Annotated in this window: 45 protein-coding genes, 1 tRNA gene and 1 other RNA gene (1 of these 47 running past the window's edge); 22 read left to right on the top strand and 25 right to left on the bottom strand. The window is 72.4% G+C overall.

All coding sequences use genetic code 11. From position 1 onward, the window contains the following. Nucleotides 1-357, bottom strand: partial view of a tRNA adenosine deaminase-associated protein gene (locus tag ABT354_RS33285; RefSeq protein ID WP_351500779.1) — the 5' portion only. The gene continues 207 nt to the left of window position 1, outside the view; 357 of the gene's 564 nt are visible here — the first part of the coding sequence; the start codon lies at nt 355-357; its stop codon lies beyond the left edge, outside the window. A gap of 179 nt (nt 358-536) precedes the next feature. Next, on the bottom strand, nt 537-791 hold the full coding sequence (locus ABT354_RS33280) for a hypothetical protein (protein WP_502983547.1): 255 nt from the start codon (nt 789-791) through the stop codon (nt 537-539). 76 nt (nt 792-867) lie between these two features. Between ABT354_RS33280 and upp the strand changes: the two genes are divergently transcribed. Further along, nucleotides 868-1,503 (top strand): uracil phosphoribosyltransferase, encoded by a 636-nt coding sequence (upp, locus tag ABT354_RS33275; protein ID WP_351500777.1) that lies wholly within the window; start codon nt 868-870, stop codon nt 1,501-1,503. 136 nt (nt 1,504-1,639) lie between these two features. Here upp and ABT354_RS33270 read toward each other — a convergent pair whose 3' ends face one another. Continuing rightward, entirely contained in the window at nt 1,640-2,311 is a 672-nt protein-coding gene (locus tag ABT354_RS33270) for a LytR C-terminal domain-containing protein (RefSeq protein WP_351500775.1), read from the bottom strand. Between the two features lie 189 nt (nt 2,312-2,500). Continuing rightward, nucleotides 2,501-2,797, bottom strand: coding sequence for a type II toxin-antitoxin system VapB family antitoxin (locus tag ABT354_RS33265; RefSeq protein WP_323448625.1), 297 nt, complete (start codon nt 2,795-2,797; stop codon nt 2,501-2,503). Nucleotides 2,798-2,895: 98 nt separating this feature from the next. Here ABT354_RS33265 and ABT354_RS33260 point away from each other — a divergent pair, with 98 nt between their 5' ends. Next, complete coding sequence (locus ABT354_RS33260; RefSeq protein ID WP_351500773.1) at nt 2,896-4,434, top strand: helicase HerA-like domain-containing protein; 1,539 nt, start codon at nt 2,896-2,898, stop codon at nt 4,432-4,434. 110 nt (nt 4,435-4,544) lie between these two features. On the opposite strand, the gene ABT354_RS33255 is transcribed toward ABT354_RS33260, so the two are convergent. The 5 genes from ABT354_RS33255 to ABT354_RS33235 form a co-directional block, all read right to left on the bottom strand. After that, a complete protein-coding gene (locus ABT354_RS33255; protein WP_351500823.1) occupies nt 4,545-6,044 on the bottom strand; it encodes a M28 family metallopeptidase in 1,500 nt (499 codons plus the stop codon). A gap of 174 nt (nt 6,045-6,218) precedes the next feature. After that, nucleotides 6,219-6,815 (bottom strand): HhH-GPD-type base excision DNA repair protein, encoded by a 597-nt coding sequence (locus ABT354_RS33250; RefSeq protein ID WP_351500771.1) that lies wholly within the window; start codon nt 6,813-6,815, stop codon nt 6,219-6,221. A gap of 153 nt (nt 6,816-6,968) precedes the next feature. Continuing rightward, on the bottom strand, nt 6,969-7,124 hold the full coding sequence (locus ABT354_RS33245; RefSeq protein ID WP_502983546.1) for a hypothetical protein: 156 nt from the start codon (nt 7,122-7,124) through the stop codon (nt 6,969-6,971). Between the two features lie 258 nt (nt 7,125-7,382). Further along, entirely contained in the window at nt 7,383-8,084 is a 702-nt protein-coding gene (locus ABT354_RS33240; protein WP_351500769.1) for an HNH endonuclease family protein, read from the bottom strand. A 181-nt stretch (nt 8,085-8,265) separates the two neighbouring features. Then, nucleotides 8,266-10,575, bottom strand: coding sequence for a glycosyl hydrolase family 18 protein (locus ABT354_RS33235; RefSeq protein ID WP_351500767.1), 2,310 nt, complete (start codon nt 10,573-10,575; stop codon nt 8,266-8,268). 413 nt (nt 10,576-10,988) lie between these two features. Between ABT354_RS33235 and ABT354_RS33230 the strand changes: the two genes are divergently transcribed. Next, entirely contained in the window at nt 10,989-12,014 is a 1,026-nt protein-coding gene (locus tag ABT354_RS33230; protein WP_351500765.1) for a helix-turn-helix domain-containing protein, read from the top strand. A gap of 21 nt (nt 12,015-12,035) precedes the next feature. Here ABT354_RS33230 and ABT354_RS33225 read toward each other — a convergent pair whose 3' ends face one another. Then, nucleotides 12,036-12,773 carry a TetR/AcrR family transcriptional regulator C-terminal domain-containing protein gene (locus ABT354_RS33225; RefSeq protein WP_351500763.1) on the bottom strand — a complete coding sequence of 246 codons (738 nt, stop codon included), beginning with the start codon at nt 12,771-12,773 and terminating at the stop codon, nt 12,036-12,038. Between the two features lie 182 nt (nt 12,774-12,955). Here ABT354_RS33225 and ABT354_RS33220 point away from each other — a divergent pair, with 182 nt between their 5' ends. Together ABT354_RS33220 and ABT354_RS33215 are read left to right on the top strand one after the other, a co-directional pair. Continuing rightward, the gene (locus ABT354_RS33220; RefSeq protein WP_351500761.1) at nt 12,956-14,467 is read left to right on the top strand and encodes an MFS transporter; all 1,512 of its coding nucleotides are present in this window, start codon (nt 12,956-12,958) and stop codon (nt 14,465-14,467) included. 229 nt (nt 14,468-14,696) lie between these two features. Further along, nucleotides 14,697-18,344 carry a CHAT domain-containing protein gene (locus ABT354_RS33215; protein ID WP_351500759.1) on the top strand — a complete coding sequence of 1,216 codons (3,648 nt, stop codon included), beginning with the start codon at nt 14,697-14,699 and terminating at the stop codon, nt 18,342-18,344. On the opposite strand, the gene ABT354_RS33210 is transcribed toward ABT354_RS33215, so the two are convergent. From ABT354_RS33210 to ABT354_RS33195, 4 genes are read right to left on the bottom strand one after another with little or no spacing between them, the layout of a single operon-like run. After that, nucleotides 18,289-18,861: an FHA domain-containing protein gene (locus tag ABT354_RS33210; RefSeq protein WP_351500757.1), complete on the bottom strand. Its 573-nt coding sequence runs from the start codon at nt 18,859-18,861 to the stop codon at nt 18,289-18,291. The two genes, ABT354_RS33215 and ABT354_RS33210, sit on opposite strands and share 56 nt — an antisense overlap. Beyond that, nucleotides 18,861-21,032 carry an AAA family ATPase gene (locus ABT354_RS33205; RefSeq protein ID WP_351500755.1) on the bottom strand — a complete coding sequence of 724 codons (2,172 nt, stop codon included), beginning with the start codon at nt 21,030-21,032 and terminating at the stop codon, nt 18,861-18,863. The genes ABT354_RS33210 and ABT354_RS33205 overlap by 1 nt, the downstream gene beginning before the upstream one ends. Next, nucleotides 21,029-22,939 (bottom strand): hypothetical protein, encoded by a 1,911-nt coding sequence (locus tag ABT354_RS33200; RefSeq protein WP_351500753.1) that lies wholly within the window; start codon nt 22,937-22,939, stop codon nt 21,029-21,031. Before ABT354_RS33200 ends, ABT354_RS33205 begins: the two co-directional genes overlap by 4 nt. After that, on the bottom strand, nt 22,936-25,665 hold the full coding sequence (locus ABT354_RS33195; protein ID WP_351500751.1) for a protein kinase domain-containing protein: 2,730 nt from the start codon (nt 25,663-25,665) through the stop codon (nt 22,936-22,938). Before ABT354_RS33195 ends, ABT354_RS33200 begins: the two co-directional genes overlap by 4 nt. A gap of 449 nt (nt 25,666-26,114) precedes the next feature. Here ABT354_RS33195 and ABT354_RS33190 point away from each other — a divergent pair, with 449 nt between their 5' ends. Then, on the top strand, nt 26,115-27,239 hold the full coding sequence (locus ABT354_RS33190) for a macro domain-containing protein (RefSeq protein ID WP_351500749.1): 1,125 nt from the start codon (nt 26,115-26,117) through the stop codon (nt 27,237-27,239). 106 nt (nt 27,240-27,345) lie between these two features. On the opposite strand, the gene ABT354_RS33185 is transcribed toward ABT354_RS33190, so the two are convergent. Then, nucleotides 27,346-28,134, bottom strand: a complete 789-nt coding sequence (locus ABT354_RS33185) for a 4Fe-4S single cluster domain-containing protein (RefSeq protein ID WP_351500747.1) — start codon at nt 28,132-28,134, stop codon at nt 27,346-27,348. 450 nt (nt 28,135-28,584) lie between these two features. On the opposite strand from ABT354_RS33185, the gene ABT354_RS33180 reads away from it, so the two are divergent. From ABT354_RS33180 to ABT354_RS33170, 3 genes are read left to right on the top strand one after another with little or no spacing between them, the layout of a single operon-like run. Further along, the gene (locus tag ABT354_RS33180; RefSeq protein ID WP_351500745.1) at nt 28,585-29,397 is read left to right on the top strand and encodes a hypothetical protein; all 813 of its coding nucleotides are present in this window, start codon (nt 28,585-28,587) and stop codon (nt 29,395-29,397) included. Further along, a complete protein-coding gene (locus tag ABT354_RS33175; protein ID WP_351500743.1) occupies nt 29,394-30,161 on the top strand; it encodes a hypothetical protein in 768 nt (255 codons plus the stop codon). Before ABT354_RS33180 ends, ABT354_RS33175 begins: the two co-directional genes overlap by 4 nt. After that, entirely contained in the window at nt 30,139-31,755 is a 1,617-nt protein-coding gene (locus tag ABT354_RS33170) for a hypothetical protein (RefSeq protein WP_351500741.1), read from the top strand. Before ABT354_RS33175 ends, ABT354_RS33170 begins: the two co-directional genes overlap by 23 nt. A gap of 69 nt (nt 31,756-31,824) precedes the next feature. Here ABT354_RS33170 and ABT354_RS33165 read toward each other — a convergent pair whose 3' ends face one another. Together ABT354_RS33165 and ABT354_RS33160 are read right to left on the bottom strand one after the other, a co-directional pair. Then, a complete protein-coding gene (locus ABT354_RS33165; protein ID WP_351500739.1) occupies nt 31,825-32,496 on the bottom strand; it encodes a hypothetical protein in 672 nt (223 codons plus the stop codon). 114 nt (nt 32,497-32,610) lie between these two features. Further along, on the bottom strand, nt 32,611-33,597 hold the full coding sequence (locus ABT354_RS33160) for a PaaX family transcriptional regulator C-terminal domain-containing protein (protein ID WP_351500737.1): 987 nt from the start codon (nt 33,595-33,597) through the stop codon (nt 32,611-32,613). Between the two features lie 172 nt (nt 33,598-33,769). Here ABT354_RS33160 and ABT354_RS33155 point away from each other — a divergent pair, with 172 nt between their 5' ends. After that, entirely contained in the window at nt 33,770-35,011 is a 1,242-nt protein-coding gene (locus tag ABT354_RS33155) for a DUF418 domain-containing protein (protein WP_351500735.1), read from the top strand. Between the two features lie 78 nt (nt 35,012-35,089). On the opposite strand, the gene ABT354_RS33150 is transcribed toward ABT354_RS33155, so the two are convergent. Both ABT354_RS33150 and ABT354_RS33145 read right to left on the bottom strand, forming a co-directional pair. Further along, nucleotides 35,090-35,647: a hypothetical protein gene (locus tag ABT354_RS33150; protein ID WP_351500733.1), complete on the bottom strand. Its 558-nt coding sequence runs from the start codon at nt 35,645-35,647 to the stop codon at nt 35,090-35,092. Beyond that, entirely contained in the window at nt 35,644-35,928 is a 285-nt protein-coding gene (locus ABT354_RS33145) for a CopG family transcriptional regulator (protein WP_351500731.1), read from the bottom strand. Before ABT354_RS33145 ends, ABT354_RS33150 begins: the two co-directional genes overlap by 4 nt. Nucleotides 35,929-36,155: 227 nt before the next feature. On the opposite strand from ABT354_RS33145, the gene ABT354_RS33140 reads away from it, so the two are divergent. Together ABT354_RS33140 and ABT354_RS33135 are read left to right on the top strand one after the other, a co-directional pair. Beyond that, nucleotides 36,156-37,853 carry a stealth family protein gene (locus tag ABT354_RS33140; RefSeq protein ID WP_351500729.1) on the top strand — a complete coding sequence of 566 codons (1,698 nt, stop codon included), beginning with the start codon at nt 36,156-36,158 and terminating at the stop codon, nt 37,851-37,853. 15 nt (nt 37,854-37,868) lie between these two features. Then, complete coding sequence (locus ABT354_RS33135; RefSeq protein WP_351500727.1) at nt 37,869-39,767, top strand: stealth family protein; 1,899 nt, start codon at nt 37,869-37,871, stop codon at nt 39,765-39,767. Here the strand turns inward: ABT354_RS33135 and ABT354_RS33130 are convergent. Further along, nucleotides 39,655-41,163 (bottom strand): HNH endonuclease, encoded by a 1,509-nt coding sequence (locus ABT354_RS33130; RefSeq protein ID WP_351500725.1) that lies wholly within the window; start codon nt 41,161-41,163, stop codon nt 39,655-39,657. The two genes, ABT354_RS33135 and ABT354_RS33130, sit on opposite strands and share 113 nt — an antisense overlap. Nucleotides 41,164-41,353: 190 nt before the next feature. Here ABT354_RS33130 and ABT354_RS33125 point away from each other — a divergent pair, with 190 nt between their 5' ends. Beyond that, nucleotides 41,354-42,052, top strand: coding sequence for a hypothetical protein (locus ABT354_RS33125; protein WP_351500723.1), 699 nt, complete (start codon nt 41,354-41,356; stop codon nt 42,050-42,052). Here the strand turns inward: ABT354_RS33125 and ABT354_RS33120 are convergent. Continuing rightward, nucleotides 42,049-43,467, bottom strand: coding sequence for an ATP-binding protein (locus ABT354_RS33120; RefSeq protein ID WP_351500722.1), 1,419 nt, complete (start codon nt 43,465-43,467; stop codon nt 42,049-42,051). The genes ABT354_RS33125 and ABT354_RS33120 overlap by 4 nt on opposite strands. A gap of 175 nt (nt 43,468-43,642) precedes the next feature. Here ABT354_RS33120 and ABT354_RS33115 point away from each other — a divergent pair, with 175 nt between their 5' ends. The 3 genes from ABT354_RS33115 to ABT354_RS33105 all read left to right on the top strand — a co-directional run bounded on the left by ABT354_RS33115 (nt 43,643) and on the right by ABT354_RS33105 (nt 46,128). After that, nucleotides 43,643-43,969: a hypothetical protein gene (locus ABT354_RS33115; protein WP_351500720.1), complete on the top strand. Its 327-nt coding sequence runs from the start codon at nt 43,643-43,645 to the stop codon at nt 43,967-43,969. Further along, on the top strand, nt 43,966-44,451 hold the full coding sequence (locus ABT354_RS33110; protein WP_351500718.1) for a hypothetical protein: 486 nt from the start codon (nt 43,966-43,968) through the stop codon (nt 44,449-44,451). The genes ABT354_RS33115 and ABT354_RS33110 overlap by 4 nt, the downstream gene beginning before the upstream one ends. A 642-nt stretch (nt 44,452-45,093) precedes the next feature. Then, a complete protein-coding gene (locus tag ABT354_RS33105) occupies nt 45,094-46,128 on the top strand; it encodes a DUF6414 family protein (RefSeq protein ID WP_351500716.1) in 1,035 nt (344 codons plus the stop codon). 252 nt (nt 46,129-46,380) lie between these two features. Here the strand turns inward: ABT354_RS33105 and ABT354_RS33100 are convergent, their stop codons facing one another. The 4 genes from ABT354_RS33100 to ABT354_RS33085 form a co-directional block, all read right to left on the bottom strand. Next, nucleotides 46,381-46,968 (bottom strand): hypothetical protein, encoded by a 588-nt coding sequence (locus tag ABT354_RS33100; RefSeq protein ID WP_351500714.1) that lies wholly within the window; start codon nt 46,966-46,968, stop codon nt 46,381-46,383. Beyond that, a complete protein-coding gene (locus ABT354_RS33095; protein ID WP_351500712.1) occupies nt 46,965-47,201 on the bottom strand; it encodes a hypothetical protein in 237 nt (78 codons plus the stop codon). The genes ABT354_RS33100 and ABT354_RS33095 overlap by 4 nt, the downstream gene beginning before the upstream one ends. 39 nt (nt 47,202-47,240) lie before the next feature. Next, the gene (locus ABT354_RS33090; RefSeq protein ID WP_351500710.1) at nt 47,241-48,494 is read right to left on the bottom strand and encodes a helix-turn-helix domain-containing protein; all 1,254 of its coding nucleotides are present in this window, start codon (nt 48,492-48,494) and stop codon (nt 47,241-47,243) included. A 253-nt stretch (nt 48,495-48,747) separates the two neighbouring features. Next, nucleotides 48,748-48,835: transfer RNA gene (locus ABT354_RS33085), tRNA-Ser, on the bottom strand. Nucleotides 48,836-48,907: 72 nt separating this feature from the next. Here ABT354_RS33085 and ffs point away from each other — a divergent pair. The 6 genes from ffs to ABT354_RS33055 all read left to right on the top strand — a co-directional run bounded on the left by ffs (nt 48,908) and on the right by ABT354_RS33055 (nt 57,566). Beyond that, an RNA gene (gene ffs / locus ABT354_RS33080) (signal recognition particle sRNA small type) lies at nt 48,908-49,006 on the top strand. A gap of 69 nt (nt 49,007-49,075) precedes the next feature. Continuing rightward, nucleotides 49,076-51,259 carry a DNA polymerase III subunit gamma and tau gene (locus ABT354_RS33075; RefSeq protein ID WP_351500707.1) on the top strand — a complete coding sequence of 728 codons (2,184 nt, stop codon included), beginning with the start codon at nt 49,076-49,078 and terminating at the stop codon, nt 51,257-51,259. 59 nt (nt 51,260-51,318) lie between these two features. Then, nucleotides 51,319-52,569, top strand: coding sequence for a phosphoribosylamine--glycine ligase (gene purD / locus ABT354_RS33070; protein WP_351500705.1), 1,251 nt, complete (start codon nt 51,319-51,321; stop codon nt 52,567-52,569). A 435-nt stretch (nt 52,570-53,004) separates the two neighbouring features. Next, entirely contained in the window at nt 53,005-54,789 is a 1,785-nt protein-coding gene (locus ABT354_RS33065) for a hypothetical protein (protein ID WP_351500703.1), read from the top strand. Nucleotides 54,790-55,087: 298 nt separating this feature from the next. Next, entirely contained in the window at nt 55,088-56,533 is a 1,446-nt protein-coding gene (locus ABT354_RS33060; protein ID WP_351500701.1) for a N,N-dimethylformamidase beta subunit family domain-containing protein, read from the top strand. A gap of 130 nt (nt 56,534-56,663) precedes the next feature. Beyond that, nucleotides 56,664-57,566, top strand: a complete 903-nt coding sequence (locus ABT354_RS33055; RefSeq protein WP_351500699.1) for a phosphoribosylaminoimidazolesuccinocarboxamide synthase — start codon at nt 56,664-56,666, stop codon at nt 57,564-57,566. Nucleotides 57,567-57,671 lie beyond the last annotated feature (105 nt).

Below are 57,671 nucleotides of genomic sequence, written 5' to 3'. Positions count from 1 at the left end.
ACGGTCCGAGGCAGGTTCCCCCTCCTCGGTCCCGTCGAGGTCCACCAGGGCGTCCAGGTCGCCGACCGGGTCGCTCCGGTCCGCGCCGAGCAGCTCACTGGTGAGGATCTCCCCGTACGAGGAACGCGCCGCCGCGGCCCCGTTGGAGACATAGATACGGGGGTCGTCCTCGCCCTCCACCCGGACGATGCCGAACCACGCGTCCTCCTGCTCGATGAAGACGAGCACCGTGTCCTCGTCCGGCGCGGCCTCCCGCGCCAGATCGGTCAGATCCGACAGGGTCTCCACATCGTCTAGCTCTGTGTCGCTCGCTTCCCACCCGTCTTGAGTGCGCGCGAGCAGTGCGGCGAAGTACACCGTGACTCTCCCACTGATCAGAGGTGTGACGACTGACGGAGCCCAGGTACGTGCCCCGCCCACTCGGAATCGTGGCAGAAACCGGCGCTTCGCGAGAGGTCTTCCGTCGTTGCGTCGTCCATCAGTTCTCAACCGGGCCTTTCACGCGTAACCGCCGACCGGGCGAACACCGCCCCCGGTCACCAGCGGAAGGTGCGCATACGCATCTGCTGGCGCATCCTCGCCGCCCGCGCCCGCCGGGGCTGGACCCGCTCCCGCAGCGCCTTGGCCTCGTTCAGCTCTCGGAGGAACTGCGCCCGCCGCCTGCGGCGCTCGGCGTCCTCGCCGACCTCGCCCGCGCTCTCGCCGTCCGGGCCTTCCAGGGCACGTTCCACCGCGTGTTGCCACTGCTCGTGCTCCTGCTCCGGATGCTCGGGTCCCGGCACCGGCCTCACCACCCCATGGCTGACGTATTGCCTCCACCTTCCCTCCGGAGGCCCCCTTGAAGCGACCCGGGCTACTGTTGACGGCATGCGGATCCATGTCGTCGACCACCCGCTGGTGGCTCACAAACTCACCACGCTGCGCGACCGGCGCACCGACTCCCCGACCTTCCGGCGTCTCGCCGACGAGCTGGTCACCCTGCTCGCGTACGAGGCGACCCGGGATGTGCGCACCGAGCTGGTGGACATCGAGACCCCGGTGACCCGGACGACCGGGGTCAAGCTCTCGCACCCGCGCCCGCTGGTGGTGCCGATCCTGCGGGCCGGTCTCGGCATGCTCGACGGCATGGTGCGGCTGCTGCCCACCGCCGAGGTCGGCTTCCTCGGCATGATCCGTAACGAGGAGACGCTGGAGGCGTCGACCTACGCGACCCGGATGCCGGAGGATCTGTCCGGGCGCCAGGTGTACGTCCTCGACCCGATGCTGGCGACCGGCGGCACGCTGGTGGCGGCGATCCGGGAGCTGATCCGGCGCGGTGCCGACGATGTGACCGCGGTCGTGCTGCTGGCGGCGCCCGAGGGCGTCGAGGTGATGGAGCGCGAGCTGGCCGGGACCCCGGTCACCGTGGTCACCGCCGCCGTGGACGAGCGGCTCAACGAGCAGGGGTACATCGTGCCGGGCCTCGGCGACGCCGGGGACCGGATGTACGGCAGCGCCGAGTAGTCACCGCACTTCCCCAGGGCGTTTCGATCGTCGCCCCGGAGCCCGGGTCAGCCGCCTCGGGTCTCCGGGGCGTCCCTGTACCCGGGCCCGGTGTCCCGTCCCGGTCTCCCCGTGTCCGCCGGCGGGGTGCAGCGGCTCAGCACTTCCCCTTCGCGGCGGGGGCGGGCTTCCGCAGCGCCGTGAGTGCCGCGTCCGCCGCCGCCTTCGGCGCCAGCGCCTTGTACGCGGTGCCGATGATCAGGTCCACATCGGCCGTCTTCCGCCCGTCCGCCTTGGCCGTCGCGCCCTTCAGCTGGGTGCCCAGCACCTTCAGGGACCCCTGCGCGGCGGTACGGGAGCCGAGCAGCACCGCGGTGTTCGTCACCTTCTTGTCGTACGCGGCGGTGGCGTTGCCGACCTTGCCGATGGTGAAGCCGCGCTTCTTGAGCTCGTCCGCCGCCGCCTTGGCGAGCCCGCCGCGCGGGGTCGCGTTGTAGACATTGACGGTGATCTGCCGGGGCTGGAGCTTCGCCGCGCTCGCGGCGATCCCCGCTTTCTCCGGCTGCCCGGCCTTGCCGGCCTTGGCCGACGCGCCGGGTGCGGGCTTGCAGTCGCCCGCCCGTCCCGAGGCCCGGTCCGAGCGGCTGTCGTCACGGGTGTAGACATCGACGAGCTGCGCGGTCCCCCAGCCGGCCGCCCCGAGCGTGACCGCCCCGACGATCATCGCCGTGACGATCCTGCGGCGATGGCGCGGACGCCGCATACGGGGATAACGGTCGCCCGTCACTCGGTACTTTCCGCCCATGCCGGGAGGAGTCAGCATGCTCATGGGCGCAGCGTAGTGCCGCCCGGCACCCATTCCTACAAGATGATCGACTGACTGCGTCCGTACGGTCCCGTAAAGAGCCCGAAAGGGTCAGTCAGGGCCGGTCGCGCCCCTCGCCGACGGGGTCGGCGGGTCAGCGGGGTGGCCGACCGGGCGGATGGAGCGGACCGGGGCCGTGCGCCGACCGGTTCCTCAGCTCAGCTCCAGCACCCGGGCGTGCAGGACCTGCCGCTGCTGGAGCGCCGCGCGCACCGCGCGGTGCAGTCCGTCCTCCAGATAGAGGTCGCCCTGCCACTTCACGACATGGGCGAAGAGGTCGCCGTAGAAGGTGGAGTCCTCGGCGAGCAGCGTTTCCAGGTCGAGCTGGCCCTTGGTGGTGACGAGCTGATCGAGGCGGACCGGGCGCGGCGCGACATCCGCCCACTGGCGGGTGCTTTCCCGGCCATGGTCGGGGTAAGGCCGTCCGTTTCCGATGCGCTTGAAGATCACACGGAAAGCCTACCGGGCAACGACCTCCGGGCGCAGCCATGGCGGCCGAGTGCGATCCTGGGCAAAACTCCTCAGACTCGGAGAATCAGGGGTTCCTCATGGTGGAGAGCGCGCCGCCGCAGGCTCGGGGGATCGCCGAGGGATATGCCTTCACGGGTCCCGCGCTCGATCTGGGGGCGCTGCTGTGGGAGGGCGAGCCGCTGCCCGCCGCGCCGGTGCGGATCCCGCTCGCGATGCTCAACCGGCACGGTCTGGTCGCCGGGGCGACGGGCACCGGCAAGACCAAGACGCTCCAGCTGATCGCCGAGCAGTTGTCCGCGCAGGGGGTGCCGGTCTTCCTCGCCGATATCAAGGGGGATCTCTCGGGGATCTCGGCCCCGGGGGAGCCGGGCCCGAAGGTCGCCGAGCGCGCGGCCCAGGTGGGGCAGGAGTGGTCGCCGGAGGGTTTTCCGAGCGTCTTCTACGCCCTCGGCGGCCTCGGCACCGGGATCCCCCTGCGGGCGACGGTGACCGATTTCGGTCCTCTGCTCCTCTCCCGGGTGCTGCGGCTCAACGCCACCCAGGAGCAGTCGCTGGGGCTGATCTTCCACTATGCCGACAGCAAGGGCCTGGAGCTGATCGATCTGAAGGACCTCCGGGCGGTGGTGGCCTTCCTGGTCTCGGACGAGGGGCGGCCGGAGCTGAAGGGGGTCGGCGGGCTGTCGTCGGCCACGGCGGGGGTGATCCTGCGCTCGCTGACCGCTTTCGAGCAGCAGGGGGCGGCGGCGTTCTTCGGGGAGCCCGCCTTCGACACGGCCGAGCTGCTGTCGACCGCCCCCGACGGGCGGGGGACGGTGTCGGTTCTGGAGCTTCCGGCGGTACGGGAGCGGCCCCAGCTCTTCTCGACCTTTCTGATGTGGCTGCTGGCCGATCTCTTCCAGGATCTGCCGGAGGTGGGGGATCTGGAGCGGCCGAAGCTGGTGTTCTTCCTGGACGAGGCCCATCTGCTCTTCACCGGTGCGAGCAAGCCGTTTGTCGAGGCCATCACCCAGACGGTGCGGCTGATTCGCTCGAAAGGGGTGGGGATCTTCCTGGTGACCCAGACGCCCGGGGACGTTCCCGCCGAGGTGCTGGGCCAGTTGGGGAACCGGGTGCAGCACGCGCTGCGGGCCTTCACCCCCCAGGACGCCAAGGCGCTGACGGCGACGGTACGGACCTTTCCCCGGTCGGCGTACGACCTGGAGGAGGTGCTGACCGGGCTGGGTACGGGGGAGGCGGTGGTCACGGTGCTCAGTGAGACGGGTGCGCCGACCCCGGTGGCGGCGACCCGGCTGCGGGCGCCCCGGTCGCTGATGGGCCCGATCGCCCCGGAGGCGCTGGCGGCGGCGGTGGAGTCGGCGCCGCGCTATCCGGTGTACGCGCGGGCCGTGGACCGGGAGTCGGCGTACGAGCGGCTGACGGCCGCCGCCGAGGCCCGCTCCGAGCCCCGATCCGATGCCACCGCCCCGGCACCTGTACCCCCGCCGGAACGGGACCGCACGCTGGTGGAACAGGTGGTCGACAGCGGGGTCTTCCGCTCACTGGCCCGCTCGGTGGGCACCCAGCTCGGCCGGGAGATCACCCGTTCCCTCTTCGGCACCGCCCGCCGCCGCCGCTGACGGACCCGCCCGTGCGGAGGACCCCGTATCAGAGGACCCCGTACACAGGAAGGGCCCCGCTCCCGAGGGGGAGCGGGGCCCTTCCGGGACCGGGTCCGGGACCGGGTAGGTCAGCGGGTGGCCTCGGTGTGGCCCGACTTCGCGGTGCCCTGGACGGTCGGCGCGGCCTCCGTCACCGGGGCCCGCAGCGAGCTGATGTCATGGGCGTAGGTGCCTGTTGCGTTCGCGATGACACCGATGTTCACCTTGAACGCCTTCAGGCTGATGTTGTTGATGTCATCGCCCTTCTGGTGGTAGTTCGGGTCGTACGGCTGCCCCGCCGTACCGCCGAACTTCGCCGCCTGGGCCGGGGTCTTGACGCCCTCCGCGCCCGTGAAGGTGCCGCCGGAGGGGATGCCGACCTCGATGAACGGCCCGTAGTCGGAGCGCCCGGTGAAGTCGGTGCCCTCGTGCGGGGTGCCCCTGCGCTCCAGGTAGGAGTTGATGTCCCGCTCCAGCTGCGCCGAGCCCTCCGGGCCGGGGCCCGCGCCCACGCCGTCGGAGTTGTCCCCGTCGTAGACGAAGAGGCCGTAGTTCGGCGAGGCGATCATGTCGAAGTTCAGATAGAGCTTGATCTCCTGCTTGCCGAGGGAGCTGAGCCCGGCGACATACGCCTTGGAGCCGAGCAGTCCGCTCTCCTCGGCGCCCCACCAGGCCAGCCGGACCTTGTTGGTCGGGCGCTTCTCGGCCTTGGCCAGCTCCTGGGCGACCTCCAGCAGGCCCGCGGAGCCGCTGGCGTTGTCATTGATGCCCGGGCCCTCTTGGGCGCTGTCGAGGTGCGCGCCGAGCATCACGGTGTTGGCCGCGTTGCCGTGGCGGCTCTCGGCGATGACGTTGTTGGTGACCCGGTTCTGCTGGAGCTGGCGGACCTCGAAGGTGACCTTCACCGGTCCGGCGGCCGCGGCGGCGACCAGGGCCTCGCCCTCGGACTGGGTGATCCCGCCGGTCGGGATGCGCGGGGTGGTGTCCGCGCCGAGGGTGCCGCCCATCGCGCCGGGGACGTTGTTCCAGACGATCGCGCCGACGGCACCCGCCTGGGCGGCCGTCTCCTGCTTCTGGAGGAAGGTGCAGCCGCCGCGCTTGATCAGGGCGATCTTGCCGGTGAAGGTGCCGGAGGCGTAGTCCTCGGGCTCACAGCCGGTGGTCGCGTCCACCGGGACCGCCGCGAGATCGGCGGTGATGCCGCCGACCGGGGTGGAGACCGTGTACTCCAGCGCGTTCAGCTCGATGGCGCGCGGGTCGGGGGAGACCACCGACAGCTTCTCGGCCTGGGTCTCGATGTAGCGGAAGGTGAAGGGCTCGTACCGGACGTTGTATCCGTACTTCTTCAGCTGCTTGTAGACATAAGCGGCCGACGCGTCGTAGCCGATGGTGCCCGCGGCACGGTTCCCGTGGGCACTGTCGGCTATCTGCTGGAACCTCTTGAGGTGCTGGTGCGCGTCGCTCACGGACGCGCTCGCGACGAGCTTCCTCGCCAGCTTCCTGGCCTGCTCGCCCGGGTCCTGGCTCTTGGCGGCGGAGGCGGGGGCGGAGGCGAGCAGCAGCGGGGTCACGAGTGCGGCGGCGGCCATGGCGGCCACGGCTCTGCGACGGGATGCCTTCACAGAGTTCCTTCCCGGTGTGGACAAGATGAAGGGAAGTTAGCGACAGGAGCGCCCTTATGGGAACGCTTGTGCGTCAACTCATGGCTTTGTTCATGCCTTTGGCATTCAAGGACCCGGAAGGTCCGCTTCAATGAGCTGATTTCAGTCACTCTTCACGCTCTTTTTCGCCTTTGCAGCCCTTTTCATCTCTTGTTTGTGTGCGCGTACCTTGGCCAGCGATTCGGGTCCGGTGATGTCCGCCGCCGAGCGGTGGGCGCCCGCCTCGCCGTACGGGCCCGCCGCCTCCCGCCAGCCGGTGGGGCGTACCCCGTACTGCTTGCCGAGCAGGGCGAGGAAGATCCGGGCCTTCTGCTCGCCGAAGCCGGGCAGTGCCTTCAGCCGGGCCAGCAGCTCCGCGCCGTCGGGGGCGTCGCGCCAGACGGCGGCGGCGTCCCCGCCGTACTCGTCCACGAGGTACCGGCAGAGCGTCTGGATGCGCTGGGCCATGCTGCCGGGGTAGCGGTGGACGGCGGGCTTCTGCTTCAGCAGCTCGGCGAAGGACTCCGGGTCGTACGCGGCGATCTCGGCCGCGTCGAGATCGTCCCGGCCCATCCGCCGGGCCACGGTGTACGGGCCGGAGAACGCCCATTCCATCGGTACCTGCTGGTCGAGCAGCATGCCCACCAGGGCGGCGAGCGGGCTCCGGCCGAGCAGCTCGTCCGCCTCGGGCTGCTGGGCGAGGTGGATCTCGGGGCTCATGGTCCGATGGTCGCCCGGGACCGGCGCCGCCGCACGGCGAGCCGGAGTCCGCCGGGCCTTCGGGAGCCGCCGCCGGAGCCCTCCCCGGGACCGGGTCGTGCGTGCCGGAGCCCCCGTCGCCGTGCGGGGCGGCGGGGGCTCCGGTGAAGGGGGTCAGCTGGTGGTGCTGGACCCCCTGCTCAGGATGCGGGCGTGTTCCAGGACGTCCTCGGCGGGGTCGTCGATCTGCCCGATGTGGATCAGGGTGAACCCGCCGTTGTGCGAGTTGTGGTGCGTCTCGTCCGCCGACGCGGACGTGGCCGGCAGCACGGCGCCGAGTACCACGGCACCCAGTGCGCTAAGGGCTATTTTTACCTTCATGTCTCTTTCATCCATTCGTTGATGAGTGACTCCGGCAGCCGGTCTCAACCCCGGGCCGCGCCGGAGGTCACGGCCGTCCCGCCCGATGGGGGACAGGCGGCCGTTCGGGTGGTCGGGCGTTCGACCGAGTGGGAGCGCGCTGGAGTGCGCGGAAGGGTCCTCGCGGTGCGGACCCGGAGGGAGGGTGAGGGCACCCGGGGGAGGGGGTCAGGGCACCCGGTTGACGATGACGACCGTGGTCTCACAGCTGTTGTCGGCGAAGAGCTTCAGCGCCTCCAGCTCCGCCTTGTCCGGGGTCAGCCCCCAGCGCAGCTTGGTCCCCACCCAGTGGCCGACATACGGGCAGACCGCCTGTTCGGCCGGCGGCACCCAGTCGGCGATGTCCTGGTCGCCCTTCTCCCGGGCGACCCGCTTGGTCACCGCCGTCAGCGCGTACGGCGAGCCCTGGTCATTGGCGAACGCCTCCCGGCGCTCGGCCGTCCACTGGGCGGCGCCCGAGCCCCAGGCCTCGGCCAGTGGCACCACATGGTCGACGGTCATGCTGCCGACCCGGGTGGTGGACTGCTGGTCATAGGGCGAGGTCCAGCGCCCGCCGCTGATCGCACAGCCGGCCGAGACGCGCGGCTCGTCCACCGCCTCCGCGATCAGCACCTCCCGCTCGGTGGTGCAGCCGTCGGTGGCGTCCCGGCCGGCGTTCCAGTGCGGGAAGGCGGTGGGGGTGTATCCCGAGCGGTCCTCCTCGGCCTCCACCAGCAGGGAGATCGCGTCCTCCAGCTGGAGGATCTCCCCCCTCGGCTGGACGGGGGCCACCGGGGCGACCGGGGCCGCCCCGGCGGCGGGAAGGGACAGTGCCAGGGGGACGAGGGCGAGGGAGAGGGCGGCCATGGCGCGCCCCGCATGACTGGTCATGACCGCTTGATAGCGCCCCGTGCCGTCACTCCTGTACCTCTTTGGCGTCTGCTTCACTCCACCGAGTGGAGATTTCCGTTGTGCGCGGTTGTCATGTTGACGGATCTTCCGTTTTCCGGAACGGCCCGGTCCGCTCGATGGATCCAGGGTGGATCCGGTCGCGGACCGGGCCGGGGGTCCATCAGGGCAGTCCGGTGTGGAGCGCGTTCATCAAGGTGCCGTTCGGGGTGTCTCCAGACATTTCCCAGACCATCGCCCCAAGCAGCCCTTTCGACCGTATCCAGGCGGTTTTCCGGGCGATCGACCAGGTGTCGTCGAAGCTCCACCACTGACCGTTCTCCCCCGTGTAGCCAAAGGTGGAGCCGGACTGCTCGTCATGGTGGACGGTCATATTCGGAACGCTGGTGATCAGATTGTGGTAGCCGCGTATGCCGGCCTCAGTCGGGAACTGTCCCAGCGCCGCGCCGTTCGCCGTCTGCCATTCGCCGTTGGCCGTACCGCCGCTCGCCACGTTCTTCCAGCCACGGCCGTAGAAGGGGAAGCCGACCGTCAGCTTGCGGGCGGGGACCCCGGCGTCCAGGTAGGTCTGGACCGCCCGTTCGACACTGAAGTCGAAGGGGTACGGGTCCTGCGCGTCCCGGTGGAGATTGGCCTGGTGGCCGGTGCGCCGGGGCTCCCAGGAGTCATCGCTGCCGGAGCCGTGGAAGTCGTACCCCTGCACATTGGCGAAGTCCAGATAGTCGAAGATCCGTGAGATGTCCCAGCCCGCCTGGATCTTGGCCGGATCGGCCGGGGTGAAGGCGGTCAGCAGTCTGCGCTCGCCCGGCAGTGCGTCGAGCTGGCGCCGGAACTCCGCGAGCAGCGCGGTGAGATTGTCCTTGTCGGCGGCCTTCCAGTGGTTGCCCGGATGGCCCTCGGCGCCCGGCCACTCCCAGTCGAGGTCGATCCCGTCGAAGACCCCGGCGCCGCTGCCGGGCCCGCCCGCGCCGTTGTACACGGGCAGATTGCCCTTGATCCAGACATCGACACAGGAGCGGACGAACTTCTCCCGCGAGGCGGGGGTGGCCGCCGCGTCCGAGAAGAACTTCGAGAAGGTCCAGCCGCCGAGCGAGACCACCGCCCTGAGGTGCGGATGCTTGGCCTTGAGCTTCTTGATCTGGTTGAGGTTGCCCCGGAGCTTCCCCCAGCCGTCGTCGGCCACCCCGTCCACGGACTGGGCGGCGGAGATCGGACGGGCGTAGTCGGCGTCGGCGTCACCCGCGCCGGTGCCCTCGTCCGGGTCCTGGGGGTTGCCGGAGACCCCCTTGGTGACCCCCGCCTGGCAGGTCAGCTCGGTGGGATGGATGTTCTGGAAGGCGTAGTTGATCACGTCGAGGCGGGCGGCGGCGCCGGAGGTGTCGAGGTTCTTGACGAAGTACTGGCGCCCGTAGAGCCCCCACTGGATGAAGTAGCCGACCTTGAGGTGCTTGCCGGGCCCGGCCACGTCCTCGGTGACGACGACCACCGGGGTGGAGAGCGCGGAGGCGTTGTCGGCGGTGTCCCGGGCCCGTACGGCGAAGCTGTACGAGGTCACCGGGGAGAGCCGGTCCACGGTGACCGAGGTGCCGGTCACCGATGCCACCAGGACACCGGAGCGGAAGACGTCGTACCCCGCGACGGCCACATTGTCGGTCGACGCGTTCCAGGCGAGGGAGACCGAGGACGCCGTCTTCCCGGTGGTGCGCAGCGCTCCCGGGACGCTCGGTGGCACGGGGTCGGTCGAGGGATCCACGGTCGCCACGGTCACGGCGGTGCTGGGGGGTCCGGTGTTGCCCCGGATGTCCTTGGCGCGCACGGTGAAGGTGTGGTTGGTGGCCGGGGTGAGCCCGGTGACCACGGCGCCGGTGGTGGTGGAGGTGGCCACGGCCGTACCGCCGCTGAGCACTTCGTACGAGGCCACCGGGTGGTCACCGGCGGTGGCCGCGCCCCACTCCAGCGCCACCGTACGGGTGGTGACGGCGGTCGCGCGCGGGGTGCCGGGGGCGCCCGGCGGGACATCCGGGGTGCCGTCGCACTTGTCGCCGTTGACGGTGCAGCGGGGCGGCTGACCGACCGGTCCGCTCGCGATGAACCAGTAGCTCCAGGGCGCGGTGGTGCCGCCCGCCGGGACGGTCGCGTTGTAGTGGGCGTTGCGGACCGTCACCCGGGAGCCGGAGACGGTGGCCTCACCGTGGTAGTGGCCGCTGAGGGTGACCCCGGGCGGCAGATCGAAGGCGAGCGTCCAGCCGGTGACGGGCGCGGTGCCACTGTTGCGGATGGTCCAGGTGCCGCGCCACCAGGAGCCGTTGTTCTCGGTGGCGAAGGTGGCGGTGAGGGTGCCGGCCGCCCGCGCGGGCGAGGCGAGCGAGGTGAGCGCGGCGAGGGGGAGCAGCGCCAGCGCGAGCAGGGTGGCGAGCGTCCGTCGCGGCCGTCGGCGGCGGGCGCGGGGAGGGGGATGTCGTCGGGTGAACATGGCGCTCCCTGGGGGTGGGGGTACGGGGCCGTGCTCGTCCGTGCGGTGGGGTGTCGGCGGTAGGGGTGCGGGTGGTAGGGGTGCTCCGGTACGCGGTGCGCGGTGCGCGGTGTACGGGGTGCAGGTGTACGGGGGTGCCGGTGCACGCCCTCGGGGTGGCCCGGGGTGGGCCGGGGTGGCCCGGGGATGGCTCCGGCGGCTCCGGCGTCCGGGCGTGGGCGTGCGGGAATCCTCACGGTACGGGCGGGGTGTCCCGGCCGTTCCCGGTGCCGGGGGTGGATTTTCCGTCAGTGTCGGTATTCCGCCATGGCCCGTGGCGGCGTGCATTGGTCTGTACCGCAGCGGGGGTGCCGCTCTACCGTCGATGCCCGGACCGGCCCGGGAGGCGACCGGACCGGCCCCGGGGAGGTGCGATGGGCGACAGCCGGTCACGCGACAGCCGGACAGGGGAGCCGGGCGGTGGCGGCGGCGGATCCCGGCTCACCGCGCTCGGGGTCTCCCCCGACGACGAGTTCCTCTACCGGACCCTGATCGCCCACCCCCGTGCCACCGCCGCCGAACTCGCCGTGGCCACCGGCTGGGAGAGCGCCCGGGTCCGCCGCCGCACCGGCGCCCTGGAGCGGCGCGGGCTGCTGAACCGGGTGCCGGGCCGGCCCGTCCGGTACGCGCCCGCGCCCCCGGAGACCGCGATCGAGGTGCTCGCCCTCCAGCGGCGGGCGGAGATCGAACGGGCCCGGGGCGCCGCCGTGGCGCTGGGGCAGGAGTTCCGGGCGGTACGGGAGCGGCACGGCCCGTCGCTCCAGCGGCTGAGCGGGCGGGAGGCGGTGGAGCGCTGGCTCGCCCGGCTTCAGCGCACCGTCCCGGAGGAGCTGCTGGTCCTGGACCGGGCGCCCTGCCCGGTCCAGCGGGCGCTGGTGGCCACCGGGGTGCGCTGCCGGGCGATCTACGGCCATGGCTCGCTGGAGACCCCCGAACAGCTGGGCCGCTGCCGGGAGCTGGCCCGGCTGGGCGCGGAGAGCCGGGTGATCGCCGAGGCGCCCCTCACCCTGGTCGTCGCCGACCGCCGGACCGCGCTGGTGCCGACCGGCGGCGAGGGCGACGGGGAGGTGATCGTCCTCCAGGTGCCCGCGCTGCTGGAGGGGCTGGTGAGTCTGTACGAGTCGCTGTGGCAGCGCTCGGTCCCGCTCTGGCCCCGGGGCGGGTACGGGGCCCCGGCGGGGGCGGCGGGGCTCACCGGGGACGAGGAACATCTCCTGGCGCTCTCCGCCTCGGGGCTGACGGACCGGGCCATCGCCCGGCGGCTCGGGGTCGCCCAGCGGACGGTCGAGCGCCGGATGCGCCGGATCATGGACACCCTCGGCGCGCGCACCCGCCTCCAGGCCGGCCTCCAGGCCGCCCACCGGGGCGTCCTCACCCCCGCCACCCACGGCCCCCGCTGACCGGGGCCGGAGGCCCGGACCTCAGGGCGTGGGCGAGCGCAGTACCGCCAGGCCGTCGAGGACCGCTTCGAGGCCGAGGTCGAAGTCGGAGCCCCGGATCTGCTGCGCGGCGGAGTCCTTGCGGGTCTCGTACTGCCGCCGCAGCCGGGGGTACGGCTGCACCGCCGCCTCGGCGGCGGGCAGCAGTCGCGCCAGCCACTCCTCCTCGCTCTGCCCGCTGCGGGCGAGCTTGGTCAGCCAGGCCGCCTCGCTCGTGGTCGTCCCGAAGACATAGGCGAAGAGCGTGCTCATCGCGGTGCTTGCGTCGTCCGGGTGAAAGCCGCCGTCCTCGAAGAGGGCGAGGATCCGCTCGGACATCTGCATCATGTTCGGCCCCAGCGAGGCGCCGCTGACCTCACCGAGCACCGCCGCGATCCACGGATGGCGCAGGATCGCCGCGCGCAGGCTGTGGGCGCTGGTGCGGGCGGCGGCCCGCCAGCCCTCGGGGCCGTCCACCACCGGGATCTCGATCTCGCGGTAGACCTCGTCCACCACCAGCTCGATCAGCTCGTCCTTGTTGGTCACATGCGAGTACATCGAGGTCGCGCCCGCGTTCAGCCGGGTGCCGAGTCTGCGCATGCTCAGCGCGTCCAGCCCCTCGGAGTCCAGGAGCGCGATGGCCTCCGCGACGATCTGGTCCCGGCTCAGGGCGGGCTGCTCCCGCCGCTGCCGCTGCGGACGGGCCCATACGGACGGGAACGCCTGTCCCTTGGCTGCCATGTGACGGCCTCCTTCCCTCTCTGTGCCGGCTCGGTGTGCCGGGGCGGAACCAGCGTAACCCAGCGAACGCACGATGTACGGCCTTGCGTACACCGTGCGGCGACCGTACAGTGTTCGTAGAGCCGCACACCGTACGGAACGGAGTGCGCAACGCTCGTCCCCGTGCTCCGAAAGGTCTGGTCATGGAACGTCACCCGCGGCGCTGGCTGATCCTGGTGGTGCTCTGCCTCAGCACTCTGGTCCTGGTGATCGACAACATGGTGCTCACCGTGGCGATCCCCTCCATCGCGGAGGATCTGGACGCCAGTTCGCAGGACATCCAGTGGATCATCGACTCGTACATCCTGGTCTTCGCGGGTCTTCTGCTGACCGCCGGCAGCCTCTCCGACAAGTACGGCCGCCGGAAACTGATGATCATCGGTCTGGTGCTCTTCGGACTCGCCTCGGTCCTCGCGACCTACGCCACCAGCCCTGAGCAGCTGATCCTCGGCCGGACCCTGATGGGTGTCGGTGGTGCGCTGGTCATGCCGAGCACCCTGTCGATCCTGATCACCGTCTTCGACGAGGACGAGCGTCCCAAGGCCATCGCCGCCTGGAGCGCGGTCGCCATGGTCGGTCTGGTCGGCGGCCCGGTCCTCGGCGGCGCCCTCATCGCCCACTTCTCCTGGGGCGTGGTCTTCCTCATCAATGTGCCGATCGCGATCCTCGCCATCATCTCGGCGCTGGTGCTGATGCCGGAGTCCAAGGGCCCCTGGCGCAAGGCGGACCCGGTCGGCATGGTCCTCTCGATGGCCGGTATGACCGCCCTCGTCTGGACCATCATCGAGCTGCCCCAGGGCGGTCTCTCCCACACCGGCACCCAGATCTCCCTCGGTGTCACCCTGGTCAGCCTGATCGGCTTCGGCGTCTGGGAGACCCGCTGCGAGTCGCCGATGGTCCCGCTCTCGCTCTTCCGCAACAAGGTCTTCACGGGCGCCAGCTTCTCGCTGGTCCTGCTGACCTTCGCCAACGGCGGTCTGATGCTGGTCCTGACCCAGTACCTCCAGTTCGTGATGGGCTACACCCCCACCGAGACCGGGCTCGCCTTCACGCCCATGGCGGTCGCGGTGATCGTCTTCAACACCATCGGCGCCTCCCTGCTCTCCAGGACCGGCAACCGGATCATGGCCGTCATCGGCCTCCTGGTCATCGCCGCCGGGTTCGCGGTGCTGGCGACCCTCTCCGAGGGTGACGGCTGGGGTGTGCTGGCCACCGCGATGGTCCTGCTCGGAGCGGGCGGCGGGCTGGCGATGCCGGCGGCCATCGCCGCCCTGATGGGTGCGGTGCCGACCGAGCACGCCGGTGTCGGCTCCGCCCTCAACGACACCATCCAGCAGGCGGGCGCCGCCCTGGGTGTGGCGATCCTGGGCGCGGTGCTCTCCAGCACCTACAGCGACGAGATGGGCTCGGCCCCCGAGGCCGCGCGGCACTCCATCTCCGACGCCCTGGCGCTGGGCGACGGCCGGATCGCCGAGGCGGCCCGGGAGGCGTTCACCGCCGCGATGTCCGCCAGCTTCTGGGCGGGAGCGGCCGGTGTGGTCGCCGCCGCGGCCCTAGCCTCCTTCCTGATGGGCAGCCGCAAGCAGGAGCGCGCCGCCGCCGAGGCCCAGGCGGCCGAGGCGGCCGGGACCGCGGAGACCGTCCCGGCCGGCTGACCCGGAGGAGCAGAGCGCGAGCGTCCCCCCGGCCGCCCCGGGGAGCGCGGCCGGAGAAGGGCCCGTACGGCACACCGCCGTACGGGCCCCGCCGTGTGTTCCGGCCCCGGTGCCCGGCCGATTCACGGACGTGTTCCGGGCGCTTTCCGGTGGGTACGTCCGACCGCGTCCCCGGCGTGGCCGACAGGCCGATGATGGACCGGTCACGGTACGGCGAAGGGGAGAACCCATGGACCGGAGCGGCGCGTTCGGGGATCACGAGGACCCTGCGGAGGGCCCTGCGGAGAGGGAGGCCCGGGCCCGGGAGGCGATGGCGCGGGCGCTGGAATGGCTGGGGAAGGCCAGGGCCCCCGGCGCGGACCGCCCCGGCGCCGATCCGGATGTACGGGACCGGCTGATCGGCGAGCTGACCACGCTGGAAGGGGAGCTGACCACCGCCGGTGTCCCCGGCGACGACCCCGACCTCGCCGTGCTCCGCGCCCGGCTCGGCGGACTGTACGCCCAGCGCTATCTCACCGCCCCCACCCGCGACGACCGGACGGCGGGGCTGCGGGCCCTGCGCGCCGCCCGCGCCACCGGACTCACCGACGAGCACAACGAGGAACGCCGCTCCGCCCTCCAACTCCTGCTGCTGCTCATGCCCCCGGGCCTGGTCGACACCGGCGACCACCGGCTGCCCCGGCTCCAGGAGGCGTTCGAGCTGGTCCGGCTGCTGGCCGTCGGGGACCCCGAACTCACCGCCGACATGCGGGAACTGCGCACCCTGATGGACCGCTTCCGCGGCGAGACCACCCCCGAGACCGCCCGGTACTTCCACCACATGGACCGCGCGCTCACCGTCGCGGAGGGCTCGATGCTCCACTTCGACCTCGGCGAACTGCGCGACCTGGCCACCGAGATGACCTCGGGCGACGCCGACAACCCGCAGACGGGCCTGCTGAACGCCGCCCTCTCGCTGCTGGGCAGCACACCCCGGCCCGGCGCCGGGAGCGACGAGCCCCCCGTACCCCCCGTACTCCCCGAACCGCCCACCGCCGAGGAGGCCGCCGCCTTCTACCCGCTCGCCGCCGCCGGCCTGGAGATGCTCGCCCCCGGCACCCTCCGCCCCGACGAGATGGAGGGCCTGCTCACCCGCCTCGGCGACGCCCCCTCCGACGGCTCCGACACCCTGATGGCGATCCTCGGCCGGATGTCCCAGGGCCTGCGCACCGGCGACCCCGCCGCCCTCGCCGAGGGCGTCGACCTGCTCAACGGCGCCACCCCGGACACCACCGACGGCGGTCTGCTGAGCGAGGTCTCCCGGCTGGTCTCCCCCGGACTGCTCACCGCCGCCACCACCAGCGGCGGCAGCCTCGCCGACCGCGACCGGCTGCGCGGACTCCTCGACACCCTCCTCGGCCCCGACCCCGCCGCCGCCCGGCCCTCCGCGCCCAGCCGGAGCGTCGCCGATCTGCTGCTCATCAGCCGGGTCCTCCACTGCGAACTGCGCATGGCCGAGGCGGCCGAGGCCGGGGACGTCGACGGGCTCGAAACCATCCTGGACGAACTCCTCGACCTCCAGGAGGAGACCGGGGACAGCAGCGAGTTCTCCTTCATCACCCTCTATATGCTCGGGCTGCTCCATATGTACCTCGCCCGGTTCGACGGCGGGGTCTCCGCCATCCGCACCGCCTGCTCCTATCTCGACGAGGCCGTCGAGATGCCGGTCACGCTGCCGATGCTGCACCCCCTGCTCGACAGCGCCCGGCTGGCATCGCTGGCGCTCGCCTCCCTGGCCGACCCCGACCCCGTACGGCTCACCGCGGCCATCGCCCGGACCCGCCGCAGCCTCGACTCCCCCGAGATGGCCGCCTCCCAGCACCCCCGTACCCGCCATCTCATCGCCCTCTGCCTCCAGATCCTGCGGGCGGGCGACGGGGACCCCGCCCTGCTGGACGAGGAGATCGCGGAGCTGGAACAGGCCCGCGAGGAGCTGGCCGACGGCGGCGTCGCCGAGGTCGCCCAGCAGGTGCTGTGGGCCCTGGCGGAGGCGTACCGGCGGCGCGGCGACACCGCGCGCGGGGACGGCCCGGCCGCCGTCGCCGCGGCCCGGGACTCCCTGCGGATCCTCGCCGAGGACGTCCTGCTGCAACTCGGCCCCGAACACGGTCTGAAGGTCGCCCGCTCCGCCGCCAGCCGGGGACTGCTCGCCGCCTCCTGGGCCGCCGAGGCCCACCGCCGGGAACCCGCCGTCGCCCTGGAATCCGCCGTCGCCGCCCTGGAGGCCGGCCGGGCCCTGGTGCTGCGCTCGGCGGCGGCCTCCGCCGGGGTCGCCGAACAGCTCCACGCCCGGGGCGAGTCCGAACTCGCCGAACGCTGGCACGAGGCCCGCCCCCTGCTGCGCCCCTCCGCCCCGCCCGAACCCCCCGCCGAAGCGGAACGCGGCGCCCTGGAGACCGCCGAACGCATGCTCAGCTCCGGCTGGAGCGGCGGTCTGACCATCCCCAGCACCCTGCGCCGCCGCGCCCTCGCCGTGCTGCGCCGCCCCCACGACGGGGCCGAACCGGGGACCGAACCCCTGCGGGAGCTGCTGGACGGCCCCGGCGTGACGGAACTCCGCGACGGGCTGCGCGCCTGCCACGCCGACGCGCTGGTGTATCTGGTGCCCGGCCAGGGCGGAGCGGACGGCACGGCGGTGGTGGTACGCCCCGACGCCGACCCCGCCGTGTGCCGGCTGCCCGGTCTGGGTGCCCTGGGCCGGGCGCCGCTGGACCACTATCTCGACGCGGGCGCCCGCCGCTCCGCCGTACAGGAGAAGGGGACGAGGGAGGCCCAGGAAGCCGCGTACGGCCACTGGGAGTCGGCCCTCGACGCGGTCTCCCGCTGGGCGGGCGGGAGCGTCCTCGGCCCGGTCCTCGACACCCTGCCCCCGGTCCCCGACGGGGCACCGGCCCGCCGGATCACCCTCGTACCCTGCGGCAATCTCGGCGCCGTGCCCTGGCACGCCGCCCATCTGCCCGACGGCGGGGGATATCTCTGCCGGTCCACCGTCCTCACCTACGCGGCCAGCGGCGACGAGTTCCTGCGGTCCGTGCGCCGGGCCCGCGCGCCCCTGGCCGAGCGGCCGGTCCTGGTCGCCGACCCCAGCGACGAACTCCAGTGGGCGCAGGACGAGATCAGCGCCCTCCGTAACGGCCGCTATCCCGGGGCCCGGGTCCTCGGCTCCCACGACGATCTCGACACGGTGGCCGCCGGGACCCCCGACGACATCCTCGGCTGCCTCGACGGGACCGCCGCCGAGCCGCCCGCCACCCTGCTCCATCTCGCCGTCCACGGGGTGGCCGCGCCCAGCCCCACCGACTCCCTGCTCCACTGCGACCCCGGCGACGGCCCCGGCGACGATCCCGGCTGTGAATCCGGGGGCGGCTCAGGGGGTACGGGGCAGCTCACCGTCAGCCGGATCCTGGACCCGGCGGGCCACCCCCGGCACTCCCGCCCGGCGGCCGGTGCCCTGGTGGTGCTCAGCGCCTGTGAGACGGATCTGAGCAGCCGCGACCACGACGAGGCACTGACCCCGACGACGGCGCTGCTGGCCCGGGGCGCGGCGGATGTGGTCGGCTCCCGGTGGAAGGTTCCGGACAGCGCGGCCTCCGCGGCGCTGATGGTGGTCCTGCACCACCGGCTCGCCGTGGAGGGGCTCGCCCCGCCCGACGCGCTGCGCGCGGCCCAGCTGTGGATGCTCGACCTCGACCGGGAGCCGGTGCCCGGTCTGGACGGGGAACTCCTCGCCGCCGTCGAGCGCGACCCCGCCGGGCCCACCGCCCTCTCCTCCTGGGCCGCCTTCATCCACCAGGGCAATCCCGCTCCGGCCCCCCGGGACCGCGCACCCGCACGGTGAAGTGGACGATCCGCCGGCCGAAGCGGAGTTCGTCGCCGTCCCGCAGCCGGGCCCGCCGCCCGGGGCCGACCGGCTCACCGTTGACATAGGTGCGGTTGGTGCTGGGCGGCGACGGCTCCTCGACCCAGACCGAGCCGTCCGGATCCACCGTGATCTGCGCCTGCCGCCGGGAGATCCGGGGCAGCGCGCCGAAGGCGGCGGCGGTGGCCGGGGCCCACACGGGGTCCCGGCCCAGCCGGAGCGGGGCGCCGGGGCCATGGGTCAGCTCCAGGGCGAGGTCCGGGCAGCTCAGTACGGTGTGGGTACGGGGGGCGTCGCAGGTGGGGCAGTGCGTCTCGGCCGGGGCGACCGGCTCCCGGCAGTTCCAGCACTCGGCCGCTTCGCCGAACGGGCCGGGTGCCGGTGCCGGTGGCTCCTGCTGCTGCTCCTGCTGCTCCTGCTGCTCCGGTGGCTCCTCCGGAGGGGGGCCGTGCGCCTGGCCGGGCTCCGGCACCCGCTCGAAACGGGGCCCGCCCATCAGCGCCCGCCCGTCCGGCGGGCCCCGCCCACCCGCAGCTCCAGCGCCGGGGTGCCGTTCTCCCCCACCCGTACCCCGGTGACCGTGACCGCCGTCCCGGCCAGCACCTCCTGGTCGAACAACTCCCTGGCCAGCGGGTTGATCAGCAGGGTCTCCAACAGCATGCCGATGCCCCGGCCCCCGTTGTCCGAGTCGGCCGTGCAGCGCTCGGAGAGCGTCCGGCGGGCCTCCTCCGTCAGCCCCAGCACCACACCCTGCTCCTCGCGCAGCACCCGCTGGATATTGCCGATCTGCGAGTCGAAGATCTCCGCCGCCACCCCGGGCGCGATGTAGTCGAAGACGACGACGTTCCCGCCCAGCCGGTTCAGCAGCTCGGGCCGGCCGATCTCCTCCACGAAGTGGTGTTTGACATTGCTGAGGATGATCTTCTCCAGCTCGTCGTACGGCATCCCGGGCCGTGCCACCGGCCCGTCGTGCCCGGCCGCCTCGCCCCGCCCGCGTACCCCCAGATTGGAGGTGAAGATCAGCACGCACTCACTGAAGTAGGTGGTGACCCCCTGTCCGTCGGTGAGCCGGCCGTCCTCCAGGACCTGGAGGAACTTGTCCAGTACGGCCTGGTCCGCCTTGTCGATCTCGTCGAACAGCACCACACGGAAGGGGTCGTTGCGGACCGCCGTGGTCAGCTCGCCCCCCGCCTCGTACCCCACATAGCCGGGCGGCGCCCCCACCAGCCGGTCCACCGAGTGGGCCGACGAGAACTCGCTCATGTCGAAGCGCAGACAGGCGTCCTCGGTGCCGAAGAGGACATGGGCCACCGACTTGGCCAGCTCGGTCTTGCCGGTGCCGGTCGGCCCGGCGAAGAAGAGCACCCCGCGCGGACGGCTGCCGGAGTGCGAGGCCTGGGCGCCGGAGAGCCCGAGGGCCGCCCGCTTGAGGATGTCCAGGGTCTTGGCGACCGCCTTCTCCTGGCCCTTCACCCGGCCGCGCACATAGGACTCGCCCCGGCGGATCTGCTCCCGGACATGGGAGCGCTGCCAGGGGTTGTCCTCGACCCCGAGCTGATAGACACGGACGGCGTCCCGCATCGCGGAGAAGGGCAGCTTCCGGTCGACCGCCATCCGGGCGCTCTCCCGCATCGCCCGCAGGGTCAGCCCGGCGGTGCTGCGGGCGAAGGTGTCGACCGCCTGGGGATCGACCGCCTGGGGATCGGCCGGTGCCGCCCCCGCCGGCCGGGGTGCCTCCTTTTCCAGGCGTACGGGTTCCATGCGTACGGGGGTGCCCGCGCCCTGCTTCCCACCGCCGGCGGAGTCGGGGTCGGAGTCAGGGGCGGGGTTCGTGGGGTGTTCCTCGGCGAGCAGCCGGGCCATCCGCTGCCGGGCGCCGAGGTCGGGCAGCGGGACACCGATCGTGCGGACCCGCTCGCTCCCGGCCACCAGCCAGGTGGGCAGATCGCGTTCCCCCTCGGCGAGCCAGATCACCGGGTTGAAGAGGGCCCGCCCGCCGTCGGGGGCGGGGATCGGGGCGGCCTCCTCGGCGAGTTTGAGACAGCCGAGGAAGAAGTCGCGTTCCGCGTCGCTGAGGCGGGAGACATCGGTGGGGATCCGGCCCGCGTAGTCGACCAGCAGGGCCACCCGGTACGGGTCCTGGCGCAGCGGAGCGGGTGCCCGGCCGCCGCCCGGCGGGGCGACCGGCCGATGGCGGGCGCGCTGGTGCTGCCAGCCGGTGACGAGCGACCGCAGGACACGTTCCACCTCGGGCCCGGGGCCGGGGCCCGGACCGGCGGTGTCGCCCCGGCCCGGGAGCCCCGCCGGGCCGCCGGAGCCGCCGGAGCCGCCGGGTCCGTCCGCCGCGTTCCGGCGGGGGAGCAGCTCCCGGATCTCGTCCGCCGCCGGTCCGATGGCGACGGTGAACCCGTCCAGGACGTTGTAGCGGAGCAGCGCCTCGTACCCCTCGGGCCACAGGGCGTTCCACAGCACCTCGGTGAGGGTGTGGGCGTGGTCGCGGGGGAGGCCGCCGTGGCCCTCGTCGGGGTCGTCCTCGTAGCGGACGAGATGGATGTCGCGGATATTGCCGTGGACGACGTACTGGGAGTGCACGGCGAGGGTGCCGGTCAGCTCCTCGGCGAAGGCGGGGAGCCACCGTTCACGGGCGGGGCGGGGGGCGGTGGTCATCGGCGGGGCTCCCGGTCGTGGTGGCGGACGCGCGGTCCGTCGTCGCGGCGCCGGTCCTGCGGCGGGGTGCCGGGCCGGTCGGTGGAGTGGTCCTCCGTCCCGTGCCCGTGCCGGGCGGGGGCGGTACGCTCCGCCGCGCCGGGTACGGGGTCGAAGGCCAGCCCGAGGACGACATCCGCCTGGTCGAGCAGCTCCTTCAGGGTGTGCAGATGGCGGGGTGCCTCGGCGCAGCGGCGCTGGTCGAGGGTGCGGTCGTGGTCGGTCTCCGTCCCCTTGGGGCGGGGGCGGTGCATGGTGACCACCCGGGCGCGTTCGCCGTTCTCCAGCACCAGGCGCAGCCAGTGGTCCTCGCCCCAGCCGGGCGGGGTCCACTCGATGATCTCGGGGCGGGTGGCGGTGGTGTCCGGCCCGCCGGGGCGCTGCCGGATCCGGGCCCCTTCGGGGGAGCGCCGCAGCGCCGCGCGGACCACCTCGGCGGTGTAGATCCGCTGGAGTACGGCGGCCCGCTCGGCGACCCGGGCACCGACCCGCGCCCGTGCCCCGTCGTCCAGCGCCTCGCCCTCGTACACGACCCGCTCCAGCAGCGCGATCTCCTCCGTGACGTCGGGCAGCCCCCCGAACCCCGTACCGCTGGACCCGGCACCACTGGACCCGGCCGCACCGGCCCCGGACCCGGCCGCACCCGTACGCGCCGGGCCTGTGGTGGTCCGGGTGCCGCCCGCCGGGCGGGACGCTGCCCCGGCCGTACCTTCCGGCATCGCCCCCGCAGGGCCCCCACGGAGGAAGCCGAGTTGGAGGGCGGCCCACTCCCGGGTCGTCCGGCGGCGTTCGGCGGCGCGGCCTGCGCGGCCGGCGAAGCGGGTGGCCTCGCGCAGCAGGCGGCCGGCGGTGGCGGGGCGCCCGGCCACCGCCTCCTCGGCGGCGGTGGCGATCTTCTCCTCGATCAGCCGCAGGTCGGCTGCGTCTGCGTACAGGGGCAGCCCGGCGAGCAGTTCCTCGCCATGGGCCAGCACCTTCTCCTCGGTGAGCCCGTCGGGGTCCGGCGCGCGCGGGGTCCGGACGGGGGTCCAGCCCGGGGCGCCCGGGTGCGCGGCCCGTGCGTACTCCTCCAGCGCCACGGTCCGCCGCCGTCGCAGCCGCCGGTGCCACTCCGCCGCCACGGTGTCGGTGGGTTCGGCGGCCGACCGGTCCGCCGTCACCGCGCGGGCGAACGCGGCCTCGGCCCGGCACAGCTCACCCCCGGTGGTGGTGAGCCGCTCCCAGATCTGGTCCAGGCTCAGCCCCACGGGGTCCACCGGCGGGGGGACGGGCGGTCCGACCGGTCCCTCCGGGGCGGCCTGGGCGACCCGGCCGTACAGGGTCTCGATCCGGGCGTTGAGCAGGGCGGTGGCGAACGCGGCCTGCCGCCAGCACTCGGCGGCGCGGCAGGCGTCCAGCCGGCTTCTGCGCAGCAGCCGCTGGGCCTCGGCGGCGCGGATGGCGGCCCCGGCGAGCGCCTGGGTCCCGGCCATCGCGGCCCGCCCCGCGAGGAGCGCCCCGCTGAGCGAGCCGAGCCCGATGAGGGCGGGCACCAGCAGTTCCTGGGCCTGGTCGAGGGCGGCGTCCAGGACCCGGCCGCCGGTGTCGGTCAGGGAGACCTCCGGCAGGGCGAACTCCGGGAGCCCCGCGCCGATGTCCGTACCGATGCCGGTACCGAGGTCCGTACCCAGGTCCGTACCCAGGTCCGTGCCGAGGTCCGTGCCGAAGTCCACGCCCGGATCCATGTGCAGGTCCGTGCCGAGCCCGCCGCCGGTGGAGCCGGCCGCCTCCCCCGGTGCCACCGTCGACAGGTCCGAGCCCAGACCGGTCGGGAAGGTCAGATCCGGCATGACCGACTCCAGACTGGTCGGCAGCTGCCATGAGCTCATGCCCGTTCTCCGTTCTGTACGCCCTGTTCCGCCCGTTCCCGCCCTCCAGCGGGTCCGGCGGGTCCACCTGGTCCGCGAGGCCCGGCGGGTCCGGTGGGTCCGGCGGGGGGTCCGCCGTTGCCCCCCGCCCCGGACCGGACCTCCTCGCGCAGGCGCTGCCACCCGTACAGCCGCCACACGCTCCACCCCGCCAGCCCGGCCACCGTCAGCGCGGGCCAGAGCCAGGGCAGGTACATCACCGTCAGCCACATCAGCGCCAGCGGCAGGAGCAGCAGCAACCCCCGTACCGGGAAGCGCGACCCCGGCTGCCGTACGAAGCGGGCGAACGGCAGCGCACGGTCGATCAGCAGCCCGGCCACCGAACGGTCCGGGTGGTAGGCGGGGGCGCCGATGCGGTACGCCGTCCACAGCTCGATCGCCACCGTCGCGACCGCGCCCGGGACCGCCAGCATCCACGCGCGGACCACGGCCGGCTGGGAGGGCCGGCCCAGCAGATCGCCCAGTCCGATGAGGAGGAGCCACGGAATGACGAGCATCAGCGCCCCCGCGAGAGCCCAGCCGAGGGTCGGCAGGGTGTCCTGACGGCGTACCCAGCGGGCCGCCGCGTCCTCGTCCGCCAGCAATCCCCGGAGCGCCGCCTCCTGTTCGATCTCGTTCTGGGCCTGCCAGGACGCCCGCTCGGCCTCTCCGGCGAGCAGATCCGCGAGCTGGAGCCGGACCAGTTCCGGCACCGGGATCCGGCCGTCCGCCCCCTCGGCCCCGTCCCGGTCCCGGATCAGCCTGCTGTACCAGGCCACCGGCCGGGGCAGCGCCGCCTCGGTCCGGGCGGCCCGCTCGGCCAGCCGGTGGTACCGGCTGGTGGGGGAGGCGACCAGCGCCAGCAGCGCGGCGCGGCGGACGGGGGTGAGGGCGGTGTACCGGTGGATCTCCCGCTCCCTCGCCCGGAGCGAGGGGGCCTGGGCGATGGCCTCGTCCACCTGGTTCTCCCAGTGGGAGAGCGCGGCGATCCAGTCACGGTCGATCCCCCGCAGCCCGTCGCCCCCGGGCCGGTGGTCCAGCAGCGGCAGCAGGGTGTGTTCGCGCAGATCGTTCACCACGTCCAGGGCGAACTCGTCGCCGCGCACGGCAAGGTCGGCGAGTTCGGTGAGCCCCGCCCGGTCGATGGGGACACCCCGGTAGGAGGCGTCCAGCGCCGGACCGAGCCAGGAGATCAGCCGTACCAGGGTCGCGGGGCGGGGGGCCCGCTCCGCCAACAGCCCGATCAGTGCGTTCAGTTCGGTCCGGTCATGGCCGGGCGCCTCGCCGAACTGCCGGAGCCAGTTCGTGAATCCCTCCCGGTCGTCCCGCTTGCCGAGGGTCCGTACGGCGGCGCGCCAGTTCTCGCTGAACGCCCGTGCCAGCTGCTGCGGCCGGGTGTGCGGCTCGCCCAGGAAGAGGAAGGGTTCGACGCCGGGCCGTAGCGAGGGGTCGGAGACGGGCGGGGCGGCGCCCGGGTCCCAGGGGGCGGTCTGCGGGGAGTCGCCCGCCAGCCAGCGCGCCACCTCACCGGAGCCCCAGCGGTGGTCGGGGTCCCGGGTGAGCAGCCCCTGGCAGAGCAGGGCCAGCCGGGTGTCGGTGACCCGCCGCAGATCGATGCCCCGGGAGGCGATCTCCTCCTGGACCATCTCGGGTGTGGTGTACGGGATGGGGTGGCGGCCCCCGGCCATCTCCGCCGCGATCATCCCCAGGGACCACCAGTCGCCCGGCGGATGGATCATCTGGTGCCGCAGGACCGACTGCGGGGACATGTACGGCATGGTGCCGACCCAGCGGGTGCCCCGGGCGGACCGCTCCTCGGGGGCGTACGCGGAGACCCCGAAGTCCACGAGGGTGAGTTCCGGGTCGGCCGGGTCCAGACGGCCCAGGACGACATTGGCGGGGCTGACGTCCCGGTGCACCAGGCCCAGTTCGTGGAGGGTGGTCAGGGCCCGGTGGAGCTGGCGGACGACACCGGTGACGAAGGGGGCGGGGACGGGGCCCGGGTTGTCCTTCAGATAGGTGGCGAGGTCGGTCTCCCCGTACGACGGTACGAGGTCGTAGGGGTGGCCGTCGGCGCCGGTGGGGTCCGTCTCGGTGAACCGGGCGAGGTGGGGGTGGGGGGCGCTCAGCAGCTCCCACACCCGGGGCTCGGGGGCGTGCTCGTGGTCGTACCACTTGAGGACATGGGTCAGGCCGGTGGCGTCGGTGACCCGGAGGACGGCGGCCTGGTGCCGGTGGGCGGGCCTGCGGACCACGGCCAGCAGCCGGAAGCGGTGGCTCAGGGAGCGGGGCAGCCGTCCGGTGTCCCCGCGCGGCGGCACGGGGCGCCGGGTCCGGGAGGCACGGGCCGGGTGCCCGGTGTCCGCGCGGTCGGTGTCCGTGCGGTCGGTGTGCCCGGTGTCGGTGCGGTGGGAGTCGGTGCCGCCGACCCCCGTGTGTCCGGCCGCTTCGGGTTCGACGTCGGTACGGTCCGGGTCGGGTTCGACATCGGTACGGCCGGGGTCGGGTTCGACGTCGGTACGGTCCGCGCCCGGTCCGGCATCGGTACGGTCCGCGTCGGGCTCGACCTCCGTGAGGTGCGCGTCGGGCTCGACCTCGACCTCGACCTCGGTCGGCGGTGCGTGGCCGGAGGGCCCCTGCCCGGCGGCCGGCTCGTGGTCGTCGGGCTCGTACTCGGTGGGCGGTGGTGGCTGGGTCACAACGGTCACCCCGTACGCGTGAGGGCGGAGGAAGGGAAGGACGAAGGAAAGGCGGAAGGGCCGAAGGGGCGGGCGGCCGGGGAGCGGTGGCGGGCGCGGGGTGCCGCTACGGCTCCGGTCCGGCGGTTCCGCGGAGCACCACGGACACCACGGCCATGGGTGCGAAACGCCAATTTCCCCACGCCGCTTGAGTGTTCGATTCCCATCGCGCGGACGGGAATGCGGGGCAGCGCGGAACGCCGTCCGGGCGGAACCCGGTGGTGCAACCCGGGTGCCACAGTTGAATAGCGATGATAGCGAAGTGGCCGACCGCACGGGCCCGTTCGCCAGATTTCCCGAATTCCCCGCGCGTGATGGCCTCGGTGATACACAATCCGCTTTCCCGGGTCTGCGGAATGCCGGATTCTATGGGGGTCCGGGCATCGACCCCGGGTCGTTCCGTCGCTAGCCTGATGTCCATGAGTCAGGAGCAATTGCCGGCCGCTCTTCCCGCCTATGATCAACTCCTGGAAGAACTGCGGACCATACGCCGGCCCGGACTGGCCGGACTGCGCGGCGCCGATCATCCGGCCCTCCGCGCCGCCGCGCTGGCAGGGGGTTTCTGCGGGGGCCCCGACGACATACCCGCGGGGATCGAGGCCCTGCTCAAGGAGGCCGTGAGGTGCCTGGGCGAGGGTGATCTGCTCGGGCGCGCGGCGGCCCACACCTTCGGGCTGCTCCCCGACCGCCGGGGGGCGCCCGCGCCCGACCGCCGCAAGATGGCGGCGGCGGTGTACGGGGTGACGCCCGAGCGGTTCCGCAAGCACCAGGAGCCCCAGGTGCTCCAGCAGTTGGCCGAGGCGGTCCTGGTGGTGCTGCGCCGCCCCGTCGGCGCGGTGCCGGTCGCCCCGGTGGGCTCGGTGGCCTCCCTGGACCCCTTGGGCTCCTTGGCTCCGGGAGTCGGCCCGGAGCAGCCGCCGCGCCGGTTCGACGGGGTCCCGGTGGGCGGGGACGGCACGGTGACGCTCCATGTGTCCCCCATCGAACTCCTGCGGGACATCGACATCCTGGTCTCCTCGGAGAATGTCTACCTGGAGATGTCCAAGACCTTCCGCCCCACGGTCTCCGGCTCGCTGCGGCTGGCCGCGGCGGTGCGCGACCCGGCCGGAGAGATCGTGGACGACGTCCTCGTACGGGAACTCGGCGCCTGGCTGCGCGCCCACGGCCGGCCGGGCCTGCCGGTGCGGCCGGGGACGGTGGTGCCCACCTCGCCGGGGGCGCTCGCCGTCCGGGGCATCCGCCGGATCTACCACGCGGCGGTGGTCACCCCGCACGAGGACGGGTACTGGGTCAGCCCGGCGAGCATCGCCCGCTCGGTCGCCGCCTGCTTCGCGCTGGCGCGCGAGGAGAGCGAGCGCCAGGGGATCACGCTGAACTCGATCTGCTTCCCGCTGCTCGGGGCGGGCCGGGGCGGTCTCGACCCGGCGCTGAGCGCGACCTGGCTGCGCTGGGCGATCCGCGACGAGCTGGCCAAGGACCCGGGCCGCCGCGTCCATCTGGTGGTCCGCGACCGCCGTCTCGCCGACGCGATCCGCCCGCGCTGAAGCGGAGGCCGCGCCGCCCCGGCCCACCCGGTCATCCCAGTGCCACCGGTCCCCCCGGTCCGTACGGGTGCCGGACACCGGGGAGCGCCGGCGGGCCCCCCGGTGGTCAGGGAGTGTCGGGTGCGTCGGGTGGTGCGTCGGGTGTGTCCTTCCGGGCCCGGCTCCGGAAGGACCCGTCGGTGAGGTCGGCCGTCCGGGGAGGCCGCCGGCCGGGCCCCCCGGGGCGGATCCCCGCCGCGCGCAATCTCCGCTCCAGCGACGCGAGTTCACCGCGCCGGGGCACCCCGTACAGCCGTACATCGTTCTCCCCCTCGCCCCATGCCATCTGGAGCCGGGGCCCCGTGGTGTCCGTCCGTCCCAGATGTCCCGCGTACCGCGCCCGGCCCAGCCGGCTCAGCGGTCGCAGCCGCTGGTTCGCCGAGCCGCGCCACACCAGGTCGGTGGGTTCGGCCGCCCGGAACCTCCCGGTGATCAGCGCGTCGACCGAGCGGACCGCCGCCGCCCTGGCCGGGTCGGCGGCGATCTCCTGGTCCTCGTATCCCGTGTAGAGGAGCAGGTCGACCGGCCGGTCGGCGGCCTCGTCACGGACCGCCGCCGCGCCGTCCAGCAGCGCCGCGACCCCCTCCGGCTGCTCCAGCGGCTCCCCGCCGCTGACCGTGAGCCCGGCGGCGCCCCGGGCCAGCGCGGCCCGCCAGAGCCGCAGCAGCGACGCCACCGTCCGGGTCCCGCCGCCGCCCGGGTCCCAGGTGTGCCGGGACATACAGCCGGGGCAGGCCAGCCGGCACCCCTGGACCCAGACACCGAGGCGCGGTCCGGGGCCCAGCGTCCGTACCGGGAAGTGCGTCGCGCTGATCCGCAGGGCCGCCGCACCCGGCCCGCTCCCGTCGCCGTCCATTCCTTGATCTCCCCCGAAGCCGATCCCGCCCGATCCCGCCTGATCCCGCCCGTGGCCGACCGCTGCCGCCGGTTCCCCGTCCGTTCCCCGCCCGTTCCCGGGTTCCGCACTGTTCCCCGATCCGGGCCCCGGTGGCGGCCGTACCCCTTTCCTGGTTTCCCGGATTTCAGTATGACCTTGTGTCACGGACCCGCCGGGGCGTTTCCCGGGCGGCTTCCGGTCGGCTTCGGGGGACCCCCGGCAAAGAGACTCTTTCCGGGTACGGAGAGGGAGTGGCTTCGGTACTGTTCCCCTCGACCGGTGCGTGGTTCACCGGACCCGTGACGCCCGTACGAGCGAACGAGGGGCGGCAGTGCCGGGGAGGGAATCCATTCGGCATGCGCGGGAAATGTGAAACCTCGTCCGGCGCGGCAATTCCGGTGTCCGGAGGAATGCGGGGGAAGCAAATTCATGATCAGAACTGACAACGTCAATGGGGTGGCCCGCCGTGGCAGGCTCGGCCGTACCGCAGGGCTGCTCGCCGGGCGGCGCGGCCGGCGGGACGGCGCCCGGGGCATCCCCCGACTGCCCCACCACGACGGCGAACCCCTGGTCATCGGCCTCGCCGAGACCGACCACCTGCTGGTGACCCCCTATGTCACCGCGATCCGGATGGGCGCCCGCCGCAGCACCGAGCAGATGCGGGCCGCGCTGATCCGGCGCGAGCGGAACCGGATCGCCGTGCTGCGCGCCGAGTCCGTACGGGTGATCACCCAGTACGACATCCGCCGGGAGCCGATGCCCGCCGCCCTGGCCCGCTACGGCCGCTGGGTCGCGGAGTGGCGTACCCGGACCGATCTGTGCCGGGCCCATGCCCAGGCGGTGGTCGACCGCGCCAATCAGCTACTCGCCTGCTACTGGGGCGGGGTGCTGGCCGAGCACGAGACCCTGGGGCTGGTGGAGCGGCGGCCGGTCCCCGAGTGGCTGCCCGGCCGGGTGGAGCTGGACTCCACCTGGCGGCACCCCGATGTATGGCTGCTGGACGACGACACGACGGGCGCCACCGCGACCTCGCGGGCGCTGTGGCTGCTCGACCGCCAGGACTCCCCGCCCCGGCCGCCGCAGGACTCCCCGCCCCGGCCGCGGGGCTCCGTACCCCGGCCGCAGGGTTCCGCGTCCCGGCCACAGGGAGCGGCTGCCGGAGCAGGAGCAGGAGCAGGAGCCGGATCGGGTGCGGGTGCGGGTGCCGGTGCGGCCCGTACCGAAAGGAGGCGGTCGGCATGAGCGGTACGAGGCCCCGTGCCGGGTCCATGAAGGGGGCCGCCCTCGCCCTGGCCGGTTCGCTGGCCCTGCTCCCGGCCCTGGCCGGCTGTGGACTCCTGGAGGAGGAGGAAGTGAAGCGCCACACCCTGGCCTGCGGTGTGGTGCTCGACGGATCCGGCTCCGGGGGCAAGGACCGGAAGGGGTTCGACGCCGACGCCAAACTCAAGGACAGCCTGGACCGCTTCCTCACCGACACCGGCTGCGGCACGCTCTCCTTCGGGCCGATCACCCGGGCCTCCCGCTCCTCCAAGTGCCAGGCCAACCAGATGGAGCTGGACCCCGATCTGCCCGCCTCCCAGGACCGCGAGCACTTCCGCGGCAGGCTGCGCGAGGACGCGATGAGGGAGGCGAAGAAGATGCTCGCCTGCGCCAAGGGCGACCGGCCCGGATCCGATGTGCTCGGCGCCCTGGACCGGATCACCATCCACCGGCCCGACGACGGCAAGGGCTCCTACGCCGTCCTGGTGGTGAGCGACTTCCAGCAGCGCGACGACGAGTTCCGGATCGATGACGAGGATCTGACCACGGAGAAGAAGCGGGACGCGGCGGCCGGCCGGCTGCTCGACTCGCACGGCACCCCCCGGCTCAAGGGCATGGACGTCTACCCCGTGGGCTACGGCATGAAGTACGGCGCGGATCCTTCCTCGTACCGCCACTTCGACGCCTTCTGGACCGCGCTGCTGGAGGGGAGGCTGGGCGCCGATGTCCACACCACCTATCGCTAGGGACGACTCCGGCGACGGCCGTTCCGGACCGCTGGGGCGGTGGCTGCGCGGCCCGCGCCGGGAGCGGAGCGGGGACCCGGGCCGGGCCCGCCGGGAGCGTGATCGGAGCGGTGGGCGCGGACCCCGCCGCGACCGGCCCCGGGCCGGTGCCCCCTTCCCCGACGGAACGCTGCCCCGGCCCTCCCCGGTCGAGTCCGCCGCCGTACGGGAGAGCGGTGAGCACCGGCTGGTCCAGCGGGCCAGGAAGCACGGCCAGGAGGCGGCGGGCAAGGGCGTCTACGACCCGTGGGTGCTGGCCGGCGCGGACCAGGTGCCCTACTTCGCGGGTCTCGCGCACCAGCGGGAGCGGGTACGGGACCGGCTGGCCGTGGCCGCGGCGCTGGCCGAGGACGACGCGGCGCTGGAGGCGAGCCGGCTGCGGGCCGCCGTCACCGCCGCCGACGAGCGGCTGACCAGGGCGGAGGAACGGCGGGCCCGGCTGCTGGAGCGGCTGGCGGTGGTGATCGCCCAGCTCGACCGGCTGGCCCGGCGGGCGGACCGCTGGCACGCCTTCCGGGACACCCTGATGGACCGGTACGAGCGCCGCAGACGCCGGGCCGGGCTGCCGCCGGAGGGCTCCCCGCCGGAACCTTCCCGGGGCGGGTCCCCGCGCTGGCAGGCGGTCCCCGAGACCGGTCGGGGCGCGCAGGACCGGGCCGGTGGGCGGACGGCTCCGTCCGCCGCCACCCGGGCCGCGTGGGAGGGGGCGACCGCCCGCCCCGGGATGTCCCGGACCGGCCGGATCGGCCTGCTGGCGCTGCTGGCCCTGGTGGAGATCCCCGTGTACTACGTGGTGTTCCGCCGGCTCCACGACGGCGACGCCCCGGATGTCGCCCGGACGCTCTCGGTCAGTCTGACCCTCGCGGTCGCGACCGTGATGATCCTCGCCCCCCACTTCGCGGGGCGGGTCCTGCGGGGCCGGGGGGCGACCGGGGCGATCAAGTTCTCGGCCCTGCCCGCGCTGGGGATCATGGTGGCCTGGGGGTACGGGGCCTGGATGCTGGGGCGGATGCGGGCCGCGCTGATCTTCGCCGATCCGCCGCCGGTGATCATCAATGGCAAGGAGTACCCGGGGTCCAGCACGATCGACTCCCTGGAGCTGTCGGAGGGCAGTGTCTCGGTGATGTTCATCGCCCTGCTGCTGCTCTCCGGCGGGATCGCGTTTCTGGTCGGGCTGGCCGACGAGCATCCGTATCTGGCCTCGTACCGCCATCTCGTGGAGCGGCTGCGGGCCCTGGAGCGCACGATGGCGGCGGACCGGCTGGGCGCGGAGCGGGCCAGGGAGGCCCTGGTGTCGCTGGAGGCGCGGAACGCGGAGCGGCGGGCGGCGCGGGACGCGCGCCGGAACGCGGTCGGGAGTCTGTACGAGTCGGCCGCGGCGGCCTATCTCGACGGGGTGACGCTGGCGGGCGGCGACCCGGCGATCACGGAGGCGGCGGCCCGGCTGGCCCGCGTGTGGCCGTTGCTGCCGGAGGCGCCGGAGCGGACCGTTCCGGTATCCCCGCAGGAGGGGTCCGGCGCGGACACGGAGGAGGCCACGGCCGTACGGGGGTGAGGCGCGACGGACCCGCCGGTGCTCCGGGCGACCCCAGGGAGGGGCGGCCCGGAGCGCCGGCGTGACTGGCTAGTCCTTCGCCGCGTCGGCCTTCTCGGCCTTGTCGGTGTTCCCGGGCTTGTCGGTGTTCTCAGGCTTCTCAGCCTTGCCGGCGGCGTTGTCGGGCTTCTCGGCCTTCTCGGCCGTGTCGCCCTTCGGGCCGCCGGTGTCGAAACGGACGTCGAGGACGGCGTCCAGCTCGGCCGCCCACTCCTTGAGCAGGCTCCGGCTGGAGGCCTCCACGTCGTTGTCGAACCAGCGCTGCGGGGAGGTGTAGACGGTGACACCGAACCGCTTGCCGAAGCGCGGGGTGTCGATCTCGACCGCCTTGATCTCCGCCCAGCGGAACTCCGCTTCCTCGGTGTCCAGCCGGAAGGTGATCCCGGTCGCGTCGGCGACGATCGCGCCGCGCCGGTCGCTCACCTCGAACACGGGCCCGTCGTCGGTCTCTCGCTGCTTACCGGCCACCTCCCCCTCGGGGCTCTCGTCCTCTGGACCGCTGTCGTCCACCGCCGTCGTCTCCGCGGCGCCCGGCGGGATCTCCGGGGAGTCCCGGTCCTCCGGCGCCTCCCGCGCCTTCGCCGGCTCCTTCGCCGCACCGCCCTGCTCGGGGCGGGCGGGAACGAGCCCGGGGATGGACGCCGGGTCGACTCCGGCCGCGTTCGTCAGCGGGGTTCCCTGACCTATGTGCTGCTGCTCCACGGCGGCAGTATGGCGGAGATTGCTGTGCGGAGCACCCGCCGACGGGGTGGAGTCTTTGCTTCCGTTTACTTGATCCGCCCATGGGCGGTGGTTCCGGGCGCTTCGGTGGGCCGCTCAGTGGCCGGTTCCGGCCTTGCGGTCCGCGCCCCCGTCCGCATTCTGGTCCGGGTCCCCTTCGGGTACGGAGTCCTCGTACAGCCGGAAGAGCCGTGGCCGTGACCCCGCCCCCGGTGCCCCGGCCAGCCGGTTCCAGCACCGGTCCGCGAGGGTCCGGGCGCGCTCCCCCGCCCAGGGCCCGGGGAGCAGCTCGGGCGGGAGCAGCGGATCGGGCTCCATGGCGCGGGTGAACTCCGCGGCGAGGGTGACGGCCATCGCCAGCCGCTCCGTACCGGCGCCGTCCCCGTCCCTGTCCCCGGCGCCGTCGCCGTCGCCGTCGCCGTCCTCGGAAAGGGTGTCCAGGCGGGCGAGGTGGGTCCGGGCGAGGGCCTCAAGGCGCTCGTACCGTGCCGCGATCTCCGGCAGCGGCCAGAGCGCGGCGGCGAGTTCCCGGGGCTCGTCCACTCCGCCGATCCGCAGGTCGCGGCTGTCGGCCAGGGTGAGGGAGCCCGCCACTCCCAGCTCCCGGGCGCGTTCCTCGACGTACCGCCCGATGGGGTTGGGGGTGACGTACAGCCCGCCCTGGACGGGGGCGGCGCCCAGGGCGACCACGGTGTCCCGCAGGGCGTCCCGCGCGGCGCGGGCCGACTCGGGGACGGCGAAGGCGACCAGGCGCCACAGGCCGTCCCAGGGGGCGTCGCCGCGGTCCTGGCGGTAGGCGTACCGCACAAAGCCGGCGTCGGGCAGCAGGGCCGCCACCTCCGCGTTGGTCGCCCGCAGCAGGGCCCGGCGGCCCCGGCCCTCATGGGTGAAGCGGCCCTCGGTGACCAGCCGTTTGACGCAGAGGCGGACCTGCTGGTCGCTCATGCCCAGGGCCCCGGCGACGGTGTACAGCTCGCCCGCGTCGACCGTGCCGTCCTCGCGCACCAGGGCGTGCACCACCAGCCGGGTCGGGACCTCGGGGTACGGGGGGCGGGCCGGCCGTGCGGGGCGGGGGGCGGACATGGCCCCGAGCATAGACGGCCTCTTCCGCCGTCGGCGGAGGCCCGGATCTGCGGGGATTCCGTCGCCATGACCCCTCGCCCGCCCCTCTTGCGCTATGGTCTAACGAACTCAATACGATCGTATGGATGTCGATCGTTTGAGAAGTGATAGCTATTCTCAGGGGGTCAGTGGAGTGAGCCGGACAGAGAGCACGAGCACGAGCACGTTCAGGGACAGGGACAGGGACAGGCCCGGGGCGGTCGCGGGCAGGATCGGCCATCTCGACGCCGTACGGGGCTTCGCGCTCCTCGGGATCCTGCTGGTGAACATCACCTATCTCGCCTCCGCCCACCAGGGCGTGGGCGTACCGGACCCGGCCTTCGCCACACCGCTCGACCAGGCCGTCCGCTGGATCCAGACGACCTTCTTCGAGGCGAAGTTCTTCCTGCTCTTCTCGTTCCTCTTCGGCTACGCCTTCACGCTGCAACTGGACTCCGCCGCCCGCTCGGGCGCCGCCTTCGCCCCCCGGTTCCTGCGGCGGCTGGCCGGGCTGTTCGTCCTCGGGGCGCTGCACGCGGTGCTGCTCTTCCCCGGTGACATCCTCACCACCTACGCCGTACTCGGCCTGCTGCTGCTCGCGGTCCACCGCATACGGCCCCGTACCGCCGTCCGCGTCGCCGTATCGATCCTTGTCGTCACGGCGGTGGGGTACGCCCTGCTCGCCCTCGCCCTGCACCTGGCGGGCGGCGGCGGCCTCGACCCGGCCGAGGCCGCCGACGCGGCCCGGCGGAACACCGAGGCCCTGCGCGGGGACGCCGGATCGGTGATCGGCGCCCATCTGCGGCAACTTCCCGAGGTGGCCTATCTGCTGGTCTTCTTCCAGGCCCCGTCCGCGTTCGCCGCGTTCCTGCTCGGCCTCGCGGCGGGCCGGCGCGGCGCGCTGCTCCGGGTCGCCGACCACGACCGGACCCTGCGCCGCCTCCAGTGGGCGGGCCTCACCGTCGGGGTGGCCGGCGGGCTGCTGCACGCGCATGCGAGCCTGTCCCACCCGGGCACCGCGTACCAACTGCTCGCCCTCGGCGCCGATGTGGTGACCGCGCCGCTGCTCGCCGCCGCGTACGCCGCCGTCCTGCTGCGGCTGCTGCACCGGGGACGGCTCGGCCGTACCGCCGCGCTGCTGGCCCCGGCGGGGCGGATGACCCTCACCAACTACCTGGGTCAGTCACTGGTCTGTGCGCTGCTCTTCACCGGTTACGGGGCCGGGCTCGTCGGCCGGGTCTCCCCGCCGGCCGTGGTCCTGATCGCGCTGGCCCTCTTCACGGCCCAGGCATTGGCCTCCCGGCACTGGCTGCGCCGGCACCGCTACGGCCCGGTGGAGTGGCTGCTGCGCGCGGTGACCCATGCCGCGTGGCCGGCGTGGCGCACCCGGGGGTGAACGGGCGCGCCGGGGCCGGTTCCGTACGGCTCCGGCCCTGGCTTCTGGTCGTGGTCCGGTCCGGGGTCCGGGTCCGGGTCAGACCTTCCTGACGACGATCCGGTCGGGGACGAGCCGTTCCACGCCGTACGGGTCACCCGCGCGGTCGCCGCCCCCCGTACCCGTACCGCCCCTGGGGTCCTTCCCGTCTCCTTCCGTCCCGTCTCCTTCCGTGGTGGTGAAGACCGTGACCTGCCCCTTCTGCTGATGTGCGACGGCGGCGAGCACCGCGTCGATCGCGTACGCGCGGCCGTGCAGCCCCGCGTCGGCCAGCAGCCGGCGGGCGTCCCGTACCTGGTCCCTCCCGATGTCGGCCACGCCGATGCGGGAGAGGACCCACTCCCAGCGCTGCTCGGTGGTCCTGCCGTCATGGGCCGCGACCAGGGCCGTCGGGGATGTCACCACCTCGGCCTCGCCGTCGGCGGCCAGCCGGAGCCGGGCGATCATCATCCGGTCCCCGCCGACCGCGAGGGACAGGGCCTCGGAGTCGAGGACGAAGACCCGGGCCGGCCTGCCCCGGCCACCGTCCCCGCCCCCGCCACCGTCTCCGCCCCTGTCCCCGTCTCCGCCCCCGGGCCGGCTCCCGTCCCCGCTCACGCCGTCGCTGCCTTTCCCGCTGTCGCCGTCCCCCCGGCACCACGGCACCTGTGCTCGGCGTCGAGACCGTCCAGCTCGTCCCGTACCGCCGCGCGCTCGCCCGCCGTGACCGGCCCGTGCTCCTCCTCCAGCCAGCTCACCAGCTCCCTGAGCCGGTCGCGGTCACGCTTCAGGCGCAGGGCGTCGGCGACGTACGCCGACAGACCCCGCTCGGCCGTCTCCGCGCGGATCTCTTCAAGAAGATCCTCGGGGATCGTCACCGTCACCTTCTTGGTTGCCATATGAAAGACCATACTCCGCATATCTGTTGCCTTACCCGTTCCTCGGTGCTGAAGGGGCGTCGGACCGATGGCGTGAACCTGGCTGAACTGTAGGGGCGCGAAGTCCGCAGGTAACAGCGGTTCTTTCGCTGCGCGGAGGAGAAAAATTTCTCTACAACCTTTTGCGGCATACGCATGTCTGGCTAACGCAGGGATTGTGCATGAGTTCAGGAAGAGGAGCCCAGAACGTGACCGTGCGTTCCTTTGCCCGGCGGATGCGACCGCGCGTCGAGCGGAAGGCCGCCGAAAAGGTGTGGCAGCTGCGCACCATGCGGCGGCGGCGCAAGGCGGCCACCACGGACGCGGCGCTCCGCCCGGTCGCCGTGCGCGGCCAGCAGCTCTACGGACGGGTCGTGACCGACTTCAGCGCCGCCGGGGCGGCCGCCGCCAACCTCGATCTGGTCGTTGCCGCGCTGGAGCAGGAGGGCATCCCCTACTTCCTCGTACCGGCGTCGCGCATCCGCCACACCGTCGGGGTGCACGCCGTCGACCGCGAGCGTTTCCTCGTCGCCCTGGAGGAGCGGAACGCGGGGACGGCGGCGTTCATCGGCCGCCCGCTGCCCGGCGGACGGCTCAAGGATCCCGCGCTCTTCCTGGACGGCGCCCTGCCGCCCTCGCTGCTCAACGCCCCTGTCCTGCGGGTCGGGGAGAACCACCTCGGGCCCGCCGGGCAGCTGCTCGCCGGGCTGGAACTCGCCTGCGACATCGAGTTCTGGGAGGACGGGGCCGAGCTCCTCGCCACCGACGACGGACCCCGGCGGCTGGCCAAGGTGCAGCCGCAGGCGTCCGCGGACATCTTCGCCGAGTCCCTGGTGACGCCCCGGAAGAACGGCGTCACCGATGTCCTGCCGGCCGCCGAGCAGCAGCCGGCCACGGTACGGGTCGGCGACCGGGAGCTGCCCAGCTTCGTCCCGCTCACCCTGCCCACCGTGAACGATGTGACCTTCCCCGTCGACGTCGTCTACACCTGGGTGGACGGCGAGGAGCCGGGCATGCGGGCCAAGCGGGCCCGGTACCAGGAGAACGGCATCACCGAGATCCTGGACAAGGAGACCAACGCCTCCCGCTACACCAGTCATGACGAGCTGAAGTACTCGCTGCGCTCCCTCGCGATGTACGCCGACTTCGTCCGGCACATCTACATCGTGACCGATGGACAGAAGCCGCACTGGCTCGACGACCGGGCTCCGGGAATCACGGTGGTCGACCATCGCGACATCTTCCCCGAGGGTGTCCTTCCGGTGTTCAACTCGCATGCGATCGAGACCCGGCTGCATCACATCCCGGGGCTGGCGGATCACTATCTGTACTTCAACGACGATGTGTTCGTCGGCCGCCGTGTCACCGCCGAGCATTTCTTCCACGGCAGTGGTCTGATGCGGATCCCGGTGTCCCCGCTGAAGATAGGCGTGGGCAAGCCGCATGCCGAGGAGACGGCGACCAACTCGGCGAGCAAGAACGTCCGCCGGCTGCTGTTGGAGAAGTTCGGGCGGATGACGACGAACAACTTCATGCACACCCCGCTGCCGCAACAGCGGGAGACCCTGCGGACACTGGAGTCGCTCTTCCCGGAGGACATCCGCCGCACCACGGAGTCCCGTTTCCGCTCGCCGCAGGACATCGCAGTGACGGCCCCGCTGCTCTACCAGTACGCGCTGATGACCGGGCGCGGGGTGCCGGGGAAGTTCAACTTCCGGTACGTGAACATCAGCCGCCCGGACGCCGAGGCGCGCCTGGCCGATCTGCGCCGGACCCGCCGCTTCGACTTCTTCTGCCTCAACGACGTCGATGTGCCGCCCGAGGAGCGGGAGCAGGTCGGCGTGCGGATGAACACCTTCCTGGAGGACTACTTCCCCTTCCCGAGTCCTTACGAGAAGCAGAGGTGACGGGGGATGGGTGGCATGGACATCCGTCACCGCCTCGCGGTGCCCGCGATCCTGCGGGCCGTCCGTGACCTTCTGGTGGTCCTGAGGATCTGGCTGTCGGCCCGGCTCTGGGCGCTGCGCGCGACCGGGGCCCGGCGGCGCCTGCGGTCGGCCGTCCCCGGGCTGCACGGGATCACCTTCGGGCCGACCCGGCTGTACGGGCGTACCGTCGCCGGCTACACCGCCGAGGAGGCCGTCGACGCCGATCTGGAACGGGTGTGTGCCCTGCTGGAGGAGGTCGGCGTCCCCTACTTCCTGGTCCCGGCCGACCACGGGCACGGTGCGCCGCGGCAGGTCATCGGCGTGGAGGAGGCCTACCGCGCCGAGGTCCTCGCCCGGGCCGCCCGGCGCCTCGCCGACGCCGTCGGATATGTGGGCGCCGTCGGGGCGGACGGCAGGGTGACGAATGCGGTGCTCTGGGCCGACGGGAAGCTGCCCCGGGCGCTGAAGCAGGCCCCGGTGATCCGTACCGGCGTGGTGCGCCTCGGCCCGGGCGGGCAGGTGCTCACCGGGCTGGAGACGGGGTGCGACATCGAGTTCTGGTCCTATGGCCTGGTCTTCGGCAACGCCCCGGGCGCCGACCCCTCCTGGCTCACCGTGCCGGGCAGCCGGCTCCCGGACATCTTCGGCCCGGCGCTGGTCGCCCCGCGCCGCAACCCCGTGTCGGAGGTGCTCCCGGCCGCCGCCCAGCGGCCGGCCGCGGTGGCGGGCCGGCACCGCAGTGTGCCGACGTTCGCCCCGTTCGCCGAGCCCGGCATGGACGATGTGCTCTTCCCCGTCGACGCCGTGTACACCTGGGTCGACGGCGACGACCCGGCCCTGGCCGCGAAGCGCCGCGCCCACCAGGTGCTCACCGGCGATGTGATCGCCCCGCACGAGACCGGCGCGTCCCGCTACACCAGCCATGACGAGCTGAGGTACGCGCTGCGCTCACTGGAGATGTACGCCGGGTTCGTCCGGCATGTCTATCTGGTGACCGACTCCCAGATCCCGGACTGGCTGGACCCGGAGGCGGAGGGCCTGACCGTGATCGACCACCGGGACATCCTTCCGGCGGACGCGCTTCCCGTCTTCAACTCGCACGCCATCGAGAGCAGGCTGCACCGCATCCCGGGGCTGTCGGAGCACTACCTGTACTTCAACGACGATGTCTTCATCAACCGCCCGGTGCGGGCGGAGCACTTCTTCCACGGCAACGGCATCGCCCGGATCCCGCTCTCGCCCCTGAAGCTCGGCGTGGGCGCCCCGCACCCGCTGGAGCCCGCCCCCAACTCCGCGGGCAAGAACACCCGCGATGTGATCATGCGCTTCCACGGCCGCCACATCACCCAGAAGTCGCTCCACACCCCCCATCCCCAACTTCTCTCGGTGATGCGGGAGATGGAGAGCCTCGGCATCGAGGAGCTGGAGCAGACCTCCTACTCCCGCTTCCGCTCCACCGCCGATGTCGCCCCGGCCGCCACCCTCCACCACCACTGGGCCATCGCCACCGGCCGCGCCGTCGCCGCCGACTACCGCTTCCGCTACGTCCAACTCGGCTCCCCCGACATGCGCCGCCGCCTCTCCCGCCTCGCCTCCGGCGAGGACATCGACTTCTTCTGCCTCAACGACGTCGACACCCCCGCCGCGGCCCGCCCCGCCGCCCAGGCCGCGATCCACACCTTCCTGGAGCGGAAGTACCCCTTCCCCAGCCGCTTCGAATCCCTCCGCCCCCCGCCGGCCCTCTCCCCCCGCCCACCCCACCCGCCCCGGGGCACCCGCCTCACCCCTCGCCACTCCAGCGGGCCCGGTGCCGCTGGACATAGGCGAGTCGAATGCGGTGGCGCGGATGGACCCTCAGAGGTCCGAGGTCCTTTCCCGAGACGTGGTCGATGACACGGAGGTCGTCCGTGAGGAACCGGGCACCCCGGTCGAATCGGATGTGGCAGTTCGGGCAGAGACAGAGGACATTCTCGATACGGTCGGGACCGTTGTGGGGAGCCCCGAGTGCTTGGATGTGCGCGGCCTCACTGTAGGAATACGGCGGAACCGGCAGCTCGATCATGGTGCCGCAGATCTGACAGGTGTGGTCGTACCACTCCTTGACCTGGCGGACGACTCGGGAATCACGATCCTGGGCCCGGACCACGGCGGTTTTTCGCTCCACCAGGGTGTCGGGGAAGCCATCGTCGGTGTGCCCGGCTTCTCCAGCCTCCCCGGCCTCCCCGGGCTCTTTCTCCTCGGTCTCCTCGGACTCCCCGGAGGGGACCCGCATCGCCGCATCCAGTCGGGCGAAGGGCGCCTGGAGCGGGCCCGTGGCGAATCCGGACAGCTCCGAGGCGTCGAGGACGGAACGCCGCACCACGGACCAGGCCGCCTCGACCATGCCCGGCCGAATGGTGGACGACCCGTCGGCGACGGCGAGTGCGGCCGCCACGCGAAGGGCGTGTTCCCCGGCCCGAAGGGTGAAGACAGCCTGCTGTGCGTCAGGGGCGCCGGACAGAGACGACTCCAGCTCCCGGACCGGGGCCCACTTCCTCGCGGCGTCGACACTCAGCTCCACCCGGCGCCGACCGCCGAGTGCCCACACATAGGCGTCGATCAGCGCTACGGGTGGCTCCGCCGGGGCGGACAGCCCGGCGCCGGGCAAGCCGCGAAGCCTGAACGGGAGGAAGCGCGAGTAGAAGGCGTCGGTCTGATGCCCGCGAGGACGCTGCTCCCACTCGGCATCCGAGATGCTCCAGAGAGTCCCCACCATGGGCGGTACGCGGTCCTGCTCCTGCTGGAACGCGGTCCGTCGCTCCGTACCGACGCTCAAGAAGTTGCTTCCGTCCCAAGCCTTCTGCAGGGCGGAGTTGAGATAGTCCTGGAGCCGACACCTGCCGCCCGGGGTCCAACGGAACGGCGAACCGGTCAGCAGCGTGCTCCGCAGGGCGGAGGTATCCCTCGACGGGCGGCGGCGTGCCGAGTGCACCGCCGAGTAGAGGCGCCGCTCGTCGGTGACCTGTCCACGTTCCTCGAACGAGGTGAAGGCACCACCCATCCGCAGCGCGCGGACAGCGGCCTGCTCCGGCCTCTCGTACGAGCCCTTGCCGCCCACGAAGGCGGTCCACACCTGCGGCGGACGTATCCCCGGAAGGAACGAGCGGACCTCCACGGTGGGCGCGATGGCCGTGGACCACACGGCGAGGGCGGCGATGTAGACCTCCTCGGCGCACAGAGCGTCCTCCGGGCTCAGCGCCCTGGCGAACTCTCCGAGAGGTCCGTACAGGATGACTCGGTCGGCGGGCATGCCGTTCTCCTCCGCATGATGGTCCACGGGCCCGCTCTGTCCGTCGGCTCCGGACAGAAGGCAGCGGAACCACCCTCCCCCGTGCCCGGCCGCTCACGGCGGTGATAAGACGAATACCGAGACGACGAGGTCCGCGTACGGTTGACTGGGAGCCGTAGCCCTTGCCCCCTGACGGGACGATGGAGCGCCAGTGGCCAACCCCTCCGAACCGCAGCCCAAGTCTCCCGGCCCACCGCTGTGGTCACCGTTCGACGAGTACCTCTGGTACTCCTGCGACATCCTCGCGGATGTCCTCGAAGGGAAAGCGGCCGGCCGACCGATGGTGGCCACGACCGCACGGCTGCAACACGGCGAACGGGCACTCGCCGTCGGGCCAGGACAACGTCAGACCTGGAGATCCATCGGCGACGGCAGCTACACACAGAGCGGTGTCCTCGCCGTCGGCAGCACCGGCTTTGTGATCGGCTCGCTGGTGGGCTCGGCGATAGGCAACTCCGCGCGCCGTCGCCAGGCAGAGCGTGACGCCCAGCCCCGGTGGATCGTGGACGGTACGGGCGAGGTCACCATCACCTCGCGGAGGCTCCACTTCGCCCACGCCGCCGATCTCGATCTCCCCTGGAATTCGTTGAACTCCATCGAGCTGGTGGCCGCCGATGTCTTCCAGACGAGCTTCATCAACATCCGCGGTTCCCATTCCCAGATGACGGTTCGCGTCCGGACCCCCTGGGCCTCCCTCGCCTTCGCCCTTGCCGCGATCACCGCCTTCCCGGCCCACCCGCGCCTGCTCGCCCGCGGCTGGCTCCCCGCAGACTTCGAACAACGCTGCATCCAAGCAGGCCGCCCCTGCCGCCCGGCCGCCCACCTCGCCCTGCGGGCAAGCGGCACCTAGCTGCGCCAGGCGCCGAGCAGGTCCTCGGGTCCGTACACCGCCTGGAGTCCGGAACAGACGGCCCCGTTGCGCGAGACCGCCACGAGAGGTACCGGCTCGTCGGTGATCGCGGCCCGGTGTTTCTGCAACGCCGCCAGGTCATGGCTGTCGAACGTTGAGTTCTCCAGCCACTTGACCGAACCGAGGAACAACAGCTCCTTGGCCACCGGCTGCCGGTCCGCGCCCACCAGGTCGATCTCGATGTCATTGCTACGGGTCCAGTACCCCCCGATCGCGGGGGCCCCGGGCAGCAGCCCGTCCGGCAGAAGGCGGGCGAGGGACTCCCGGACGAGGGGTTCGATCGCCCGCCCCCGCCAGCTCGTCCACTGCTCCTTGATCCGACTCAGGGTGATGTCCCCTCGCATCCGTTCGATCTCCGCCATGTGGGGATCCAGGAACGCGAGCCAGAAGCGGAGGTAGGGATCGGCCACGCGGTAGCGGCGTTCCTTCGACGGCCTCAGCGAGAGGGGCAGCTCGGCCGCCACCACCCGCTTCTCGGTCAGGACATCGGTGGCCCGGGTGAGAGTGGTGTGGGCGATGCCACCTGCCGCGCGGGCGATATTGGTGAAGGTACGCTCCCCGCTTCCGATGGCCCGGAGGACTTCCCGGCTCATCGCCTGCGGCGGGAACTCCGCCGCCAGCGACCGCTCGGCGGAGACCAGCAGTGCCGAGATCGGGTTGTCCAGCGAGTCCCGGAGGAACTCCCAGACATCGGCACCGGGCCGCCAGTCCGCGCAGATCAGCGGAAGGCCACCGGTGACCAGGGCGGCGTCGAAGGCGGCCGCCGGCGCGAGCCCGAGCATCTCCCCGATGTCGGCGGGGTTCAGCGGCCCCACGACCATTTCCCGGCCCCGCTGGTGGAAGGGCCGGTCGTAGCTGTTCAGCGCCTCCATCATCGACAGGTCGGAACCGACCAGGAGGAGAAGCACGGGTTTGCGGCTGAGCAGGCGGTCCCATGCCCGCTGGAGCATGCCCTCGAAGGCGTCGATGCGCTCCATGAGGTACGGAACCTCGTCCATGACGACCACGCTGGGCCTGTCGTCCGGAAGGATCTCCGCGAGAAGCCTGAACGCCGCATTCCACTGCCCCGGAGTCTCCTCCGAGAGCAGCTCCCGCTCCGGCAGCGTGGACCTGGCGGCGGCGTCGAGCAACTCCGCCAGCTCGTCCTCCGCCGAGCCGCCCGCCGCGGTGAAGAACAGGTACGGCACCTCGGTGCGCCGGAGGAACTCTTCGACAAGGCTGGACTTGCCGACCCGCCGCCGACCGCGCATGAGGATGCACTGACCCGGCTTTACCGACCCGACGGCATCGTGAACCGACCGCAGGGCGTTGTCGAGCACGCTCAGCTCGCGATCCCGCCCGATGAAGCGCTGCATGGAAGCCTCCCGCGAGCAATACTATCGATAGAGATAGTATTGCTCGCGATACTCATGCTCCCCTCGGGCGTGGCGCACATCAGGCTGCACGTCGGGGGTGGTCGGCAGTCCGAGCTGTCCGGCAGCCCCTGGAATCACCTTGGCGCGCTCGTAATACGCGTCATACACTTCTGGTGTGGCCAAGACAAGGATCAGCATCAGTTTGGACAGCGCTCACGCTGAGCGCATCCGTGCCCACGCGGAACGGGCTGGCATGGATGTCTCCGCCTATCTCGTCAACGCGGCGACTCGGCAGATGGCCGAGGTGGAAGCAGCCGAAGCGCAGTTCGCCCGGCTCGACGCGGTGATTGCGGCGGCCGAGACGGGGGCTGCCGCACTGCCGCCCCTCGCGGAAGTGGTCGATGGCGACCTCACGGAGCAGGAGCGGAGAGAAGTGCAGGAGGCGCTGGGGCTCATCTACGGCTCTGATGGTCCCGCCGCCCGCTCCGGTGACGCCGCGTGACCACACGCGTGCCGGTCTACGACACCGGCATGTTGATCGCGCTCGCCGATCGCAAGGCGAAGGCGGTCCGTTTGCATGCCGGCCTTCAGGACGCGCCGCACCGAGCACTCGTGCTGGGGCCGGTGCTGGCTCAGGTCTGGCGGCCCAGCCCTGCCGTGGTGCATGCCTTGGCCGGGGTTATGAAGGAGTGCACGGTTCCGCAGGCCCGTAGCTCGGCCCCGGCCATGCGCCCCACCGCCGTGGGGCAGACGGTCTGCATCCTGTGCGCCACCGGTCCGGACATCACCGAATGGCAGCGCATCGGAAGTTCCCTCGGCTCGGCAGAGCTGCCCCCGAAGAAGCGCCCAGACGCGGTGGATGCACTGGTGGCGCTTACTGCCGCCCGACATGGCAGCGCTGTGGTCTTCACGAGCGATCCAGCCGATCTCAGCGCCTATCTGAAGGCATTGGACGCCCAGGACGTCCATGTGGTGCAGATCTGAGGAAGGGCGGTCCCCGGTCGAGCCGTAGGCGCGGAGGAACGAAGGGACCCCGCCCCACTGGGTCTCCGGTCGGTGCCCGCCAAGTGTGCCTGGGGCGGAATCGAACCAAAGAAACGTCGAAGGGCCCCACCTCGCGGTGGGGCCCTTCGACGTTAGTGCCCGGTGAGGCACTGGCGGAGGATACGAGATTCGAACTCGTGAGGGGTTGCCCCCAACACGCTTTCCAAGTTTGTTGGCACCGCGCAAGGTGGTAGCCGGGAGCGTTCACCTGCGTTCACGGCCTGTCGGTCGGGCGGGCGTCTCCCGCCTGCGTCTCAGGTGAACTTCCGTGAACGGCGCTGAATGAGACGGGAACTGAGACGGGCGGAGGGCCTGGCTTGGCAACATCTTCGCTGTTGAACAGAGGGTGGTGGCTCTGGCCCGCAAGAGTTCACAGGGTCGATGTCGACAGCGTGGTCCAACGCTCGCGGCGGCGCGGACGCCGACAGCTCGCCACTGGCCGTGGTTTGCCGCTTCGCCCGATGCGCTGGCGCCTGACCTTGGCCTCGGTAATCGATGTCACGCAGGGACAGACAACCGAGACTGCGCGACACTGAGTGCCATTTCTTGTGAGATCGCTGACAAAATAGGAAACGGGGGATATTGTTCCTCTTCCGCCTGATCCAGGAGTGGAAATTGATCTTGCGCGAGTTTTTGTATGTGGATACCGAAAAAGTCAGAGCGATGCTTGCGCAGCTTGACGGAGGGGTACCAGAGGAGGCGCGTGAAACCACTAGCAGTCAGAAAAGCAATACGGTAGGCCCGAGGAGTTTGGCTCAGCATCTACAGCTATCTGGTAGCGAGACGTACACGCAAAAATCTCTGGGTGATGCCATCTTTCCTGCACTGGAAGGAGCTTTGGAATCTGAGGGTTTGCTTCGGGACATTTCGGAAGAGGCGACGATTCTTTCTGAGTGGACGTCAGGGAATCTGAGAAAGATTGCTCCTCCGGGTTCCCTTGTTCGCGTTACGGCTAACGGGTCCCTATTTGATACTCGATACAGCGCGAGCGTTTTTGCCGCTTTCTCCTCTGTGGCGATTGGGCTTCAAGATATTGGAGCTGATATGGGCCCCGTTCAGAATGCGACCCCCGGGAGAGGTAGGACAGGCCAGCAAAAAGCTCGGCCAGCGAAGCACGGCCCAGGTGAGGGGGATCGTCAGTTGGAAGATGCGATCTCTGATTTTGTGGGGCCAGGGGGTGTGGACGGAAAATCGCTACGTGCTATTACGCGCATCGCCAGAGGGGTGTTTGCTCCGGGCTTGAATATAAATCTTTCTCCAGTTGCTTCGGGGGAAGTTCTGATCGGATCTCGCTTGCAGGAAGGGCGTCAGTATCTGGACAGTGAGCCGGATATTTTGTTCGCACGATATGGTGCGGAACGTCAAGAGTGGACAGTGGTTGGTAGCGTAGGCAGCTACGGCCCTGAAAACACAGATATGCCAGACCTAAATTTCTTGCATCCGAATGGGGCAGTCAATCGAGGTGCCTTTGCGGACGGAATTAATGCGCTCATGAAGCACCTGGGCGGCCTGGGTTTTGTTGACCTTCCTCAGTATCCTGGATTCTCGCTCATTCCATTTGCCGTCTATCGCACGATTCCTCGAAATGCGAGCTTGTTGGCTCTGCGTGATCAGTAGGTCCGGCGGAGCGGGTTTGGCCGGTGTCCTGCCTGGTTTGCGGGCCCCGGACTGGGGGAGGTGGCTAAAGCCGTGGAGCCGACCGCCCCGGCTGCAGAGGGGATCTCCCCGTTCATGCGTGCTGCCGCCCTGCGCGGCCGGCGACGCCGGGTCCGGAGCGGGGCGGAGACAGGAGCGGCGGGCCCGGCGGGGAGCCGGGCCGCGCGCGGCGAGCGGAGCGAGGCGCCTTGAACCAGTAGGGAAGGTTGTAACTCACATGTCCGCTGGGACGGTGAGGGTGAATTGGTTGAGGCGGGTGATGAGTTGGGCGGCGATGGTCCAGTGGATGGCGGGGCTGTCGAAGGGGATGCCTCTGGCGTCGACGGGCACGGGGTCGTGGCTGGGGCGGTAGAAGGCGCCGTGGACTCCCGCCGGGGTCCACGACTGGACCCGTAGGGTCACGTACCGGCGCCGCAGGTGGGGGCATGCTCTGGTGGCCAGGGTTGCGCAGGGGCGGCAGACCGGAGGATGTGCGGTCTCCAGTCCCTGGGGCCAGGAGCCCGGGTCGTCGGAGGCTTCGCCCAGGAGCCAGAGGACTCCGCGCTCGTCCTGGTCGGCGGGTTTGCCGCAGACCTGGCACAGCAGGTTGGCCATGGCCAGTCGCTGGCGCAGGGCGTGGACCTTGCCGAAGTCGGGCTTCCCCTTCCCCGGCATGGAGGGGATCCGCCGCCACAACACACCCCGGGGATCGCGGTCGTAGGAGCGCTCATCGGCATAGGCCAAGCGCCCGCGCCGCACCACCACCCGTACCTTCGACGGGGACTCCCCGGACCACTGCGTGATGTACGGAACGGGGCTCATCCGACACAGCACCCCGGGAGGCCGGCTGCTTCCGCAGGAGTGTCGGCGGAGGGTGTCAGCCGGGACGCGGGGGCGGTCCAGCCGATTCCGCCGCCCTCGGGGCTGAGCTGGTAGGTGGTGGTCCCCGTGTCTTCCGGGAGGGCGACCACGACACCGGTTCGGTTTGTGCCGGTGTCGTGGACGAGATCTCCGCGCCGGGGCTCCCAGGCGGGTTCGGAGGTGGCGTCCGTCATGTGACGGACAGTAGGCGCGCGATTACCACCGAATATGAATCAGGAGAATAGGCCCTGGTCATCCAGGTGGAAACGGTTCGACATCCCCCGCAACTCCTCGCGTGTCGAGGCGCGTTCCGCGCAGACGATCCTGCGGAGGGTCGCCCGTGCGATGGGGTGATTGCGCACCAACTGCGGTGCCAGCTCCTCGGCTCGGCGGAGCTGCCCCAGGGCCCGGTGGCGGTCGCCGTCCCAGAGCCAGGCTCGGGCCAGGTCCATGTGGTGGTGCCCCTGGCGGGACTTGGGCAGGGCCGCGATCTCCTCGGGCCCGGCCTGCTCGTTCAGTCGCAGGGCCGTCGCCTGGTCGCTCAGTTCCAGCGCGATGCTGATGCCGTGGATGGTGACATTGCCGGCGGAGAACGTCAGGGAGTGCCGGTCGTCGACGGGTTCCCCGTCCGGGTCACCCGTTCGGGTCGTGGCTTCGCGGGCGAGCCCGAGCCGGTGGGTGGCCTCGGCCGCGTTGCCCGCCCTGGCGGCGGAGACCGCTGCCCGGAGCTGAAGGGTGCCCCAGGCCCGTACCGCGAGCGCCTCGCCGTGCTCGTACTCCGACGCGATGCTGTTCAGGGCCTTGTCCGCGAGCGCGATGGAGTCGGCCCAGTCCGCGGTGGCCCACATGTCCCAGACCCGCATCCAGTCCGCCACCGCGGGCAGCACCGCGTCCCCGGAGAGCCGGGCCGCCCAGACGGCCCTCTCGCAGGCCGTGGCGATCAGTTCCGGATGCCCCAGGGCGTGCGCGGCCGTGTGGGCGAACTTGCAGCACACCGCGTAGATGCCGAACGCCTCCTCCCGCTCGTGGCCGGTCGACACCTCGGCCAGGGCGTGCGCCTCCCGCAGGAGGTCGGGCAGGCTCCGCAGGATCGCCACGCTCGCCGCCGCGTCCCGCAGCCGGTGCAGCCGCTTCAGCTCCTGCCACAGGACGGTGGACGGGCGAGGGGCGCCGTCGAAGACCGGCGTCAGGTCGTAGCGCCGCAGCTCCCGCAGGATGGACGCGGCGGCCATCTGCCACTGGTTCTCCGGGACGGTGCCGACGTACGGGCGGTCAATCAGATCGTTCGGGTGGCAGTGCAGCGCGGCGGCGATGCTGTTGATCAGCGCCGCCCGGTCCAGCTCGATACGGCCCTTCTCGACCTTGGACACCCAGCCCTGCGTCTTGCCGACCGCGGCCCCGAGGTCGGCCTGGGGCATCCCGAGGGCGAGTCGCCGGCGCTTGATCCGGCGACCGATGGCCTCTTGCTCTTCCAGTTCGTACGGCATGGTCGCAACGTCCTGTCCCGTGGAATGGAGCCTCCGGCGAACGGTACTCGCGGCCTGTGGGCTGCGTGGCCGTGTTGCCGCGTGGGGATTCCGCTCCGGCGGGACGTGGGATTTGGGCCGGTCGTCGACGATCGCTGCCAGTGGGGCGCACCCGGGGACGAGATCGCCCAGGGGCCTCCGGGACCGGGATCGCATACGTCGAAGGGCCCCACCTTGCGGTGGGGCCCTTCGACGTTAGTGCCCGGTGAGGCACTGGCGGAGGATACGAGATTCGAACTCGTGAGGGGTTGCCCCCAACACGCTTTCCAAGCGTGCGCCCTAGGCCACTAGGCGAATCCTCCGCCGCAAACAATACAAGACGTTGAGGTGTGCTCGCGAACTCGTTCCCACCCCCGTGGATCAGGTACCCTGTGCGGAGCCCCTCACGTGGCGCTATCTGACTGAACTCCCCCAGGGCCGGAAGGCAGCAAGGGTAGGTCGGCTCTGGCGGGTGCGTGGGGGGCGCTTGCGTTGTACGGGGAGGGGTCGGGCGGGGCGCGGGGCGGGGACGGTTGTCGGTGGGGGCCGATAACCTCGTAGGTGTGTCGTCCCTTGCGCTGTACCGCCGCTATCGCCCCGAGTCCTTCGCCGAGGTCATCGGGCAGGAGCATGTCACTGACCCGTTGCAGCAGGCCCTGCGGAACAACCGGGTCAATCACGCGTACCTGTTCAGCGGGCCGCGCGGGTGCGGGAAGACGACCAGTGCGCGGATCCTCGCCCGCTGTCTGAACTGCGAGCAGGGGCCGACACCCACCCCGTGCGGGCAGTGCCAGTCCTGTCAGGACCTCGCGCGGAACGGACCGGGTTCGATCGATGTGATCGAGATCGACGCGGCTTCTCACGGTGGTGTGGACGACGCCCGTGAGCTGCGGGAGAAGGCGTTCTTCGGCCCGGCGAGCAGCCGGTACAAGATCTACATCATCGATGAGGCGCACATGGTCACCCCGCAGGGCTTCAACGCCCTGCTGAAGGTGGTCGAGGAGCCGCCGGAGCATCTGAAGTTCATCTTCGCGACCACCGAGCCGGAGAAGGTCATCGGCACCATTCGGTCGCGTACCCATCACTACCCGTTCCGGCTGGTGCCGCCCAGCACCCTCCGGGAGTACCTGGGCGAGGTCTGCGGCCAGGAGGACATCCCCGTGGCCGACGGGGTGCTGCCGCTGGTGGTGCGGGCCGGTGCGGGGTCGGTGCGGGACTCGATGTCGGTGATGGACCAGCTGCTGGCCGGGGCGACCGAGGAGGGTGTGACCTATGCCATGGCCACCGCGCTCCTCGGGTACACCGACGGCTCGCTGCTGGACTCCGTCGTGGAGGCCTTCGCCACCGGTGACGGCGCCGCCGCCTTCGAGGTCGTGGACCGGGTCATCGAGGGGGGCAACGACCCCCGCCGCTTTGTCACCGATCTGCTGGAGCGCCTGCGTGACCTGGTGATTCTCGCCGCGGTGCCGGACGCCGCCGAGAAGGGGCTCATCGACGCGCCCGCCGATGTGGTGGAGCGGATGCAGGCCCAGGCGTCCGCCTTCGGTGCCGCCGAGCTGAGCCGCGCCGCCGACCTGGTCAATGTCGGGCTGACGGAGATGCGCGGGGCCACATCGCCCCGGCTCCAGCTGGAGCTGATCTGCGCCCGGGTACTGCTGCCCGCCGCCTTCAGCGACGAGCGCTCGCTCCAGGCCCGGCTGGACCGGCTGGAGCGCGGGGCGGCCACGGCGGGCCCGGCTCCGGTGGCGCCCGCCGTCACCTTCCCCTCCGACGGACCCGCCAGCGGCCCCTCCATGGGCTACGTCCCCGGGCCCGGCGCCGCTCCGCACATGCCGGGTCCCGACGGGCCCGTCCCCCCGCCCGTACCGCAGGCGCCCCAGCCGTCCGCGCCGTACCCCGTGGCGGAGGCCGAGCAGCCCGCCCCGGCGGCACAGCGCCCCGGCGCCTGGCCCGGGGCTGCCCCGGCCGGAGGAGCCGGAGGCGCGGCAGGAACCGCCGAGGCCCCGGCCGCGGCCGAGCGTCGCCCCGGTGGCTGGCCCACCGCCTCCACCCCCGGCCAGGGCGCCCGGCCCGCCCCCGCACAGCCCGCCCCCGCGGCCCGCCCCGCCGCCCCCCAGGCCCCGCAGCAGCCCGCCGGCGCCCCGGCCCCCGGCGCCGCCCAGGGTGCCGCCCAGGTCCGGGCCATGTGGCCGGACATCCTGGAGGCGGTCAAGAACCGCCGCCGCTTCACCTGGATCCTCCTCAGCCAGAACTCCCAGGTCGCCGGCTTCGACGGCACCACCCTCCAGGTCGGCTTCCTGAACGCCGGCGCCCGCGACACCTTCAACAGCAGCGGCAGCGAGGACGTGCTGCGGCAGACCCTCGCCGAGCAGTTCCATGTGCAGTGGAAGGTCGAGGCGATCATCGACCTCTCGGGCGGTGCCGGCGCACCCCCGCAGACCGCCGGTTCCGCCGGTGGCCGCCCCTATCAGCCCGCGCCCCCGCAGGCCGCCCCCGCCGCGCCGCCCGTACCCCCGTACCCGTCCCAGCCCCCGTCGGCTCAGGCACCCGCCGCGGCCCCCGCGCCCCAGCGGCCCGCACCCCCGGCGGCGGCCCCCGCCCCCGCGCACACCCCGCCCCCGGTCGCCCCCGAGGACGACATGCCGGAGGACGACGACCCCGATCTCGTCGACTCCGCCCTCTCCGGCCATGAGCTGATCGTGCGCGAGCTGGGAGCCACGGTTGTGGAGGAATACACCAACGAGTAGGGGAGGCCCTTTCGGAGGGGAGTACAGGGCCGCGCACGGCGCCGGTTAGGCTGACGCCCGTGAAGGTCCTCGTCATCGGCGGCGGCGCCCGCGAACATGCCCTGTGCCGCTCTCTCTCCCTCGACCCCGACGTCACCGCTGTGCACTGCGCGCCCGGAAACGCCGGCATCGGCGGGACCGCGCAGCTGCACGCCGTCGACGCCCTCGACGGCGACGCCGTCGCCCGGCTCGCCAAGGAGCTGGCGGCCGATCTGGTCGTCGTCGGCCCCGAAGCCCCCCTGGTCGCCGGTGTCGCCGACGCGGTGCGCGCGGTCGGGATCCCCTGCTTCGGCCCGTCCGGCGAGGCCGCCGTCCTGGAGGGCTCCAAGGCGTTCGCCAAGGACGTGATGGCCGCCGCCCAGGTGCCCACCGCCCGCAGCTATGTCTGCACCACCCCCGAGGAGATCGACGAGGCCCTCGACGCCTTCGGCGCTCCCTATGTCGTCAAGGACGACGGCCTCGCCGCCGGGAAGGGCGTCGTCGTCACCGATGACCTCGCCGCCGCCCGCGAGCACGCCCTCGCCTGCGACCGGGTCGTCATCGAGGAGTTCCTGGACGGGCCCGAGGTCTCCCTCTTCGCCGTCACCGACGGCGAGACCGTCGTTCCGCTGAGCCCCGCCCAGGACTTCAAGCGCGCCCTCGACGGCGACGAGGGCCCCAACACCGGCGGCATGGGCGCCTACTCGCCGCTGCCCTGGGCCGACCCCCAGCTGGTGGACGATGTGCTGGAGACCGTCCTCCAGCCCACCGTGGACGAGCTGCGCCGCCGGGGCACCCTGTTCAGCGGACTGCTCTACGCGGGCCTCGCCATCACCTCGCGCGGGGTGCGGGTCATCGAGTTCAACGCCCGCTTCGGCGACCCCGAGACCCAGGTGGTCCTGGCCCGGCTGCTGACCCCGCTGGGCGGTCTGCTGCTCCACGCCGCCCGGGGCACCCTCGCCGACGCGCCCCCGCTGCGCTGGCGCGACGAAGCCGCCGTCACCGTGGTGGTCGCTTCCCACAACTACCCCGGCACCCCCCGGACCGGTGACCCCATCGAGGGACTGGACGAGGTCGCCGAGCGCGACGAACCGCACGCCTATGTCCTGCACGCCGGGACCCGGCGGGAGGGCGGCGACGTGGTCAGCGCGGGGGGCCGGGTGCTCTCGGTCACCGCGACCGGATCCGATCTGCGCGAGGCACGGCAGCGCGCGTACGAGGCGGTGGGCCGTATCCGCCTCGACGGCTCCCAGTACCGTACGGACATCGCCCGCCGGGCCGCCGAGGTCTGACCGCAGGAACCCGCCCCGGGGCCTCCGAGGCCCCAGGAACCCCGTACACCCCCTGGATCCCCGTACACCCCTGGAAATCCTGGGCCCCGCCGCGTGCCCCGAGCGGGCAGGACTCAGGGGACGTACGGGGGTTCCTGTGGCACAGAACCACCGTCGAGGCATCCCGGGCGCGGCTCCAGCCCGGCTCCGGCGTCGCTCCAGGTCACCCAGGGCGCAGAACTGAACCACCGCCGCCCCCCATCCGTCATCCCCATTACCCGACGCCATTCCATCGGGTGACGGCTGAGCCATCCGGATGACGGCTGCCCCGACCCCAACTAGGGTGCGGCGCAGGCGTTCCGGCACTTGGCCCACCGGCATTGCGATGTCGGTGGCGGGTGCCACAGTGGGGGAGTGACCATCACCGTCGCAGGGCAGAGGGGGTGAGGACCGACCGTGTCCGTTATCGGGATCGGTGAATCCATCGGCGCACAGGCCGCACGCTCACGGGCGCTCGCCGTGCTGCGCGTCCGGGGCAGGGCGCTCGCCGTGGCCCTGCTGCCCGCGGCGGTCGCCGTCGTACTCATCGCGGGAGGCTCCACCGGCCATATGCGCGGCGGCGCCTGGGACACCGCCCGCTGGGTCGTCGGCCCGCTGGCCGTGGCGGTGCTGCTGTTCGCCTCGGCCGTCGCCCTGGTGATCGCCCGGGCCCGGCCCGCGCTCAGCCCCACCGTCGAGCTTCCCGAGCGCGCGGCCCCCGATCTCTACCGCCTGGTCAGGGATCTGGCCGAGCGGATGGATGTGCCCGCGCCCTCGGCGCTGGCGCTCACCCCCGACTGCGACAGCTGGCTGGAGGACCGCACCCACCCCGCCCACGCGATATCCCCCGCGATACGCGGCCGGCGTCCCGGGCGGAGTGCCGAGGCACCCGTTCTGGTGATCGGCTCGCCCTTCCTGTGGTGGATGCGCGTGGCCGAGCTGCGGGCCCTGCTCGCCCCCGTCGTCGCCGGGACCGGGCCCTCCGCCCACCCCGACATAGCCGCCGCCCGGCGCTTCGTCCGGGGCCTGGACGCGGCCGTCGCCGTGGCCTCCGCCCCCCGTACCGCCGGTTCGCTCCGGCTGCTGGGCGCGCCGCTGCTGGCCCTCGTCGGCCGGACCGCCCGGCTGCTGCTGCACGCCTGCCAGAGCTATGCGGGGGAGATGGAGCGGGGGGTCGCCGCCGCCGCCTCCGAGCGCGCCCAGGCGGTCGACTACGGACTGCGGATCGTCGCCCAGGAGCAGGTCGGCCTGGCGTACGCGGGGTGGGACCGGCTGCTGACCCGGGTGGCGCTCCCCGCCTGGCGCATGGGCCGCTGGCCCTCCCGGCTCGACGCGGGGGTCGTCTCCGCCCTCACCGAGCTGTCCCGCCGGGACCGCCTCGCCGAGGGCTTCGCCTCCCGCCTGGGGGAGCGTCCCGCCTGCGATCTCCTGGAGGAGCCCGGGGCGATCGACGAGGCCGCCTCGCTGCTCGCCGCCCGGCTGTTCCACGGCGGACCCGCCGAGACCGGGGCGAGCTGGTCCCCGGTCGACTGGCAGGCGTATCCGGAGGAGGTCGTGGACCGCAAGTGGCGCACCGAGGCGGCCCGGCTCCACCGGGTCCTGGACGACCTCGGTACGGCCCCCTCCGACGGCCCCGGCGGGCCGACCCTCGCCCGGGTGATGACCCAGCTCTCCGAGGCCGGCGCGGACGCGGGCGAGAATCTGGCGGCCGGGATCAGTGCGGCGGTCGCCCGCGAGGAGACCGCCCGCCAGCAGGCGACGGGCCCCGGAGCGGCCGCCGCGCAGGGTCAGAGCGACCCCGGCCGGACCGCCGCGCAGCAGCCCGCCCCGGGCCAGACCGCGCAGAGCCACCCCGCCCCGGGCCAGGCGGCCCCGGGCCAGATCGACCGGAGCCAGGAGGAAGTGCTGCACGGCTGGGGTCCGGATCCGCTGCCCCTCTTCCCCCTCCAGCCGCCCCGCAGCGGACGGGAGCTGCTCGCCGACCATGTCACCGCGATGGTGTGCTGCGCGGCGGTCGACACCGCCGGGGCCGCCCCGGGGCTCGACTGGCTCGACGGTCCCGCACTGCTGCTCAGGGGCAAGCGCTGCGCCGATCTGATGTCCCCGGTGCTGAGTCTGACCGAGGACGGCGATCCGAGGCCGCTGCGGGCCTGGCTCGCCGTGGCCGGGGTGCGTGCGGAGAAGCCCGTCCGCCTCGTCTGACGAGCCGACCGGCCGGGCGGGCCGCCCCAGGCCCCCCGCCCAAGGCCCCGGTCCCGCACCCCAAGGCCCGGGCCCCGCGCCCAAGGCCCCGGCCCGGCCCACCGGGGTGTCCGCCCCCGGGTGCACCGCCCCCGCCCCGCCCGCGCACCCCGGTGCATCGGGCACCCCCATGAATCGGTCACCCCCGTACCAATTTCGCGACGAAGGGTGACCATTCGCATGCGTTATGTGATGTGCTGGGATCTCGGCGCCTGATCGACGGGCGCGGGCGGCGGGTCATGGGGGCCGGGGAGGGTGCATGGGGGCGGAGCACATCAGGCGATGGGAGTCGGGCGCCCTCGCCCATGCCGTGTCGGACCCCTTCGGCCAGGGCCCCCTGCCCTGGCTCCGTGGCAAGGAGCACTACTTCTCCGACACGGGCCGTCTCGTCCCCTGGTACGCCGACTCCGGTGACTGCGGCCTCCGTACCCCCGACGACACCCGGCAGCAGATCAAGGGGTTCACCTCCGCCGGTGCCGTCTCCCCCGGCGACTCGATCGACTTCCACATCACCGTGAACCCACCGCAGCAGTTCTCGATCGACATCTATCGCATCGGCCACTACGCGGGCCACGGCGCCTCGAAGATCACCACCAGCCCCCGGCTCCCCGGTATCGCCCAGCCGCCGCCGCTCGCCGCCGGCCGGACGGTCTCCTGCCACCACTGGTGGCTCTCCTGGCGGCTCCAGATCCCCTCGTACTGGTCGGTCGGCGCCTATGTGGCCGTCCTCACCACCGCCGACGGCCACCGCTCCCACATCCCGTTCACCGTCCGCGACGAGCGCCCCGCCGATCTGCTGCTGCTGCTCCCGGACATCACCTGGCAGGCGTACAACCTCTACCCCGAGGACGGCCGGACCGGCGCCAGCTTCTACCACGCCTGGGACGAGGAGGGCCGGCTCCTCGGCGAGCGGGACGCCGCCGTCACCGTCTCCTTCGACCGGCCCTACGCGGGCGCCGGACTCCCGCTCCATGTGGGCCACGCCTATGACTTCATCCGCTGGGCGGAGCGGTACGGCTATGACCTCTCCTACGCCGACGCCCGCGATCTGCACGCCGGCCGGGTCGACCCCTCCCGCTATCGGGGGCTGGTCTTCCCCGGCCACGACGAGTACTGGTCGGTGCCCATGCGCCGCGCCGCCGAGACCGCCCGCGACCAGGGCACCTCCCTGGTCTTCCTCTCCGCCAACACCATGTACTGGCAGGTGGAGCTGGGCCCCTCGCCCTCCGGTGTGCCCGACCGGCTGCTCACCTGCCGCAAGCGCCGGGGCCCCGGCAAGTCCGCGCTCTGGCGCGAGGCCGACCGCGCCGAACAGCATCTGCTCGGTATCCAGTACGCGGGCCGGGTGCCCGACCCGTACCCCCTGGTCGTACGGAACGCCGACCACTGGCTCTGGGAGTCCACCGGCGCCACCGAGGGCGACGAACTGCCCGGCATGGTCGCCGGTGAGGCGGACCGCTACTACCCGCGCACCTCCCTCCCGGCGCATCTGCGGCGGGTCCTGCTGGCCCACTCCCCCTACCGCGACGCGGGCGGGGCCGTCCGCCACCAGGAGACCTCGCTCTACCGGGCACCGTCGGGCGCCCTGGTCTTCGCCTCCGGGACCTTCGCCTGGTCACCGGCGCTCGACCGGCCCGGCCATGTGGACGCCCGGGTCCAGCGCGCCACCGCCAACCTCCTCGACCGCATCTGCAAGCGGGACTGAACGGGCCCGGTACGGACCGGTCCGGCCGCGTCGGCAGCAGGACGGAACCCCCGATGCGGGGGCGGACGGAACCACTCCCCCCGCATACGGGAGAATCGGCCGCAGTCGTTCAGAACCACGGGGAGGAACCGTGTCCGGATTCGTAGAAAAGCCCGAACCGCAACAGGTTCCCGGCCTCACCCATCTGCACACCGGCAAGGTGCGCGAGCTGTACCGGAACGAGGCGGGCGATCTGGTCATGGTCGCCAGTGACCGCGTCTCCGCCTATGACTGGGTCCTGCCCACCGAGATCCCCGACAAGGGCCGGGTGCTCACCCGGCTCTCGCTCTGGTGGTTCGAGCGCCTCGCGGACCTCGTTCCCCACCATGTCCTCTCCACCGAACTGCCCGCCGGCGCCCCCGCCGACTGGGCGGGCCGGACCCTCGTCTGCCGCTCGCTGCGCATGGTTCCGGTGGAGTGCGTGGCCCGTGGCTATCTGACCGGCTCCGGACTCGCCGAGTACAACGACTCCCGGACGGTCTGCGGGATCGCCCTCCCCGAGGGTCTGACCGACGGTTCCGAACTCCCCGCGCCGATCTTCACCCCCGCCACCAAGGCGGCCGTCGGCGACCACGACGAGAACGTCACCTACGAGGAGGTGGCCCGCCAGGTCGGCGCCGAGACGGCGGCGCTGCTGCGCCGGACCACCCTCGACGTCTACGGCCGGGCCCGGGACATCGCCCGTGAGCGGGGGATCATCCTGGCCGACACCAAGTTCGAGTTCGGTCTCGGCGAGGACGGCGGTCTGGTCCTCGGCGACGAGGTGCTGACCCCCGACTCCTCGCGCTTCTGGCCCGCCGCCTCCTGGCAGCCGGGCCGCCCCCAGCCCTCGTACGACAAGCAGTACGTCCGTGACTGGCTGACCTCCCCGGCGTCCGGCTGGGACCGCCGGAGCGAGCAGCCGCCGCCCGCGCTCCCGGCGGAGGTCGTCGCCGCGACCCGGGCGCGCTATGTGGAGGCGTACGAGCTGCTGACCGGGACCGCCTGGGTCTGAGCGAACGCCCCGGGGTGTCCGGAGCACCCGGGTGACCGGTGGACCAAGGACGAGCCGTACAAGCTGACCCCCGCCTACCGGGCGCTGCTCGACGACGCGATCGCC

This window comes from Streptomyces sp. NPDC000594, from assembly GCF_040299965.1.
Classification (GTDB): Bacteria; Actinomycetota; Actinomycetes; order Streptomycetales; family Streptomycetaceae; genus Streptomyces.
This window is presented reverse-complemented; position numbering and strand designations above follow the sequence as displayed.

Bases quoted from the DNA above. Each gene is read 5' to 3' on its own strand.
- upp (WP_351500777.1), top strand. From the start codon at position 868: ATGCGGATCCATGTCGTCGACCACCCGCTGGTGGCTCACAAACTCACC.
- ABT354_RS33200 (WP_351500753.1), bottom strand. From the start codon at position 22,939: ATGAGCTCATGGCAGCTGCCGACCAGTCTGGAGTCGGTCATGCCGGAT.
- ABT354_RS33255 (WP_351500823.1), bottom strand. From the start codon at position 6,044: ATGGCCGCCGCCGCACTCGTGACCCCGCTGCTGCTCGCCTCCGCCCCC.
- ABT354_RS33215 (WP_351500759.1), top strand. From the start codon at position 14,697: ATGGACCGGAGCGGCGCGTTCGGGGATCACGAGGACCCTGCGGAGGGC.
- ABT354_RS33185 (WP_351500747.1), bottom strand. From the start codon at position 28,134: ATGGACGGCGACGGGAGCGGGCCGGGTGCGGCGGCCCTGCGGATCAGC.
- ABT354_RS33235 (WP_351500767.1), bottom strand. From the start codon at position 10,575: ATGTTCACCCGACGACATCCCCCTCCCCGCGCCCGCCGCCGACGGCCG.
- ABT354_RS33145 (WP_351500731.1), bottom strand. From the start codon at position 35,928: ATGGCAACCAAGAAGGTGACGGTGACGATCCCCGAGGATCTTCTTGAA.
- ABT354_RS33230 (WP_351500765.1), top strand. From the start codon at position 10,989: ATGGGCGACAGCCGGTCACGCGACAGCCGGACAGGGGAGCCGGGCGGT.
- ABT354_RS33100 (WP_351500714.1), bottom strand. From the start codon at position 46,968: ATGAGCCCCGTTCCGTACATCACGCAGTGGTCCGGGGAGTCCCCGTCG.
- ABT354_RS33095 (WP_351500712.1), bottom strand. From the start codon at position 47,201: ATGACGGACGCCACCTCCGAACCCGCCTGGGAGCCCCGGCGCGGAGAT.
- ABT354_RS33240 (WP_351500769.1), bottom strand. From the start codon at position 8,084: ATGACCAGTCATGCGGGGCGCGCCATGGCCGCCCTCTCCCTCGCCCTC.
- ABT354_RS33210 (WP_351500757.1), bottom strand. From the start codon at position 18,861: ATGGGCGGGCCCCGTTTCGAGCGGGTGCCGGAGCCCGGCCAGGCGCAC.
- ABT354_RS33135 (WP_351500727.1), top strand. From the start codon at position 37,869: ATGGACATCCGTCACCGCCTCGCGGTGCCCGCGATCCTGCGGGCCGTC.
- ABT354_RS33225 (WP_351500763.1), bottom strand. From the start codon at position 12,773: ATGGCAGCCAAGGGACAGGCGTTCCCGTCCGTATGGGCCCGTCCGCAG.
- ABT354_RS33120 (WP_351500722.1), bottom strand. From the start codon at position 43,467: ATGCAGCGCTTCATCGGGCGGGATCGCGAGCTGAGCGTGCTCGACAAC.
- ABT354_RS33220 (WP_351500761.1), top strand. From the start codon at position 12,956: ATGGAACGTCACCCGCGGCGCTGGCTGATCCTGGTGGTGCTCTGCCTC.
- ABT354_RS33130 (WP_351500725.1), bottom strand. From the start codon at position 41,163: ATGCCCGCCGACCGAGTCATCCTGTACGGACCTCTCGGAGAGTTCGCC.
- ABT354_RS33170 (WP_351500741.1), top strand. From the start codon at position 30,139: ATGTCCACACCACCTATCGCTAGGGACGACTCCGGCGACGGCCGTTCC.
- ABT354_RS33090 (WP_351500710.1), bottom strand. From the start codon at position 48,494: ATGCCGTACGAACTGGAAGAGCAAGAGGCCATCGGTCGCCGGATCAAG.
- ABT354_RS33250 (WP_351500771.1), bottom strand. From the start codon at position 6,815: ATGAGCCCCGAGATCCACCTCGCCCAGCAGCCCGAGGCGGACGAGCTG.
- ABT354_RS33270 (WP_351500775.1), bottom strand. From the start codon at position 2,311: ATGAGCATGCTGACTCCTCCCGGCATGGGCGGAAAGTACCGAGTGACG.
- ABT354_RS33260 (WP_351500773.1), top strand. From the start codon at position 2,896: ATGGTGGAGAGCGCGCCGCCGCAGGCTCGGGGGATCGCCGAGGGATAT.
- ABT354_RS33205 (WP_351500755.1), bottom strand. From the start codon at position 21,032: ATGACCACCGCCCCCCGCCCCGCCCGTGAACGGTGGCTCCCCGCCTTC.
- ABT354_RS33180 (WP_351500745.1), top strand. From the start codon at position 28,585: ATGATCAGAACTGACAACGTCAATGGGGTGGCCCGCCGTGGCAGGCTC.
- ABT354_RS33190 (WP_351500749.1), top strand. From the start codon at position 26,115: ATGAGTCAGGAGCAATTGCCGGCCGCTCTTCCCGCCTATGATCAACTC.
- ABT354_RS33160 (WP_351500737.1), bottom strand. From the start codon at position 33,597: ATGTCCGCCCCCCGCCCCGCACGGCCGGCCCGCCCCCCGTACCCCGAG.
- ABT354_RS33175 (WP_351500743.1), top strand. From the start codon at position 29,394: ATGAGCGGTACGAGGCCCCGTGCCGGGTCCATGAAGGGGGCCGCCCTC.
- ABT354_RS33060 (WP_351500701.1), top strand. From the start codon at position 55,088: ATGGGGGCGGAGCACATCAGGCGATGGGAGTCGGGCGCCCTCGCCCAT.